At 65.1% G+C, this 57,671-nt stretch carries 41 protein-coding genes (1 of these 41 running past the window's edge); 20 read left to right on the top strand and 21 right to left on the bottom strand.

The annotated features are described in order from the left end of the window. Window positions 1-429, bottom strand: partial view of a glycosyltransferase family 4 protein gene (locus tag ACREBX_RS18600; protein ID WP_431563222.1) — the start only. It extends 1,803 nt beyond the left edge of the window; 429 of the gene's 2,232 nt are visible here — the first part of the coding sequence; it begins with the start codon at window positions 427-429; the stop codon falls past the left edge of the window. A gap of 489 nt (window positions 430-918) precedes the next feature. Here ACREBX_RS18600 and ACREBX_RS18595 point away from each other — a divergent pair, with 489 nt between their 5' ends. Continuing rightward, window positions 919-2,226 (top strand): glycoside hydrolase family 130 protein, encoded by a 1,308-nt coding sequence (locus ACREBX_RS18595; RefSeq protein ID WP_431563221.1) that lies wholly within the window; start codon window positions 919-921, stop codon window positions 2,224-2,226. Between the two features lie 150 nt (window positions 2,227-2,376). Then, entirely contained in the window at window positions 2,377-2,676 is a 300-nt protein-coding gene (locus ACREBX_RS18590) for a hypothetical protein (RefSeq protein WP_431563220.1), read from the top strand. Between the two features lie 10 nt (window positions 2,677-2,686). On the opposite strand, the gene ACREBX_RS18585 is transcribed toward ACREBX_RS18590, so the two are convergent. From ACREBX_RS18585 to ACREBX_RS18575, 3 genes are all read right to left on the bottom strand, one after another. Beyond that, window positions 2,687-2,836 carry a hypothetical protein gene (locus ACREBX_RS18585; RefSeq protein WP_431563219.1) on the bottom strand — a complete coding sequence of 50 codons (150 nt, stop codon included), beginning with the start codon at window positions 2,834-2,836 and terminating at the stop codon, window positions 2,687-2,689. Window positions 2,837-2,981: 145 nt separating this feature from the next. Continuing rightward, entirely contained in the window at window positions 2,982-4,376 is a 1,395-nt protein-coding gene (locus ACREBX_RS18580) for an HlyD family type I secretion periplasmic adaptor subunit (protein WP_431563218.1), read from the bottom strand. Next, on the bottom strand, window positions 4,373-6,526 hold the full coding sequence (locus ACREBX_RS18575; protein ID WP_431563217.1) for a type I secretion system permease/ATPase: 2,154 nt from the start codon (window positions 6,524-6,526) through the stop codon (window positions 4,373-4,375). Before ACREBX_RS18575 ends, ACREBX_RS18580 begins: the two co-directional genes overlap by 4 nt. A gap of 248 nt (window positions 6,527-6,774) precedes the next feature. Between ACREBX_RS18575 and ACREBX_RS18570 the strand changes: the two genes are divergently transcribed. Beyond that, on the top strand, window positions 6,775-11,586 hold the full coding sequence (locus ACREBX_RS18570; RefSeq protein ID WP_431563216.1) for a beta strand repeat-containing protein: 4,812 nt from the start codon (window positions 6,775-6,777) through the stop codon (window positions 11,584-11,586). A 40-nt stretch (window positions 11,587-11,626) separates the two neighbouring features. Here the strand turns inward: ACREBX_RS18570 and ACREBX_RS18565 are convergent, their stop codons facing one another. The 4 genes from ACREBX_RS18565 to ACREBX_RS18550 all read right to left on the bottom strand — a co-directional run bounded on the left by ACREBX_RS18565 (window position 11,627) and on the right by ACREBX_RS18550 (window position 17,600). Then, entirely contained in the window at window positions 11,627-13,810 is a 2,184-nt protein-coding gene (locus tag ACREBX_RS18565) for a calcium-binding protein (protein ID WP_431563215.1), read from the bottom strand. 648 nt (window positions 13,811-14,458) lie between these two features. Continuing rightward, window positions 14,459-15,370 carry an aldo/keto reductase gene (locus tag ACREBX_RS18560; protein ID WP_431563214.1) on the bottom strand — a complete coding sequence of 304 codons (912 nt, stop codon included), beginning with the start codon at window positions 15,368-15,370 and terminating at the stop codon, window positions 14,459-14,461. A gap of 26 nt (window positions 15,371-15,396) precedes the next feature. Beyond that, the gene (locus ACREBX_RS18555) at window positions 15,397-16,836 is read right to left on the bottom strand and encodes a tannase/feruloyl esterase family alpha/beta hydrolase (protein ID WP_431563213.1); all 1,440 of its coding nucleotides are present in this window, start codon (window positions 16,834-16,836) and stop codon (window positions 15,397-15,399) included. Then, window positions 16,833-17,600, bottom strand: a complete 768-nt coding sequence (locus tag ACREBX_RS18550; RefSeq protein ID WP_431563238.1) for a phytanoyl-CoA dioxygenase family protein — start codon at window positions 17,598-17,600, stop codon at window positions 16,833-16,835. The genes ACREBX_RS18555 and ACREBX_RS18550 overlap by 4 nt, the downstream gene beginning before the upstream one ends. Before the next feature lie 100 nt (window positions 17,601-17,700). Here ACREBX_RS18550 and ACREBX_RS18545 point away from each other — a divergent pair, with 100 nt between their 5' ends. Continuing rightward, window positions 17,701-18,495 (top strand): helix-turn-helix transcriptional regulator, encoded by a 795-nt coding sequence (locus ACREBX_RS18545; protein ID WP_431563212.1) that lies wholly within the window; start codon window positions 17,701-17,703, stop codon window positions 18,493-18,495. A gap of 73 nt (window positions 18,496-18,568) precedes the next feature. On the opposite strand, the gene ACREBX_RS18540 is transcribed toward ACREBX_RS18545, so the two are convergent. Genes ACREBX_RS18540 through ACREBX_RS18525 form a run of 4 tightly spaced genes read right to left on the bottom strand, consistent with a single transcriptional unit; the run spans window position 18,569 to window position 24,196 of the window. Then, window positions 18,569-19,399, bottom strand: a complete 831-nt coding sequence (locus tag ACREBX_RS18540; RefSeq protein WP_431563211.1) for a phytanoyl-CoA dioxygenase family protein — start codon at window positions 19,397-19,399, stop codon at window positions 18,569-18,571. Then, entirely contained in the window at window positions 19,393-20,298 is a 906-nt protein-coding gene (locus ACREBX_RS18535) for a phytanoyl-CoA dioxygenase family protein (RefSeq protein ID WP_431563210.1), read from the bottom strand. The genes ACREBX_RS18540 and ACREBX_RS18535 overlap by 7 nt, the downstream gene beginning before the upstream one ends. A 10-nt stretch (window positions 20,299-20,308) precedes the next feature. After that, window positions 20,309-21,589 (bottom strand): MGH1-like glycoside hydrolase domain-containing protein, encoded by a 1,281-nt coding sequence (locus tag ACREBX_RS18530; RefSeq protein ID WP_431563209.1) that lies wholly within the window; start codon window positions 21,587-21,589, stop codon window positions 20,309-20,311. Between the two features lie 21 nt (window positions 21,590-21,610). Beyond that, window positions 21,611-24,196, bottom strand: coding sequence for a TonB-dependent receptor (locus tag ACREBX_RS18525; RefSeq protein ID WP_431563208.1), 2,586 nt, complete (start codon window positions 24,194-24,196; stop codon window positions 21,611-21,613). Window positions 24,197-24,347: 151 nt separating this feature from the next. Between ACREBX_RS18525 and ACREBX_RS18520 the strand changes: the two genes are divergently transcribed. The 10 genes from ACREBX_RS18520 (at window position 24,348) to ACREBX_RS18475 (ending at window position 35,508) form a co-directional block, all read left to right on the top strand. Next, complete coding sequence (locus ACREBX_RS18520; RefSeq protein ID WP_431563207.1) at window positions 24,348-25,253, top strand: LysR substrate-binding domain-containing protein; 906 nt, start codon at window positions 24,348-24,350, stop codon at window positions 25,251-25,253. A gap of 124 nt (window positions 25,254-25,377) precedes the next feature. After that, on the top strand, window positions 25,378-26,646 hold the full coding sequence (locus tag ACREBX_RS18515; RefSeq protein ID WP_431563206.1) for a glycerate kinase type-2 family protein: 1,269 nt from the start codon (window positions 25,378-25,380) through the stop codon (window positions 26,644-26,646). A gap of 3 nt (window positions 26,647-26,649) precedes the next feature. Continuing rightward, complete coding sequence (locus tag ACREBX_RS18510; RefSeq protein ID WP_431563205.1) at window positions 26,650-27,447, top strand: phytanoyl-CoA dioxygenase family protein; 798 nt, start codon at window positions 26,650-26,652, stop codon at window positions 27,445-27,447. Next, on the top strand, window positions 27,444-28,685 hold the full coding sequence (locus ACREBX_RS18505; protein ID WP_431563204.1) for an MFS transporter: 1,242 nt from the start codon (window positions 27,444-27,446) through the stop codon (window positions 28,683-28,685). The genes ACREBX_RS18510 and ACREBX_RS18505 overlap by 4 nt, the downstream gene beginning before the upstream one ends. Then, entirely contained in the window at window positions 28,685-29,719 is a 1,035-nt protein-coding gene (locus tag ACREBX_RS18500; protein ID WP_431563203.1) for a zinc-binding dehydrogenase, read from the top strand. The genes ACREBX_RS18505 and ACREBX_RS18500 overlap by 1 nt, the downstream gene beginning before the upstream one ends. Continuing rightward, entirely contained in the window at window positions 29,716-30,696 is a 981-nt protein-coding gene (locus tag ACREBX_RS18495) for a Gfo/Idh/MocA family protein (protein ID WP_431563202.1), read from the top strand. The genes ACREBX_RS18500 and ACREBX_RS18495 overlap by 4 nt, the downstream gene beginning before the upstream one ends. Further along, window positions 30,693-32,408, top strand: coding sequence for a glycoside hydrolase family 36 protein (locus ACREBX_RS18490; protein ID WP_431563201.1), 1,716 nt, complete (start codon window positions 30,693-30,695; stop codon window positions 32,406-32,408). The genes ACREBX_RS18495 and ACREBX_RS18490 overlap by 4 nt, the downstream gene beginning before the upstream one ends. Then, a complete protein-coding gene (locus tag ACREBX_RS18485) occupies window positions 32,405-33,430 on the top strand; it encodes a UDP-glucose--hexose-1-phosphate uridylyltransferase (protein ID WP_431563200.1) in 1,026 nt (341 codons plus the stop codon). Before ACREBX_RS18490 ends, ACREBX_RS18485 begins: the two co-directional genes overlap by 4 nt. Continuing rightward, window positions 33,427-34,578 carry a galactokinase gene (gene galK, locus ACREBX_RS18480; RefSeq protein ID WP_431563199.1) on the top strand — a complete coding sequence of 384 codons (1,152 nt, stop codon included), beginning with the start codon at window positions 33,427-33,429 and terminating at the stop codon, window positions 34,576-34,578. The genes ACREBX_RS18485 and galK overlap by 4 nt, the downstream gene beginning before the upstream one ends. A 27-nt stretch (window positions 34,579-34,605) precedes the next feature. Next, window positions 34,606-35,508 (top strand): ROK family protein, encoded by a 903-nt coding sequence (locus ACREBX_RS18475; protein WP_431563198.1) that lies wholly within the window; start codon window positions 34,606-34,608, stop codon window positions 35,506-35,508. A gap of 307 nt (window positions 35,509-35,815) precedes the next feature. Here the strand turns inward: ACREBX_RS18475 and ACREBX_RS18470 are convergent, their stop codons facing one another. The 4 genes from ACREBX_RS18470 to ACREBX_RS18455 are packed head-to-tail and all read right to left on the bottom strand — an operon-like array spanning window position 35,816 to window position 41,937. After that, on the bottom strand, window positions 35,816-37,183 hold the full coding sequence (locus ACREBX_RS18470; RefSeq protein ID WP_431563197.1) for an amidohydrolase family protein: 1,368 nt from the start codon (window positions 37,181-37,183) through the stop codon (window positions 35,816-35,818). Then, on the bottom strand, window positions 37,180-38,685 hold the full coding sequence (locus ACREBX_RS18465) for an amidohydrolase family protein (RefSeq protein WP_431563196.1): 1,506 nt from the start codon (window positions 38,683-38,685) through the stop codon (window positions 37,180-37,182). The genes ACREBX_RS18470 and ACREBX_RS18465 overlap by 4 nt, the downstream gene beginning before the upstream one ends. An 8-nt stretch (window positions 38,686-38,693) precedes the next feature. After that, window positions 38,694-41,765: a TonB-dependent receptor domain-containing protein gene (locus tag ACREBX_RS18460; protein ID WP_431563195.1), complete on the bottom strand. Its 3,072-nt coding sequence runs from the start codon at window positions 41,763-41,765 to the stop codon at window positions 38,694-38,696. Continuing rightward, window positions 41,758-41,937 carry a hypothetical protein gene (locus ACREBX_RS18455; RefSeq protein WP_431563194.1) on the bottom strand — a complete coding sequence of 60 codons (180 nt, stop codon included), beginning with the start codon at window positions 41,935-41,937 and terminating at the stop codon, window positions 41,758-41,760. Before ACREBX_RS18455 ends, ACREBX_RS18460 begins: the two co-directional genes overlap by 8 nt. Window positions 41,938-42,016: 79 nt before the next feature. On the opposite strand from ACREBX_RS18455, the gene ACREBX_RS18450 reads away from it, so the two are divergent. The 3 genes from ACREBX_RS18450 to ACREBX_RS18440 are packed head-to-tail and all read left to right on the top strand — an operon-like array spanning window position 42,017 to window position 45,938. Then, window positions 42,017-43,417 carry an amidohydrolase family protein gene (locus ACREBX_RS18450; RefSeq protein ID WP_431563193.1) on the top strand — a complete coding sequence of 467 codons (1,401 nt, stop codon included), beginning with the start codon at window positions 42,017-42,019 and terminating at the stop codon, window positions 43,415-43,417. Between the two features lie 14 nt (window positions 43,418-43,431). Next, the gene (locus tag ACREBX_RS18445) at window positions 43,432-43,854 is read left to right on the top strand and encodes a PaaI family thioesterase (protein ID WP_431563192.1); all 423 of its coding nucleotides are present in this window, start codon (window positions 43,432-43,434) and stop codon (window positions 43,852-43,854) included. Window positions 43,855-43,868: 14 nt separating this feature from the next. Continuing rightward, entirely contained in the window at window positions 43,869-45,938 is a 2,070-nt protein-coding gene (locus ACREBX_RS18440; protein ID WP_431563191.1) for an amidohydrolase family protein, read from the top strand. 268 nt (window positions 45,939-46,206) lie between these two features. On the opposite strand, the gene ACREBX_RS18435 is transcribed toward ACREBX_RS18440, so the two are convergent. Further along, complete coding sequence (locus tag ACREBX_RS18435) at window positions 46,207-48,372, bottom strand: TonB-dependent receptor (protein ID WP_431563190.1); 2,166 nt, start codon at window positions 48,370-48,372, stop codon at window positions 46,207-46,209. Window positions 48,373-48,618: 246 nt separating this feature from the next. Here ACREBX_RS18435 and ACREBX_RS18430 point away from each other — a divergent pair, with 246 nt between their 5' ends. After that, window positions 48,619-50,079 (top strand): peptide MFS transporter, encoded by a 1,461-nt coding sequence (locus ACREBX_RS18430; protein WP_431563189.1) that lies wholly within the window; start codon window positions 48,619-48,621, stop codon window positions 50,077-50,079. A gap of 9 nt (window positions 50,080-50,088) precedes the next feature. On the opposite strand, the gene ACREBX_RS18425 is transcribed toward ACREBX_RS18430, so the two are convergent. The 3 genes from ACREBX_RS18425 to ACREBX_RS18415 all read right to left on the bottom strand — a co-directional run bounded on the left by ACREBX_RS18425 (window position 50,089) and on the right by ACREBX_RS18415 (window position 53,577). Then, window positions 50,089-51,492, bottom strand: a complete 1,404-nt coding sequence (locus tag ACREBX_RS18425; protein WP_431563188.1) for an acyl-CoA thioesterase/bile acid-CoA:amino acid N-acyltransferase family protein — start codon at window positions 51,490-51,492, stop codon at window positions 50,089-50,091. A gap of 119 nt (window positions 51,493-51,611) precedes the next feature. Then, window positions 51,612-52,427 carry a VOC family protein gene (locus tag ACREBX_RS18420; RefSeq protein ID WP_431563187.1) on the bottom strand — a complete coding sequence of 272 codons (816 nt, stop codon included), beginning with the start codon at window positions 52,425-52,427 and terminating at the stop codon, window positions 51,612-51,614. A 37-nt stretch (window positions 52,428-52,464) separates the two neighbouring features. After that, window positions 52,465-53,577 (bottom strand): helix-turn-helix transcriptional regulator, encoded by a 1,113-nt coding sequence (locus tag ACREBX_RS18415; protein WP_431563186.1) that lies wholly within the window; start codon window positions 53,575-53,577, stop codon window positions 52,465-52,467. 336 nt (window positions 53,578-53,913) lie between these two features. Between ACREBX_RS18415 and ACREBX_RS18410 the strand changes: the two genes are divergently transcribed. After that, window positions 53,914-54,924: a zinc-binding dehydrogenase gene (locus tag ACREBX_RS18410; RefSeq protein ID WP_431563185.1), complete on the top strand. Its 1,011-nt coding sequence runs from the start codon at window positions 53,914-53,916 to the stop codon at window positions 54,922-54,924. Continuing rightward, entirely contained in the window at window positions 54,921-56,462 is a 1,542-nt protein-coding gene (locus ACREBX_RS18405) for a class I adenylate-forming enzyme family protein (protein ID WP_431563184.1), read from the top strand. Before ACREBX_RS18410 ends, ACREBX_RS18405 begins: the two co-directional genes overlap by 4 nt. 75 nt (window positions 56,463-56,537) lie before the next feature. Here ACREBX_RS18405 and ACREBX_RS18400 read toward each other — a convergent pair. Beyond that, on the bottom strand, window positions 56,538-57,671 hold a 1,134-nt coding region (locus tag ACREBX_RS18400), incomplete at its 5' end, for an aromatic amino acid transaminase (protein ID WP_431563183.1).

Below are 57,671 nucleotides of genomic sequence, written 5' to 3'. Positions count from 1 at the left end.
GCGGCCGAACGCGCTCATCACGACGAGCTTGCTCGCGCGCGCGACGATTTGTCCCATCACGCGGCGTTGATCGGCATTGGGTTCGGCGAGGATCGTGTGCAGCGTCACGACAAGCGGGGCGGCGATCCGGCTGAGTAGACCGATGATCATATCACCCGCGGGGCCGCCGAAAATGCCGAACTCATGCTGGAGCCAGACCGCACTCGCCCCGCTCGCGTTGATCGCCTCGGCGGCGCGGCGATAATTGTCCGCATCCTCTTCGTCGATCGCGAGAGCGATGGCGGGATCGAGCGGCTGATCCGCGCTGGCGCGCATCGCATAAATGTCGACATCGATGTCGGAACGAAGCGCCTTCAGATGGTCATAGGTATCGGCGGTGAAGGTCGCGATGCCGCAAAGCCGCGGCCGGAAACATCCAATGAGTGCCAAGCGTGTCGCGCTCCCGCCGCCTCGTCCGTCTGGTGAGGGGGAGGTGCGTGGAGCCGGGTTCTCGCTCTGAACATCGGGGAAAAAACGGTCTTCGCTATCGTGCTTCATATCGATCCTCGTTGCTCGGTCGCGGACGCGCGCCATTGCCTCGCGTACCGGGTACGCGCGAACCACCCCCGGCTGCTTGCCGGAGTTGGAATGGGATGATGGTATGACTGCCCAACGCGGGCGAGGGGGCGGTGGTTGCAGTGCAGCATTGTACGAGAGACGATTTCGGTTCTTGACCCTTCGCTCGCCACCCGGAGAATGGCGAGTTTGGCGGGAGGGTGAAAATGGTTTAACCCCCGGATCGCTTCGACTTTGCCCGAGCCTTTTGGTCCGGCGAAAGGAACGTCGCGGCCCGAGCCGCGTTTGCTTTTCTCCTTGATCGCCCCATGGCGCGCGACTTATGTGGGGTGGGGGCGACGATATGAAAGGTCGACATCGTCCATGCTGATCTGCCGACTCGAGCATTCCCCGCTTCGGATCCTTCACGAAAAGCTGACTGCCGACCCGGGCCGCGTGGTGCTGCGGCCCTTCCATCTGGCGTGGCAAACGAATGTCTCCGAGCCACCGCGCGCCGCGCAACTGGTGAGCGACATCCTGGGACTCGACGACGATCAGGCGGAACTCGAACTCGGTTTGATCTGGAAAGACTTTTCCGAGCGCCACTGGCAGATCGGCGAGATTTTCGACGAGCGCTATCGCGAAATCTCGGAAGATCTGGATCTCGACGATGCGGCGGTGTCGCCCGTCAAACGCCGCCTCATAGGGGCGTATTTTTGCCACGAATATAGCTATGCCGCCGCCGCGCTCATGAACCCGAGCATCGTGCCGCATCCCGATCAAAGCGGTCTCGCCGGCGACCAGCTCCGCTTCGTCATGTCGATGCGCGCGGTCGGCGAGGGGCATATTTCCTCGGTCGCCTTTCGCGAGGGGATCATCGGCCCTGGCGCCGATTTCCAGTTGTGGCCGCAGTCGGGTCCGGCAATGGCGGCGACTGCCGACGACCGCCATCATATGGGTCCCGACGAGGCGGTCAGCATCCATCGCCATTCGGGCAGCGCGATCTCGAACAGCGTGCTGTTTCCCGTCACCGAGGCCCAGCGGAACGGCCTCGAGGACCTGCGGTTGGTGCGATTTGTCGAGGACGATGGCCAGGTCGAATACCTCGGCACCTACACGGCCTATTCGGGTCAAGCCATCCGGTCGGAGCTGCTCCGGACCCGCGATTTCAGCAGTTTCTGTCTCGCGCCGCTTGGCGGGATTGCCGCACGGCACAAGGGAATGGCCCTGTTCCCGCGCCGTATCGATGGCCGCTACCGGATGATCGCGCGCCAGGACGGCAAGAATATCACCATATTGACGTCGGACCGCCTCGACGAGTGGAACGACGAGGGACAGGTCCTCATCCGGCCCGAATTCCCCTGGGAATTTGTCCAGATGGGCAATTGCGGCAGTCCGATCGAGTGCGACGCGGGCTGGATTTTGCTGACCCACGGGGTCGGTGCCATGCGGAAATACAGCCTCGGTGCGGCGCTGCTCGATCGCGAAGATCCCTCGCGGGTCATCGCACGGACTCGCTGCCCGATACTTTCCGCGGCCGAAAGCGATCGCGAAGGTTATGTGCCGAACGTCGTTTACACCTGCGGCGCCGTCCGGGTCGACGAGCAGCTTTTCATCCCTTATGGCATTTCGGACAGTGCCATCGGGTTCGCGACCACGACGATAGACGCAATGCTTGCCGCGATGGACTGATCGGGCGCGCCCGCGTGTCCATAATGATCGTGAAGCCGCGAGGCGGTCACGGAGGCCGCGCCCGTCGACGCGACGGTCGACATCATCGACGATCCCGCGATCCGCTTTGCGCTCGTTGCGGGCACCAAGGCCGACGAGTTCGCGCTCACCGTGACCCGGGGCAACGGCGCGACGCTGATCCTCAACGACGTCTTGTCGAATGTTCGTCACCCCGAAGGACTGGGCGCGAACATCATGGCGCGCGCGTTCGGGTTCGGTGTCAAGCGGCCGCGCACGTCGCGGCCCGTCCGCAACATGTTCGTCCACGACGCCGCGGTCGTTGCGCAGCAGTTTCGCAACTGGGCCGCGACCCCGGGTCTGCGCCGGATCATCGTATCGCACGGCGATGTGATCGAGGAGAATCCTGCGGAAGTCCTCAACCGCGTCGCTGACGACTTCGACTCAAGCTGATCGGCCCGAACTAGAGCCAAAAGGTCACATGACCCGCGGCGTCGATCGTCCAGGCGGGATTGAACGCGATTTCCCAGCCATGCCCGTCGGGGTCGGCGACATAGCCCCGAAACCCGCCATGCGGCGGAGCGTCCGCCTCGCGCAAATGCTCCTTCGCCAAAAAACCTCCAGCGCACGCCTCACGTTGCATGGCGGCCGTCCATGCCCGCTCTTAGAGAAGAAATGATGCTCAAGGACGGATTATCCGCCGCCGCGCTGCTCGCCGCGGTTCCGGCGGGGGCTTTCTCTCCAGAGGGGAGAAGGCGTTAGCGCTCCCGCGCCGCCGTCGTCCGGATCTCGTCGATCGGGCTCAGCAGATAGGAGGCGAGCGAACGGCGGCCGGTGCGGATGTCGGCGGTCACCGCCATGCCGGGGGTGAGGGGGATCGTCGCGCCATCGCGCCGGATCGTCGACCGGTCCAGCGTCACCCGCGCGGTGTAGATGAGCCCGCGCTTCTCGTCCTGTACCGCGTCCGAACTGATATGCTCGAGCCTGCCCGGCACGGCGCCGTAGCGCGTGAAGGGAAAAGCCTCGATCTTGAGCGCGACCGGCTGGCCGGGGCCGACGAAGCCGACATCCTTGTTGGCGATCGCCACTTCGGCGATCAGCTTCCCGCGCGCAGGCACGATCACCATGATCGGCTTGGCCGCCTCGACCACGCCGCCGACGGTGTGGACGGCCAGTTGCGTAACCGTGCCGTCGACCGGGCTGACGAGCCGCTGGAGGCTGCTGCGCCTGGCCGCCTTGGTCAACTCCTCCTTGCGCAGCCGCGCGTCGCTCTCGGCTTGGGCGAGGTCGGCGAGAATGCGGGCGCGCGCCTCGGCGGTAGATTGGCTGGAATTGCCGCTGGCCACCGCGATCTGCGCCTCCGCCTTGCGTGCGGTGGCGAAGGCGGCGTCGCGGTCGCGCGCGGCGACGAGGCGCTGGCGGCGCATCTCGATCACGCGCAGCTTCGAGACATAGCCTTTCTCCAGCAGCTTCTCGTTGGCGGCGATCTGCTCGTCGAGCAGGGGCAGGGTCTCGCTGAGCTTGGCCGCCTGGATCTGCGCCTCGGCCCGGGCCGCGCGGGCCGATTCGGTGTCGGCGGCATACGTCTGGCTACCCGCCCGGATCTCGGCGAGCTGAGCGCGGGCGAGCGCGATCTGGGTGGCGGCGACGTCGGCGGTGGTTCCGGCGGGCGGAGTGAAGCGCAGACCGTGGCCGTCGAGCGCGGACAGCACGGCGCGCAGCCGCGCGGCGTCGAGCACGGCGGTCTCCAGCGCCTTGCTGGCTTGCGCCGTGTCGGCATCCGAGACGGTGGGATCGAGCTCGACCAGCGGCTGGCCGGCGCGGACGCGCTGGCCGTCGCGGACCAATATGGCGTGGACGATCCCCGCCGCGCCGGGCTGGATCAGCTTGACGTCGTCGGCGGGGACCAGCTTGCCCGGCGCCGAGGCGACGACGTCGACCCGGCCAAGGACCAGCCAGAGCAGCGCGACCGTGAGCAGGCCGAGCAATAGCCAGGCGGTGACCCGCGCGGTCGGCGACACGGGGCGTTCGACGACTTCGAGCGCGGCGGGAAGGAAGTCGGCCTCCTCGACGCGCAGAACCCCGCGCGATCGCGCGCGCTCATTGTCGAGCGCGTCGCGAACGGCCGTCCAGTGACGGGTGAGCGCGTTCATGCCGCGGCCCCCGCCTGAACGCCGATCTGGCGGTGATGGAGCGCGGCATAGCGGCCACCGAGGCGGAGCAGCTCGTCATGCGTGCCGCTCTCGACGATGCGCCCCTTGTCGAGCGTCAGGATGCGGTCGCACTGGCGGATCGCAGAGAGGCGATGCGCGATGATCAGCACGGTGCGGCCGGCGGCGATCGACTTGAGGTTGCGCTGAACGATCTCCTCGCTCTCGGCATCGAGCGCCGAGGTCGCCTCGTCGAGGATCAGGATGCGCGGGTTGGTGATCAGCGCGCGGGCGATGGCGAGCCGCTGGCGCTGCCCGCCCGAGAAGTTGACGCCGCGCTCCTCAACGATCGTGTCATAACCCCGGGGCAGCTCCAGGATGAAATCGTGCGCGCCGGCGAGGCGGGCGGCGGTCATCACCCGCTCGATCGGCGTGACGGGATCGGCGAGCGCGATATTCTCGCGGATCGAGCGGTTGAACAGAATATTCTCCTGCAACACCACCCCGATCTGGCGGCGAAGCCAGGCGGGATCGACCTGGGCGATGTCGACGCCGTCGATCAGCACGCGGCCGCTTGCGGGCAGATAGAGGCGCTGGAGCAATTTGGTGAGCGTCGATTTGCCCGAGCCCGAGGCGCCGGCGATGCCGAGCGTGGCGTCGGCGCGCAGATCGAGGCTGATGTCGTCGAGCGTCCACGGGCCGTCGGCGGCATAGCGGAAGCGGACGGCCTCGAAGCGGATATGGCCCTGGAGTGCGGGCAAAGCGGTGCGCGATCCGGCGCCGGGCTCCGCGCCGGTGTTGAGGATGTCGCCCATCCGCTGGACCGAGAGACGGACCTGCTGGAAGTCCTGCCAGAGCTGCGCCATGCGGATGACCGGGCCGGAGACGCGCTGGGCGAACATGTTGAATGCGACCAGCCCGCCGATGGTCAGCGCGCCGGCAATCACCTGCTGCGCGCCGAAGAACAGGATTGCGGCGAGGCTTAGCTTGGAGATGAGCTGGACCGCCTGGCTGCCCGAATTGCCAAGGTTGATCACCCGCTGGTTGGCGGCGCTGTACGCCGCGAGCTGGCGTTCCCAGCGGTCCTGCCATTGCGGCTCGACTGCGGCGGCTTTGAGCGTCTGCATGCCCGATACGCTCTCGACGAGCAGCGCGTTGTTCGCGGCGCCGTGCGCGAATTTCTCGTCGAGCCGGCGGCGCAAGGGGGCGGTAACGACGAGCGAGACGATCACATAGGCGGGGAGGGTGAGCGCGACGATGACGAAGAGGAGGGGTGAGTAGAGGAACATCGCCACCATGAAGACGATCGTGAACAGTGGATCGATCAGCACGGTGAGCGAGGCATTGGTCATGAATTCGCGCACCGTTTCCAACTCGCGGACGCGGGTAACGGTGTCGCCGACGCGGCGATTTTCGAAATAGGCGAGCGGCAGGCGGAGCAGGTGGCGGAAGAGGCGGCTGCCCAGCTCGACGTCCAATTTCTGGCTTGTCTCCGAATAGAGCCGGGTGCGCAGCCAGCCGAACGCCACTTCCCAGAGCGAGACGATCACCAGCCCGATGCTGAGCACCTGCAGCGTTGCCAGGCTGTTGTGCGCCAGCACCTTGTCGACGACATTCTGGAAAAAGAGCGGCGCGGCAAGGCCGAGCAGGTTGAGCGCCAAGGTGATCAGCAGCACTTCGCCGATCAGCTTTCGGTATTTGACGATCTGGGGAATAAACCAGGTCATGTCGAAGGCGGGCGCGGCGACCTGCGCGGAATCGCGGGTGGCGACGAGGAGCAGCTCTCCCGACCAGCGGGCCTCCAGCTCGGCGCGATGCCAGCGCTCGATCTCGGCACCGGGGCGCTGGACCGCCACGGCATCTTCGCCGACGCGGCCGATCACGAACCAACCCTCGGCACCGGTGGCCATCACCGGCATGGGAAGGCGTCTCAGTCGCTCGAAATCTGCGGTCGTGGCGCGGGCGCGGACGCCTTCGATGCGCTTTGCCAAGCGTAGCAGATCGGATGCCGTGACGGGGTCGGAATGGCCCAGGCTGTGGCGCAGCTCTGCCGGGTCCGCGACAATGCGGTGCATTGCGAGGATTTGGGCGAAGGCGGCGAGCCCGGTGTCCGCGGGCGGCTCCGACGTCCCGAGGGACAGGTCCTGCTGCACGGTGGGTCTCCGATCGGATTCTTGAGGCGTTGACAATCTGCGGGGTGCGGCAACGTAAATCGTCCAGCACGAACCTTGGTAGCGGCCAAAGCCTGGAGAGCGAAGGCGCCGCGGCTCCGGTCGTCGGAGCAAAGGGGCGATTCGGCTTTCGCAGGTGCAGCATATGGTTGACCCGGGTGCCGTCGCGGGCTGTCTGGTCGCGATTGCGCGGGGGGGTATGTTTTCAGGCTTATGACGGGAGCCCTGCCATGCCTACCCTCTACATCTCACCGACCGGCAGCGGTTCGGGCGACGGATCGAGCGCCGCGAACGCCGCGACGCTGAAGGACCTGCCGCAGCTCATCGCGGCGGCGGGGCCGGGCGGGCAGGTGCTGCTGCTCGCCGACCAGGGAGACTATGCCGCGCCGACCGGGGCGCTGGCGATCGTCGCCGGAGGAACGGCGAGCGCGCCAGTGACGATCCGCGGGGTCGACAGCGCGGGCAATGCGATGGCGGCGACGATCGCCGGGACGCGGCCCGAGCCCTTCGACCCGGCCAGCCCTTCGGGTGAGGAGATATTCCGGCTGCTCGGCGGCGCGGACAATCTGCGTTTCAGCGATCTTGCCTTCGAGAATGTCGGCACGGCCTTTCGTGTCGGCGCGGATGTGCGCAACCTCGCGATCGAGCATGTCGACGCCGCGAACGTCTCCCGCTTCTTCGACAATATGGTCTCGGGGGCCAATGCCAGCGCGACGATCACCGGATTGACGATCCGTGACGTCGCCGTCGACGGTTATTCCAAGGGTGCGATCCGCATCCAGTACGACACGAACAATGTGCTGATCGAGGATGTGCGCGGCGACAGCCAGTTTCAGGACGGCGATAATTTCGCGATCGGCGTTCACGTCACCGGCACCGCGCACGACGTGACGATCGACCGCGTCGCCATGCGCAACGCGCTCGACACGGTGAATGATTATCGCAACGGCGACGGTTTCGCGACCGAACGCGGCACCTACGACATCACGCTGCGCGACGTGATCGCCACGGGCAACAGCGATGGCGGGCTCGACCTGAAGAGCGATAATATCGTGGTCGACGGCGCGATCGTCTCGGGCAATGGCCGCAACATCCGGCTGTGGGGGACGGGCGCGCAGCTGAGCAATATCGTCAGCCTCGACGCGGGTGCGCCGCTGGCTGGCGGCAATCGCGAGCATATATGGCTGGCCCAGGGCGCGAGCGCGACGATCGACGGGGCGTTCTTCTCCGATCCCGGATCGCCGACGCTGTTCAACCTCGCCGAAAGGAACGGCGCGCTGACGGTGCAGGGCTATGGCCTTGCCACCGGTGCGGGCACGCTGACCTGGAAAAAGGGCACGGGATCGGTGCTGACCCTCGATGGGCAGCGCGTCGTGGTCGCGGCGGGGACTGCGGGCGACGACCTGATCGGCGGCATGGCGGGCGCCGATGCGCTGATCGGCGGTGCGGGCACCGACATGCTGGTCGGCAATGCCGGCGACGATGTGCTGACCGGCGGTTCGGGCGCGGACATATTGGTCGGCGGCGCCGGGCGCGATCTGCTCAGTTACGCAGGCAGCGATGCTGCGGTGCGGGTCGACCTGATGCGGTTCTCCGCCAGCGGCGGCGATGCCGCTGGCGATCTGTTCGACGGGTTCGAGGATGTCGAAGGCTCGGCCTTTGCCGATACGCTGGCGGGCGACGCGCGTGCCAACCGGCTGTTCGGCGGTGTGGGCGACGATGCGCTTTCGGGCGGTGCCGGCGACGACATGCTGGACGGCGGCGCGGGCGCGGACCAGCTCGACGGCGGCGCCGGGCTCGACCGGGTGGACTATGGCAGCAGCGGCGCGGGCGTCGTGGTCGATCTTGCCGATGGGGCAGCGAGCGGCGGCGAAGCGGCGGGCGACCGGCTGATCGGAATCGAGGCCGTGGACGGCTCGAGCTTTGCCGATACGTTCTCCGGCACTGCGGGCGCGGACTGGTTCGGCGGCGGCGCGGGCGATGACCGGATCGACGGCCGCGGCGGCGATGATTTGCTGGTCGGGGGTGCGGGTGCCGACATGCTGATCGGCGGGACGGGATTCGACAGCGCGGACTATTCGGCCAGCGGTACGGCGGTGACGGTCGATCTCGCCCTGGGCACCGGCAGCGGCGGCGATGCCCAGGGCGACCGCCTTCAGGGGGTCGAGCGGCTGATCGGCTCTGCCTTCGGCGATGTGCTGACCGGCGACGGCTTCGACAATGCGTTGATCGGCGGCGCCGGCGCGGACCGGCTGACCGGCGGCGCCGGGACCGACACCGCCGATTATTCGGCGAGCGGCGGCGCGGTGAACGCAGTGCTGGGTGGCACCGGCAGCGGCGGCGATGCCCAGGGCGATGTGCTGGCGGGGATCGAGAATCTGGTTGGCGGCGGCTTTGGCGACGTGCTGGTCGGCGATGGCGCGGTCAATGCGCTTTCGGGCGGCGCGGGCGACGACCGGCTGGTCGGCAAGGGCGGGGCGGACCGGCTCGACGGCGGCGCGGGTATCGATATTGCCGATTTTTCGACCAGCGCGAGCGCGGTGACGGCGGACCTCGCGGCGGGCGCGGCCTCGGGCGGGGCGAGCCTCGTCGCGATCGAGGGCCTGATCGGTACAGCGTTCGACGATGTGCTGAGCGGCGACGCGGGCGACAACCGGCTGGTCGGTGGCAAGGGTGCGGACCTGATCGATGGGCGCGACGGCTTCGATACCGCGGACTATTCGGGCTCGGCGGTGGCGGTGCAGGTCGACCTTGCCCTGTCGGTGCAGGGTGGAACCGGCGATGCGGCAGGCGACCGGCTGATGAGTATCGAGGCGCTGGTCGGCTCGGCCTTCGACGATGCACTGGCCGGGGTGGGAGCTGACGAGGCGTTGTACGGCGGCGCGGGCGCGGACCGGCTCGAAGGGCGCGGCGGCGACGATCTGCTTCAGGGCGGCGCGGGCGCCGATGGGCTGATCGGCGGGGACGGTATCGATACGGTTGACTACAGCGCCAATGCGGGTGCCGTCGCGATCAACCTGCAGACCGGCGCGAGCAGCGGCGGCGATGCCGAGGGGGACCGGTTCGACGGGATCGAGCGTTTCATCGGCACCGGCTTTGCGGATACGCTGATCGGAGATGGCGGCGATCAGATCCTCGTCGGCGGTGCGGGCGGCGACCGGATCGACGGTGCGGGCGGGTTCGACACCGTGGTTTATTCGGGCAGCGCCGTGGGCGTGAAGGTCAACCTCGCCACCGGCGCCGTGTCGGGCGGTGATGCGCAGGGCGACGGCCTGTCGGGGATCGAGGCGGTGGTCGGCAGCGCTTTTGCCGACACGCTGACGGGCGATGCAAACGCCAACCGGATCGACGGCGACGCGGGCAACGACATGCTCGATGGCGGCGCGGGCGCGGATGTGATGAACGGCGGAGCGGGCGACGACTCCTATGTGGTCGACAATGCCGGAGACCAGGTAACAGAGACGGTGGGCGGCGGGCTCGACATCGTGCGCACGGGCCTGTCCTCGCTGACGCTCGCCGACGGGGTCGAAGACCTGAGCTATACCGGCGGCGGCGGCTTTGCCGGCACCGGCAATGCGCTCGATAACAGCTTGTATGGCAAGGCGCTGGATGACGCGCTCTACGGGCTCGACGGCGACGACAAGCTGGTGGGCGGCGCGGGCGCGGACCTGCTCGACGGCGGGGTGGGGCGCGACCAGGTCGATTACACCAAGTCCGCCGCGATCACCGTGAACCTTGCCACCAACGTCAATCGCGGCGGCGAGGCCGAGGGCGACCGGCTGGTTGGCATCGAGACGGTGATCGGCTCCAACTATTCCGACAGCATCACCGGAGGCGACGATCCGCCGCTTGGTGACATCCTCTATGGGCGGGGCGGCGACGATCTCTTGTTCGGGGGAGTCGGCGACGACCAGCTCGATGGCGGCAGCGGCAACGATGTGTTGCGTGGCGGCACTGGCCACGACCTCTATGTCGTCTATGAGGCGGGCGATCAGGTGATCGAGGCGGCGGGGGAGGGGCGCGACCGCATCCGCACCGCCGCGACCAGCTACACGCTCGGCGCCAATGTCGAGGAGCTGGTCTATACCGGGACGATCGGCGCGACGATGACCGGCAACGCGCTCGACAATTTCGTCGTAGGCAGCGGTGGGGAGGATCGGCTGGCCGGCGGCGACGGCGCGGACGTGCTGCGCGGCGGGGCGGGCGGCGATGTGCTCGATGGCGGCGCGGGATCGGACACCGTTGAATATGCCGGCTCGCTTGGCGGCGTACTGGTCAACCTGCGCGCCCAGACCGCGACCGGCGGCGATGCCATGGGTGACAGGCTGGTCAGTATCGAGGATGCGCAGGGCTCGGCCTTTGCGGATGTGCTGCTGGGCAGCGCCGGGGCCAATGTGCTGACCGGCGGCGAAGGCGACGACGCTCTCTCCGGCGACGACGGCAACGACACGCTGCGGGGAGGCATTGGCGCCGACCGGCTCGATGGCGGCAAGAACGAGGATACGCTCTCCGGCGAGGACGGCGACGACACGCTGTACGGCGGCCAGCAGACCGACCGGCTCTATGGTGGCGCGGGCAATGATCTTCTGGTTGGCGATACCGAGTGGGTCTCGTCGCTCGCCGCCAGGGACAGTCTCGACGGCGGCGACGGCGACGACACACTCGTCGGCGACGGAATGAACATGACCGCGAGCGGGGTCGGCGGCGCGGACACGCTGATCGGCGGGCTCGGCAACGACGTGCTGGTCGGCGACGCGGTGACCATGGCGGCTGGCGCGCGCGGGGGCGCGGACAAGCTGACCGGCGGCGGCGGGAGCGACCGCTTTGTCTTCGCGCCCGGCTCGGGCGCTGACGAGATCACCGACTTCACCCGCGGCGGCGCCGAGGCCGACCGGATCGACCTCGGCGCCTTCGACATCGCCTATGAGGCGCTGCGCTTCACCACGAGCAGCGCTGGCGTGACAATCCAGCTGGGCGGCACCGATACGATCTTCGTGCGCGGCGTCACTGCGCTCGATCAGGCGGACTTCGTCTTCGGCTGAGCCGCGCGCCAGTCGTCCGGCGCGCCTCCGCACGCACGCGTCAGCCGAAGACGAAGTCGTTGGGCGAAAACCCCTGTGCGCCGCGGACGAAGATGCTGTCCGTGCCCATCGTGATGCGGACTCCGTCCGCGCTCGTCGTGAAACCGAGTTGCTCATAGGCGATGTCGAAGGCGCTGAGGTCGATATGGTCGGCGCCCGAGGTGAAGTCGCTGATCTCGTCGGCACCCGAGCCGGGCGCGAAAACGAACCAGTCAGCGCCCGCGCCGCCCGCAAGCAGGTCGTTGCCGCCGCCGCCGATCAGGTGATCGGGGCCGTCGCCGCCATAGAGCTTGTCGGCGGCGCCGGCGACCGTGGCGGCCGACTCCCGGCCGTCGCCATAGAGCCAGTCATTCCCGTCGCCGCCCTCCAGCGTGTCCGCGCCGCCCTTGGCACTGTCCATCATCACGTCACCGTCGCCGATCAGGATGTCGTCGCCCGCACCGCCGGTCAGCCGGTCGCTGCCGCCCTTGCCACTGCCATAGACATTGGTCGCATCGCCGATCAGCAGGTCGGCATCGTCGCCGCCGTCGAGCCGGTCGTTGGCGCCCTGGCTGCTCAGCCATTCCTGGTCGCCGACCAGCCGGTCCGCGCCCGTGCCGCCGATGAGCGTGTCCGACTGCCAGCCGCCGAGCAGCATGTCGGCACCCGACTGGCCCCGGAGCAGATCCTCGCCATTGCCGCCTGCGAGCGTGTCGTCGCCCGAGTTGCCGGCAATGTCGTCATTGGCGCCGAGCCCGCCCAGTTCGTCGCTGCCGGCGCCGCCGATCAGCGCGTTGGCGAGTGCGTTGCCATTGCCAGTGAAATCGGCGCCGCCGCGGCGGATCAGTGCCTCGATATTGCCGGCGAGCGTGTAGCTGCCCAGCGTCGTCTCGACCCGGTCGAACCCGGCGTCGGCCGCCTCGGCAATCCGGTCGCCGGTGTCGTCGACAAGGAAGATGTCGTCGCCCGCGGTCCCAGACAGCGCATCCGCGGTGGCGGTGGCGGGCAGGGGAAGCAGCGCGATATAGCCGGTCGCGCCGGGTGAGGCGCCGCCCTGATCGACGGTCAGCGTTTCGCGGATCGTCTCGATGCCGCTGAGGCCGGGGAGCGAATCGCGGGTGGCGAGCGTCGAGAGTTCGGACCGGGTGATCTCGACGCCCTGCAGGTTGAGCCGCCCCTGCGAGGAGATCACCTTGGTGCGCGATCCGGCATCGTCGAAGCGCCCGCCGATCACGGTGACGTCGGCGTCGTCGTCGAGCCAGAGCTGGTTCTGCTCGGAGATGCCGCCGCGCAGCACCGGGTTCAGCCCGATCGAGTCGATCAGCGTCGCCTCGCCCCAGAGCCGGTAGTTGCGGCCGTTTTCCTCGCTGAGTGCGCGGACGACCAGGGTGCCACTCGACTTGAGGTCATAGCCTCCGTCGCTATTGCCGCGCGCGACCGTGTCGATGAAGCGCACGTCATAGACGCCGCGCTCGCTCGCGAAGCCGTCGCCGTTGAAATAGGCGCCGGCGGTGCTTTGGACATTCTCCATCACCACCCGGTTGAGCGTGACATTATGGACGGTGCCGTCGAGATGGACGCCCGCGGGCAGGTCGTCGCCCGTTTGCCCGGCCATGTCCGCCGTGACATTGTCGATCACCACATTGTTGGTGTCGTACTGGAGGCGGATCGCGACCCTGGAGAAGCCCTGTACGTCGACGTCGCGGATCGTCAGCCCGGTGATTGTCGCCGTGCCCGAGGGTGCGCTGGAATAATCCTCGAAGAAGCGGCGGACATTGTTCGCGTCGACATCCTCGATATGGAGATTGCGGAGATCGGCGGTGACGCGGAAGGCCGTGCCGACATTGTCGATCCTGAGGTCGCGGAATTCGAGATTGTCCGCGCCCGCGCCGAGTTTGAACAATTCGTTGCCGGAGGCATCGCCCGCCTGCCAGTCGGCGGGGCGCGAGCCGGTGAAATGCGCGGCCATGGTATTGCCGCCGGAATCGATGCCGCGCACCACCACCGGCTGACCCTCCGCCCCGCCGCGGGTGATGCCGAGGATGCCGGTAACGTTATAGTCGCCCTGATCGGCCAGCAGCAGCACCTCGCCCCCCGGCCCCGCCCTTGCGATCATTGTGTTGAGCGAACCGATCGACGCTGCGTTATTGATATTGCTGCCACTTTTGTCCCCGGATCCGGCAGGCGAGATGTACAGGCTTGGCATGGCAAACGACCCCTTGTTGTTGCGACGAGGTTAACCTCGGCCAAGTTGCCATGCTGCACTGCAATATGGTTAAGCCAGCGTTATGCTGATCATCGGTGAGGTTATTGCGATAGACCGTCGTGGACTTCTGACTCGCGTGCGGGGCTTGCCGCCCGGCAAGGCATTCGCTGGGGTGAAGCCTCATCCAGCGCTTGGGGCCGACGCTGCTGCCCCAAGGGCGATGCTGCCGGCGAATGTCGCGCAAAGCTGGAGTGCTTTCGCGTAGTCTTTCGCATATCTGGAAAGAAATGGCTCCCCTTTGTGGATCGCCTTGATCGTGCTGACAAGGAAGCCTGTCAGCCTTACGCGCATTTGACCTGATCAAATCAGTTCACCCGAATCGGTGTTGGCAGTCGATGATGAGTAACGACCGAGCCAATGGTGAGACCAACCCGCCTGATTCAATGCGCCTCAAAAGCGCGCCCCCTTGATCAAGGGCCTCGCCAGCGGATTTCCATAAGGGCCAGCGGTCAAATTATGCACCGTACAAACAGGCCGAACATATGAAAGCAGCCGATCAAACCATCCCGACAAAAAACCCTGGCATAGGGGCCGTCCACATATGAATCAGATTTCATCCTCCAATGGAATCCCAAGAGTCCACACCACCTAAGGCAACTTCTCGCCACGCGACGCCGCCAGCACATCATACCAGTCCGCGCGCGTCCATTCGACGTGCAGGGCATCGGCGCAGTCGGCAATCCGGGCCGGTGTTTGCGATCCGATGATCGGAATTGGACGGGCGGGATGGGCCATGATCCACGATAAGGCGACGGCAGACCGCGACGTACCTTGCTCGTTCGCGACAACGTCGAGCGCTGCGGCCACGGCATGTTCACGGTCATCGCCAGGAGTCGCCACGCGCCCACCTGCGAGGGGTGACCAGGCGAGAACCGCATAGTCGTTTACCAACGCGGCATCGAGCAAGCCGGTTTCGATGGGATCGCGCTGCAACGCTGAAAATTCCGGCTGGATGCTCGTAAGTTTCAGATCGTGTGGGAGCGCAAGTCGTAGCGCCTCGGTCTGGGCCACGGTGTAATTTGACACGCCAACCGCGGCGATCTTGCCAAGCGCGTGAGCCTTGTCCAGCGCCCGTGCGATTTCGCTTGGGTGAGTCAGGATGTCCGGGCGGTGGATCTGCCATAAATCGACGCGATCGACTTGCAGTCGTTTGAGCGACACGTCGATTGCCGCCTCGATATGAGTAGCGCTGCTGTCATAGGGCACGTCGCTGACGATCCCGCCCTTGGTTGCAAGGACGATCCTGTCGCGCAACGACCGGTCTTCGCTGAACACCTGCCCCAGCAGGGTTTCAGCTTTGCGGTCTTCCCCATGGACACGGCCATATATATCGGCCGTGTCGAACAGTGTGATTCCCGTCGCGAGAACCGCATCGACGAGCGCGCGGGCGGCGGGCACATCATCCCCGTGAAAGCGCATCATTCCCCAAGCGAGCGCACTGACCATCGGGCCGGAATTACCCAAAGGGCGGGAACGGAGGGGTTTGAGGAGACGTGTCATGCGACCCTTTTTATATGGAAAATGGCCTATCCGTTTTCTGGATACAGGATGCGGGTGCCCACTACGCCCTTTGCCCGATCGCCATCGACATAGCGCGCCGCGACCAGTTCATCAGGAGCAAGATCGTCCTCGACCCAGGCTTCGATGGCGCGACAGATGCTATGGCGACGATCATCTTGCCGCGCCGGCGCCAAGACGGATTGCCCGAAACAATCCGGCCCCGGTCCACCTTGGCAGTGCATCATGCCCGGCACCATGAACAACCTGTAAAACGCCTGTGTTGCTTCTGCGCCACCGGTTTCGGAAACCAAGCGGCGGTAAGAGTCGAGTCCGGCGACGGGCGAGATCAGCGCATCGGCCCACCCGAAAGCGGAGATGATCCGCCCACCGCGTTCGCGAAACCGGTCATAGGAGCCGACGGCATCGAGCGTGGCGCACATCGTGGCATCAGCGATGTCGCGCGCCGCGTCGAAATCAGCAATGTTCCATAACGGATCGTTGCCGAGCAGGTGGCGGAACGCCTGCGTGGCGAATATCCGTTGCGACGGCGCTTCGGGATCAGGATTGACGATCAGCATACTCCAATTGTCCGGGACCGCCGCTGTCGTTGGGTCATACCCCGCCGCCATGATGCGACGTACACTATCAGCCTGTGCGGCGGTCAGGCAGTCGTCGCGTTCCTCGCTGTCTCCTATCATTTGCGCAGGATCAAAGACGCAGAGTTCGGGGTTGTCCGCCACCCGATCGTGCACCGTGTCCGGCGGACAGGCGGCAAGGGCGGCGCGCTGAATCGCGGGTAGTTTGGCCGGTGGCACCCACGCTCCCGGCACCGACCAGAGATGATGCTGCAACTCGGCGAGAAGCGTGAGTTGGCGTGTCCAGCAATTGGCGGGGGCGACGGCAACAATGCCATCCCAGTCGTCGGGATAGCGTTGCGCCGCCATCAGCGCCTGACGGCCGCCATTCGAACAACCGACATAATAACGGTGCGCCGCCGGACGATCGAAAAAGAATCGGATCAGCGCGGCACAGGCGTCGGACGTCACTTTGATCGAGCGGTGTCCATAATCAATGACGGCTTCGGGCTGGCCCGTCGCCCAGCGGGCGTCGAAACCGCTGCCGCCGCCGCCGCCATGGCCGGTATCAGTGACAGCGACGGCGTTACCGCGCGCACTATATAGGGCGAGTGAGGAATAGTTGATATTCCCGGCAAAGCCGCCATTGCCGAGCTGGTAGTAGCGCCCGTCCCAGCCATTTTCGGGCAGCCACAATTCAAAGGTGATGCACGAGCCCGGCGTCAGCCGCGCAACGCCGCGCACGCGGAAGACAGATGCGATGGGAAGCAAACTTCCGTCATAGTCGGGAAAACTGCCGGAAATCGATTCAGCAACTTCGATGGTGATACCGGGCAGGGCAAGCTCCCGCAGTGTCTGGCCACGACTGGACGGCGAGTTGCCGCTGTTCATGCGCTTTGTTCTTCCCAGGCGAAAGTGAAGGGCTTGGCCGCCGGATCGATGCCCGCGAGCATCATGCCTTGGCCGCGCGACGCGTGGCGGTTGTTTAGCGGTACGTCCTCTGGGTCGCGAAGCTGGATCAGCAAGGTTGTCCGCGGTTCGTTCGATCGGTTCACGCCCGATCCGTGGATCGTCAAATAGTGGAAGAAGAGCGCATCGCCCGCCTTTGCCGGAAGGGCCGTCGCGCCTTCGATCGGGTAGCGTTCGGTCGAGACATGATGATCCGTGCCCTCTGACGGCAGCGGGCCGAGCTTGTGCGATCCGGGGTAGACGCACAGGCAGCCCTTTTCTTCGGGCGCATCGTCGAAGTGCAGGATGACCGCGATCATCGAATGGTCGCGATGGGGAAAATAGGGGAAATCCTGATGCATCGGGAAGGGCGAACCCTTTTCGGGCGGCTTGATGAACATCTTGTTGTGGTGGAGCTGCACATTCGGGCCGATGATATCCTGCGCAACACCGGTCAGCCGCGGATCGGTGAGCAGCCGCGTCACCATCGCCGAACGGAAGTGAACGTCGTGGCAATGGGCGATCGTCGTGCCTTCGCCGCGGACACTGTCCCATGTCGCATCGCTGCTGGTATCACCAGTGTCGCCGCGGGCCGCGATGGCGTGCATTTCGGCGCGCAGCGCCGCGGCTTCCTCGGCGCTGAACATGCCTCGAACCAGGACATAGCCTTGGTCGTCATAAAAATTCTTTTGCTCTTCGGTCAGCATCGCCACTGAAATCCTCCCGGTTTCGATCTGGAGCTATCCTGCCGTTTCCATATTGCGGCTGCAATTGGCGGATGCGCGAGGTTGTGGTAAAAAAACGAACATGATGACTTGGGATTTACCTCTGGAAGAGCTGCCGCGCATCGCGGTTGCCGGGCAATTCACGCTGAGCGATCGGAATTTTGCGACCATCCACAGGGGACGGACCCACGCATTCCACCTGCACGCCTATACCGGCCGGATGCAGCTTGCCGGCGAATTGATCCGGATCGCGCCGGGCGACGTCACGTTCAGCCCGACGGGCCTGCCGTCCAGCTATGATCTCGATACGCCGGGTCAGCATTGGTGTATCCATATCGAGCCCATGAAGGGGGACGGAGTGTGGGCACCCGTCGCGCTTCACCTGTCCGGGTGCGGCGCGCTGCGCGAACGTTTTGCCCATGTCAGCGGCCTGTTCGCGACGGCGAGCGATCCCATCGCACACATCGCGACGCGGCTTGCGGCGCAGGAACTGCTGCTGACGCTGGCGCGCCGCACCAATCCGTTGCCCGAGGATGATGCCGCCGCTCGCGCCGCCGCCTTTATCGATCGTCACTTCGATCAGCCTCTCGGCGCACGCGAAATTGCTGCTGCTGCGGGACGCTCGCCTGCCTATCTGGCGCGGCTCTTCCGCAGCCGCTTCGGTACGACCATTCCGCATCGGTTGTTACAGCGCCGCGCCGAACATGCGCGGTTCCTGCTCGAATCGACCGACCTGCCGATCTGGCGCGTCGCGGAGCGGTCGGGCATTCCCGACCCCTATCATTTCAACAAGACTGTCCGCCGTTTGCTCGGCGCGAGCCCGACCGCGATCCGGCGCGCGGCGCTTGGAGCGGCGTCGGTCGATCCCGATCGCTGACGGTTGAGGCTGGCTCGTTCCAGGCGCTTGGGCAAAAAACGGGCGGCGATGGCTTTGCGGGCTGTCGCCCGCTTCATTTTCCAATGCTCCGAAAAGGTCTGTGGAACAGTATCGGATTTTGCGGCGTATCGATGCGCTCGCCGATCCCGATTCCCGGCATCCAGCGCTCCCAGTCAGATTGCTGATTCTGGTTGGTTGGTGCGGCGAGTGTCATGTCCGCATCAATATAGATCATGGTCATCACGCCGCGCGCCCGGTCGGCGCCATTGGGCCCCGCGCGATGGAAGGTCCAGCCGAGATGATAACTGACCTCACCCAGATCGAAAGCGCTTTCATCGATTTGCAGGCCGGCGCCAATCACATCTTTGCTTATCCGAGCCTCGCTCTCGTCGCTGATCTCGAGGCCGCGTTCCAGATCGAGGCCGTGACTTCCTTCGCAAAAACTCAACGCTCCCATTTCGACCGGCGTTTGCTGGAGCGGGACCCACAGGGTCACCGCGCGATCGGTGGCAAAGGGCCAATAATATTGATCGGCATGCCATGGCGTGATGCCGCCGCCCGGCTCCTTATAAAGCGCCTGGTCGTGATAAAGGCGCACGCCGGAGACTTCGAGCAAATCAGCGGCGATCCGGGCGAGGCGCTTGCTCCTGACGAACGTTTCGACGAGGGCGCTGTGCCGCCATAGATTTCCCACTTGGAGAAATGCCCTGCCATAGGTGGTACGTTCCGCCAGCGGTATCTCGTTGCGGTTGAGCGCGATCACCAGCCGGGAGATCTCTTCGCCATAATGTTTCAGTGTTTCGGCGGAGAGCACGTTCCTGAGCTTGATATAGCCCTTTTCGCGAAACGCCGCGAGATCGCCCGACGCGAGGGAGTAGGGCGCGTCGAGGTCGTCGGTCACCATCGCGCCGGCGTTCCCGGCGGGCGGATCGGATCGCGCGGCTGGATGATCTTGCGTGCAACCGGATTGGCGCGCGCCAGCATCTCGGGCGACGGCTGGTGGCCGAATCGGGTGCGGTTCCACCCCGAGCCATAGCGATAGACGCTGATCCGGCGTTCGCCCGCGTTTGATCGCCTGGCGGAGCCGTGACACAACGCATCGACGAACAACAGCATGTCACCGGCGCGCATGTGCACCTCGATCGCGCCCTCGACGCCATCGGCCGATCCGCCGCCGTCGTTCGACCATTCCTGCACGCGATCGCGGCGCAGGAACGCCGGGTGGATCATGTTCGATTTGTGCGATCCGGGGATGACCATCGTCGCGCCGTCGCCCGGGCCGATATTGGTGAAGGCGGTGAGTATGTTGATCTCGCCGCACAGGAAGCGGCCGTTATGATAGCGATAACCGGTACGGCTGCACAGTTCATGGCCGCCCGAATGCACCGGAATCGCTTCGCCGGGGCCGCGGATCGTAAAGAAATTCTCGTCGATCGCGGTTGGCCCATGATAGTGGTCATGCGTGTCGTGGCCGCCGATGAAACGGAGCAGATAGTTCAGATATCGCGGGTGATCGATCATCCGTTCGAACACGCCGCCGAGCTCATACACCTGCTGATAGCTGGTGCCGCGATGCTCGGGATGGTCCTCGCGCTGGACCCAGTCATGCCAAGCGCCGCGCGGCAGATCCCGCGGGATCGCGTCGATCCGGGCGTTGGCCTCGGCGACCTCTGCCGGCGACAGCACGGCCTTCAGCAGCAAGAAGCCATTCAGGTCGAACAGATATTCGTCGAGTTCGGTCGGGACGCTGGCCTCGGGATGCGACACCGCGGGCGAAGAGATATCATGACTGGAATAAAGCATCGGGGGCATCCTATCGATCGGCGGACCAGGCGAGCCAGATTGCCGCGGTCCACGAAAAATCATCGCCGCCGCTGCCCGACCCGTCGACGGGGCTATAGGCTTCGTAATATCCGTTGCGTTCCATCAGCGCGAGCGTGTCGTGCCGGACCCGTGCGGCTTCGGCGTCGAAGCCGGCTTCGGCGAGCCCGGTGCCGATCATGAAATTGACCACGGCCCAGACCGGGCCGCGCCAGTAACGGATCATCTGGAAGCCAGGGTCCTCGGGATCGAGGCTGGGCATCAGATATTCGACCTTGCTGCCGATACGGTGGAGATGCGCGAGCATCGCGGCATCCTTCGCGGGGTCGGCGAGACCGGCATAAAAGCTGAGGAAGGAGGCGCTGGTGATAAAGCCCGACGAGCGCCCGGTGAGAAGATCGCGCGAACACCAGCTGTGCTTGGCGTCGTCCCATAGCCAGCCGATACCCGCCTCCGCCGTGTCGATCATCTGGCGCAATTCGTCGGCTTCAGAACCGCGGCCAAGATATTCGGCGAGGTGCAGGAGGTCGCGGTTGGCGCGCAGCAGGATCATCGACATGCCGATGTCGGCGACCTTGAACGGATTGCCCGCGGTGATTTTTGCATGGTCCCAGCCCTGCGCGACGCCATATTGGACGAGCGCCAGATAGCGGTCATATTCGAGTTTGGTCGGGCGCATCTTGGCGTCGAGATGGCCGGTATCGCGGCGCGTATATTCACCGACGCCCGAAATATCGATCGGCTCGCCAGGCGCGTCCCATTCGGGCGAATTGTCGCGGCCGGTTTCCCACGGGTGCATCGCGACGACGACCCCGCGACCATCGGGGTCGCGATAGTCGCGGAACCAGCGATGCCAGGCGATCAGTTTGTCGAACAGGCTTTCGAGGCGAAGGCGATAGGCGTCATCGGCACTGGCCGCGATCGCACTGTCCCACAATTTACGCACGACCGTCGCGGCGACGGGGGGCTGGGTGATGCCCGATGTCACCGGGGTCTTGCCGGTTGCCCAGACCGACGGGCCGGGGAAATAGCCGGGATCGTCCTGCCAGAAAACGATATGCGGCAGGAAGCCGTCATCCCACTGCGCGTTGAACAGGGTTTCGACCTCTGTCCATGCCCGGTCGCGGTTATAAGTGTCGAAGCCGAGGGCGACGAAAGCCGAATCCCAGTTCCATTGGAACGGATAGACTTGGCCGTTAGGGACGGTGTAGCCGCCCCGGTCGTTGGCAGTCAGGATGGCGCGGGCACCCGCGTCAAGCTTGTCAATTGTCATGTCGCGGATGCCCGTTTTCTATCAGAAGTTGAAGGTAGCCCGCGCCGTGATGCGGCGCGGCAGGACCGGACGGCCGACAAAATAGGCACCGCCGACCGTCTGGTTATTGTCGAGACGCGGCGAACCCTCGGTGGTCGCGTCGGTGTCGAACAGATTGAACACGTTGACGCCCAGGCGCAGGCTTTTGTTGCCGAGGGGGACGGTATAGCCGGCGTCGAGATTGACGATATTCCACCCGTCGAGCTTGATCGCGTTGTTCGACGCGGTGAAATTGTCGCCGGTGTAGTTGGTGAAGAAGGACACATCGAGCGCGCCGTCGTCATAATAGAGCCCGGCGTTATACAAAATCTGCGGCTGACGCTCGAGATCGTTGCCGATGATCGCCGGGTTCGACGTCGGGACGCCGCCGACATTGGCCTGGAACTCGGTATATTTCGCTTTCTGGATCGTGAGGTTGCCGTTGAAGCGCAAATTGGTCAGCAGTTTCAGATCGAACACCGCCTCGACGCCATAGGATTCGGTGGCGACGAGGTTGACGAGTTCCTGGAAACCACCCCCCGGCGCGTTGACGAACAGCACCTGGCGGCGGTTTTTCAGGTTGGTGTAGAACGCCGACGCTTCGAGGCTGAAGGCGGGCTGGCTGACCTTGATGCCGCCCTGGACCTGCTTGATGATTTCGCCTTCATAGGTTGCGGTCCCGGGTGACAGGCTGGCGTTGGCCGCGGTCCCGGCGGGCAGCGGCAGGAAACCGACCGCGCGAACCTCGGGGAAGAAATAGCCGCGGCTGGCGTTGAGATAGAGGCTGACGTCGTCGGTGAGCTTGTAAAGCGCGCCGGCCGCCAAGGCCCATTCGGTGGTCGAGACCTCACCGGTCAGATAGCCGTCGTTCCCCCAGATCACATCGCGCAGCGATGTCGACAGGTTCGGCGTCGTTGCGTCGGTGATCGTCGTCGACGTCCGCTCGCGGCTGATATCGCCCTTATAATGTTCGACGCGGCCGCCGATGTCGACGTTGAAGCGCTCGCCGATCTGCATCTGGTCGGCGAAATATACCGCATAACGCTCGGCCTGGTGCCGGTTGTTGACATAGCCGCCGCCGGCATTGAGCAGGCCGCCGCGCGAGATGACCGTCGTGACGTTGGTGACGGGGTTGGTGACGGTCAGATTGATCAGCTGAGGCTGATTGTTGAACGCGCCGAGGAAGGTGGTCGTCACGTTGACGTCGCGTGCGACCGTGTCGGCATAAAAGCCGCCGAGGGTGAAGCTATGCTCGATGCTGCCGGTCGTCACCTCCTTGGTGAGGTTCACCTCGGCAGAGAGGTCGTGCATCGGGCGATTGCGGTCGGTGAAGCGGTTGGCGAAGACAATGTCGCCTGGCGCCACGGCACCGCCGCCGACATAGGTGAAGGTCGCATTGGCGGCGGAGATGCCGTTCAGCTCGGGAATCTGTCCGCGCCGCGCGGCGTTGGAGACGAAGGCCGCGAGCGTCTCGGGGACGTTGACGATCCCGTCGCCGTCCGACCACAGACCGAACTTGTGCTTGTAGTCCGAATATTTGACGCGGCCGTTGATCCCCCAGCCGCTGTCGCCGAAATCCTTGTCGAAGGCGATCGCGATCTGGCCACCCTTCGACGTCACGCCGTCGGTAATGCCGGTGGTGAAGGCACCGTCGGGGGTGTTGAAACCGAGCCCGGCGACGTCCGGCGTCATCAACTGATACACCTTCTTGCCATCGTTACCGGCGATGCGGCCGCGCGTCGTGCCGTCGAGCGGGACCGGCAGAAAGAATTGCGCCCGATCGTCGATATATTGGCCGTAAAGCGTGATCGATCCGCTGTTGTCGGGAAACTCATATTTCAGGTTGCCGCGGATCTGGAAACCCTCGGTATCGAGCCCCGTCTTGAGGGGGCCGTCGTCCTTGCGATAGAAGCCCGACAGCGCGAAGAACAGATTTTCGCCGAGCGGCCCGCTGATCGTCGCGTCGCCGCGATAGCGGCCCTTTTCGGCCCATTCGATCTGCGCCGTGCCTTCGAGTTCGTCGCGTCCGGTCTTGCTGATATAGTTGATCAGGCCGGCGACCGACCCGGGACCGAACAGGTTCGACACACCGCCGCGGACGAACTCGAGGCGCGAAATGCCGAGGTCGTTGCGGTAATAAACGTCATAGGCCGACGAGTTCAGGCCGAACGTCGACATGACCGGGATGCCGTCATACATCAGCGGCGTGAACTGATATTGGCCGCCCGACGGAAGGCCGCGCACGAACACGTTCGAGGCGACTTCGCCGCCACCGGCGTCCGCCTTGATCGTCGGGATGCTGGCGAGGATGTCCGCCTGGCTGCTGACGCCCAATCGAGCAAGCCCGTCCTCGCCGACCGAGGTCACGGCGAGCGGGGTGTCGAGCGCGATACGGCCGCGGCTGGTGCCGGTGACGATGATCGTGTCCTGATCGCCGGCGACCGCATCATCACTCGCCGCGGCCGCATCGACCGAAGCGTCGGTTTCCTGCGCCTGCGTGGCCTGGAGCGGGATAAGCGCGGCGGAAAGCGATGCCGCGCACAGCAGCGAGCTGCGGAAATCGCCCGAAAAACGGCGGTGGATGGTCATGCTGGTCTCCTCCCATTGGTATCTTCCAGGCCCTTTGCAGGCCGTTGTCGTGAAAACTGAAGGGGGATAGCCGTGGATGAAAGCCCGTATTGTTGCAACGCTGTGTTGCTGATAATGATACGATAAGCAATAATATTACGGGAGATATGCGATGCTCGATCTGGGTGATCTGCAGGTGTTTTCGAAGATCGTCGAGACCGAAAGTCTGACCAAGGCCGGGCAGGCGCTTGGCCTTCCCAAATCGACGGTCAGCCGGCGCATTTCAAGGCTCGAAGAAAATCTCGGCGTCCAACTGCTCCACCGTTCCACCCGGTCGGTAACGGTGACCGAGGACGGCGCGATGTTCTTTGAATATTGCCTCCGCTCGCTCGGCGTCCTGCGCGATGGCGAACGTGCCCTGCAGAACCGGCAAAATGTGCCGCGCGGCGTCGTCAAGATCGCGATCCCCTATGTGCTGGGACAAAGCCTGATCGGTCCGCTGCTCGCGAGCTTCCTCGATCTTTATCCGGACGTGCGGCTCGTCAGCGTGCTGACTGACGATGCGGTCGGGCTGCTCCGCTCTGGTTTCGACGTTGCGCTAGCGGTCGGCCCGTTTGCCGATTCCGAGCTGGTTGCGGTCAAGCTCGGCGTCACCGAATGCGGCATCTTCGGCGCTCCGGGCTATTTCGAGCGCAAGGGCATGCCGCAAAATCATGTCGAACTGCCACGCTTCGACCTGCTCGCGATCGGCACCGTCGACCGGCGGCACCGCTGGCCGCTGCACACCGACACCGAGCAGGTGACGGTCGAATTTTCACCGCGACTCGTGTGCAACGACCTGATCCTGCTGCGCCACGCCGTGCGCTCCGAACTCGGCATCGCGACGCTGCCCGCCTTCCTCTGCAAGAATGATCTCGCCGAAGGGAATCTGGTCGAGGTGCTGCCCGGCTGGCAGGCGCCCGACATGTCCTTCTATGCGCTGTTCGCCGATCCAAAGGGCGTCCCGGTGCGCGTCCGCTCGCTGATCGACTATCTGTCCGAGACGCTCCGTCCGACACTTTCGTGGGAAATCGAATAGCGTTGCCCGTTCCGGAACAGAGTGTTCCAAAAACTGGTGCTAGCCGCTGCGGCGCCTCTGCTTCAACTCCCGGGACAAATAAAAAACGGAGGATGTCATCAGCGTCGATACCGAACAGGAGAGCATGTCTTGCCAGCACGATCGGCTGATTGCGCTGTTCCGGGAGGCGGTGCGCGCGGTGACGCCCGAGGTCGCCATGCCCCGGAAAATCCCGCATTCTCCGCATGGACGCACGGTGGTGATCGCGGTCGGAAAGGCTGCGGCCGAGATGATGCGCGTCGCGCAGGCGCGCGCCGAGCAGCCGCTGAAAGGGCTGGTCGTCACCCGCCACGGCCACCTGCCTGACCCCGCGCCGCGATGGACCGACGTCGAGATCATCGAGGCGGGTCACCCCTATCCCGACGAGAACAGCCTGATCGCCGCCGCGCGCGCGCTGGCGATCGCCGACAGCCTGGAAGCCGGCGACAATCTGTTGCTGCTTTTGTCGGGCGGCGGGTCGGCGCTGCTCGCAGCGCCGGCGACGGGCCTGACCCTCGCCGACAAGCAGCAGATCACGCGTGCGCTGCTGCAATCGGGCGCGACGATCGAAGAGATCAACTGCGTGCGCAAGCACCTGTCGCGCATCAAGGGCGGGCGGCTTTCCATCGCCGCGGGCGCGGCGCATGTCACCACCTGGATCATCTCGGACATTCCGGGCGACGACCCGTCCTTCGTGTCGTCGGGGCCGACGGTCGCCGACCTCAGCAGCCTGTCGGACGCGCGCGACATCGTCGCCAAATATGGCATCGAACCGTCGGCCGAGGTCGCCGCGGCGCTGAACGATCCGGCGAACGAGACGCCCGCTGCCGATGCGCTGGGCATCGCGGGCGGCGAGACGCAGATCATCGCCAAGGCGCGCGATGCGCTCGCCGCGGTGCAGGCGATTGCGGCGGCACAAGGCTATCAGGTCACTAACCTCGGCGACCAGTTGCAGGCCGAGGCGCGGCATCTGGGTGCGAGCCACGCCGCACTCGCGCGCCGTATGGCAAAGGACGGCAGCCGGCGCGTCATCATCTCCGGCGGCGAAACCACCGTGACCGTCACCAACAAGGCAGGGCGCGGCGGCCGCAACCTAGAATATCTGCTTGGCCTCGCGATCGCGCTGAACGGGGAGCCGGGCATTTTCGCGATCGCGTGCGACACCGACGGCATTGATGGCACCGACGATGCGGCGGGCGCGACGATCGGCCCCGACACGCTGGCGCGCGCGCGACAGGCGGGGCTCGACCCGGTCGAGTATCTGGCGTCGAACAACGCATACCGCTTCTTCGAGCAATTGGGAGACCTGGTGATTACCGGTCCCACGCTGACCAACGTCAACGACTTCCGAGCAATCTTAATCGAAGGATTATAGGCCATGGCTGGACGGACGAAACTTACGCAGGGATCGGACGCCGACTTCGAGCGGCGCGGCTATACAATTTATCGGGATGTCGTCGATGCCGACCTGATCGCGGAGGCCAGTCGCCACGTCGATTGGCTTGTCGCGCGTAATCCGGACACCCGATCCGAAAATCTCGGTACGCGCCTTGTTGGCGACGACCCCTTCTGGTTGCGGCTGGTCAGCGATCCGCGCCTGCTTGATATTGCCGAGCAGTATATCGGACCCGACATCGCACTTTTCGCCTCGCACTATATCTCGAAACCGGCGGGCGACGGCCAGCCGGTGCTGTGGCATCAGGACGGCAGCTACTGGCCGCTTGAGCCGATGGAGGTTATTTCCTTGTGGCTGGCGATCGACGACTCAACGCCGGAAAATGGCTGTCTGAGAGTGATTCCGGGTTCGCAGCATCTCGGTTTACAAGATCTCGAACGGCGCGACGATGTCGCGAACGTGTTGGGTTCGGGGATAAATACCTCGGCCGTCGATGAGGACGCCGCGGTCGATGTCGTGCTCCGTGCCGGCGACGTGTCGATTCATCATCCGAACGTCATTCATGGATCCAACGCCAACACGTCCGCATATCGCCGCTGTGGCCTGACGATCCGCTATATTCCCACGACCACGCGTATCGTCAGCGAAGACCCCTGGGCGTCGGCCTTTCTGCTGCGCGGAAAGGGCGTCGAAGACGTCAACGACTACCGGCCTCTGCCCACCTGGGACGCGGGACGGCATATGGCTTTCAGAGGCTGCGAAAACTGGGCGCCGATGTGAATACGCAAAGGGCTCCACGCGCCAAGAGCTGGGATTATCCCTGGATTCTGATTGGCCTGCTCTGGCTGGTCGCGTTTCTCAACGCTGCCGATCGCTCGATCCTCATCGCGGTGATGCCGCAAATCAAGCTTGAGTTCGGGTTGACCAACACCGAGTTGGCGCTTCTCAATTCCCTATTTTTCTGGATTTATGCGCTCTGTGCGTTCCTTTCTGGGCGTGTAGGAGACAGTGTGCGGCGTACGCGCATTATCATTTATGGCCTTGTTTTCTGGAGTATGGCGACCGGGTTGACCGCACTCTCGACCGGTTTTGCCATGCTGCTCGCCTTTCGCGGGCTCGTCGCGATGGGTGAAGCGACCTATTATCCGACCGCGACCGCGCTCATTTCGGATTGGCATCAGCCCAAGTCGCGCGGCCGTGCGCTATCACTCCACCAGACCGGTGTGTTTGCAGGTGCCGGCCTCGGCGCTGTCTTCGCCGGGTTTCTTGCCGACAAGTTCAGCTGGCATCTTCCGTTCGCGGTCTTCGCCGCCGTCGGCGTGGCACACGCGTTCCTCCTTTACCGCTGGCTTCGCGATGCACCTGTCACCACGGCGAAGGCGGTGAATGACGAGCCATTGGGCGTCGTCTGGCGTATCAAGCCCGCGCTTTTGCTTTGCGCCGTTTTCTTCCTCGCGAACGGCGCGGCGGCGGGCGTGACAGTATGGGCGCCAACTTATGTCTACGACACGCTGGGTCTTGACCTTGCGGGGTCTGCTCTGGTCGGCTCGGCGACGATTAACATTGCCGGCTTTCTGACAGTGCCGCTGGGCGGGTTCGTCGCGGACTGGCTGGCGAAACGCACCCCGCTCGGGCGCTTTTACACCCTTGCCATCGGGCTGATGCTCGCCGCGCTGCTGCTGCTGCCGCTGACCTCGATGACGACGGCCGCGGGTGTCGGTTTGGTGCTTGTCGCCACCAGCTTTGGCAAGGGATTGTTCGACGGCTGTATATATGCAGCCATGCACGACGTGGTTCCCCAGCACGCCCGTGCGACGGCCGTAGGTGCCATGACGATGATCGGCTTTTTCGGTGCGGGCCTGACGCCGTTGTTCGTCGCCTGGGCGTCGGAAACGATTGGTATGGCAGGGGGGATGGTCTCGCTGGCTGCGTTTTATGTCATTGCCGTCGTGCTGATCCTTTCCATGCGCCGCTCGATCGCTCGCGCGGTCGAAGCCAATTCGGCGGATGCGCACTGATGAAATCGCTGATTCTCAAGGCGCCGAGGGTTTTGGAGTTCGAGGAATCCGCGGATTCCCCGCTGGAGCCGCAGGATGTTCGCATCCGCACGCTTTTTTCGGGGATCAGCGCGGGCACCGAGCTGACGCAATATCGCGGCACCAATCCCTTCATGCACCGCCGTTTCGATGAGGCGCAGCGGCTGTTCGTCGATGCCGATGTGCCGAGCTGGGACTGGCCGGTGCGCAACCTCGGCTATGAGGAATCGGGCGAGATTATCGAAGTGGGGAGCGCGGTGGCCGACCTGCGCGTCGGGCAACGGCTGTTCGGCACCTGGAACCACCGGACGCATCATGTCGCGACCGCCGACTATGTGCGCGACCGGCTCCTTCCCGAGGACGCCGACCCCCGCATCGGTATTTTCTCGCACATCGGCGCGGTGGCGCTCAACGGCGTCCACGACGCGCAGATCCGCATCGGCGATTGTGTGGCGGTCTTCGGCCTCGGCGTGCCTGGGCAGATCGTCGCGCAGGCGGCGCGCGCGTCGGGCGCAAGGATCATCGCGGTCGATCCCGATGCGGCGCGGCGTGCGATCGCGCTGCGCCACGGTGCGCATATCGCGATCGACGCTGCGGGCGCCGCCGAAGAGATCAAGCGGCTGACCAGCGGACGCGGCGCCGATGTCTGCATCGAGGTGTCGGGCGCGGCGCCGGCGCTCGGCGAAGCGATCCGCGCCGCCGCCTATAATGCGCGTGTCGTTGCGATGGGCTTTTTCCAGGGCGCGATCGCCGGGCTGCGGCTGGGCGAAGAGTTCCACCTCAACCGCATCCAGCTGATCTGCTCGCAGATTTCGGGCGTTGCGCCCGATACGAGCTATCGCTGGTCGAAGCCGCGGCTGTGGCGCGCCGCGGTCGAATTGCAGCATGACGGCACGCTCGACCTGTTGCCGCTGATCACGCATCGCGCGCCCTTTGCCGAGGCGCCGAAACTATTCGAACAGCTCGACGCGGGGACGCCGGGGATGCTGCAGGCGATGCTGGAGTTCGACACATGAGGAAACTGCGGGTGGGACTGCTCGGTTGCGGGGGCATCGGCGCGCGCCATGCCGGCGCTGTCGCCGAGTTGCCGAAGCAAATGGAACTCGTCGCCTGTTGCGGCCGCGATGCGGAGCGGACAGGGGCGTTTGCCGGCGATCGCGCCGCCGCCGGCTATATCGACCTCGACCTGATGTTGCAGCACGAGCGTCTAGACCTCGTCATCGCGACATTGCCCCCCTTTGACCGCAGCGGCGAGATCGAGCGCGTTGCCCGCGCTGGCGTGCATCTGCTTGTCGAAAAGCCGATCGCGCTCGATCAGCAAGCCGCCGACGCGATGGTCGCCGAAGTCGGCAGGGCCGACGTCGTCGCGGCGATCGGCTTCATGTACCGCTTCGGCGATGCGGTGCGCCGCTGGAAAGACGCCGACACCGGGCAGGTCGGTCTTTATGCCGGCGCCTATCATTGCAACGCGCTCCATGCCGATTGGTGGCGCGAGGAGGCGAAGTCGGGCGGGCAGATCTTGGAGCAGGTGATCCACCAGGTCGACCTGATCCGCCACCTGATGGGCGAGCCCGACAGCGTTTACGCGCGCCGCGCAAATTTCGCGCACCACGACACGCCCGGCTATGACATCGAAGATATTTCGGCGATCGTCTTCGGCTGGGACGACGGGCGGATCGCGACGCTCAACGCCTCGAACATCGCGGTTCCGGGCGTTTGGCACAAGGAATGGGCGGTCTATGCCGAACGGATGACCGGGCGCTTTACGGGCTGGAACGACGCGGTGCTGACGCGGACCGCCGGCGAGGCGGCGGTCGAGGAGATTGCGGGTCCGACCGATCCCTTCGTTGCGCAGCTCGCCGATGTGCACCGCGCGATCACGGCTGGCGGCGCGCCCGCGATCCCGCTGTCCGAAGGCGCCGCCTCGCTGCGGCTCGCGCTCGCCGCGCGGCAGTCGGCCGACGAGCGGCGCGAGATCCGGCTGACCCGATGACCCAGTTCGCGAACAAGGGCGTTGTGCTAGCCGACGTACAGCCGCTGCTCGACGGCGCGGTGCCGCCGCATCGGGTGACGCATAGCGCACCCGACCGGATCGAATGGGCGCTCGATGAGGGGCGGACGATCACGCTCGCGGTGGGCGAAGAGGGTGACGCGCTCCGCTTCGATATTTCGGTGTGCGGGCTTGGCGACGCGCCGCTGTCGCTCGGCTTGCGCTTCGGCGCAGTGCGCGGGGTGCAGCGCTACCTTCGCAACGGCTATCACAGCTGGGACGGCAGTTTTTTTGCCGATCCCGGCACGCCCGCGGGCGATGCGCCGCCGGGCAAGGAGCCGACATTGGGCTTTGCGATGACCGCACTGGTGCCGCGCGCGGCGCCGGGCGCGGTAATGCTCGGTTTCGATCGGCACGATCGTTTCCAGAACCGCTTTCGCTTCGGCGGCAATGCCGAGGCGATGACGATCGATGTCGAAACCTTGCTCGACCGCACGGGTGCGACCACCGCCGAACCGCTCTATCTTTACGCCGACGACGATGTCGAGGCCGCGCTCATCCGCTGGTCGGAGCGTGTCGCCGCGGCCTCGCCGTTCACCCCGCGCATCCCCGCCAAACGGATCAGCGGCTGGTGTTCATGGTATAATCTCTACGCCGCGATCGACGAGGCGAATGTCCGCGAGCATCTAGACGCCGCAGCGGCTTATCGCGACGCGCACGGCACCCGCCTCGACATCTTCCTGATCGACGATGGCTTCACCCCCGAGATGGGCGACTGGCTCGACGTCAAACCGCAATTCCCAAGCGGCATGGCGCCGCTGCTCGGCGAGATCGCCGGTGCGGGCTTCACCCCCGGTCTGTGGATCGCGCCCTTCATGGTCGGCAATCGCAGCAGGCTGTTCGCCGAGCATCCCGATTGGGTCGTGCGCGAAAGGGCGACGGGCGAACCCTTGATCCAGATGGCCTTTTACGGCGAGTTCCGCTGGCACAAGCGGAGCGAGGAATATTATGTCCTCGACATCACCCATCCGGGTGCCGAGGCGTGGATTCGGCAAGTGTTCCGGACCTGGGCGCAAGATTGGGGCGCGCGCTATTTCAAGACCGATTTCATGTTCTTCGGCGCCGAATATGGCCCCGACCGCGCCCTCTGGCACGAGGCTGGCCAATCGCGCATCGCAATCTGGCGCAAGATGGCGGCGGTCGTCCGCGAAGAGATCGGCGACGCGCTGTGGCTCGGTTGCGGTTGTCCGCTGTGGGCATCGGTCGGCCTTGTCGATGCAGTCCGCATCGGGCGCGACGTCGGGGTAAAATGGTCGGGCGACCAGTCGGCTGAAAGCCTGCTGCGCGACCAGGCGACGCGCAACCATGCCGCTGGCCGGCTGTGGCAAGCCGATCCCGACTGCATATTGCTGCGCGACCGCTATCACGACCTCAGCGACGCGCAGGTGCGCAGCCTCGCGTTGCTCGCCGGGCTGTCGGGCGGAGTGCTGATGACGAGCGACACGCTCGACACGCTGTCCGCCGACCGCGCAGCGCTGTTCGACCGCATCGCCGCGCTCGATATCGGCTCGTGCCGTTACCCCACGCTCGGCAATGGCGAGGCAATGATCGTCCAGCGCGCCACGCTGGTTGACGGATCGACGCTCGAACTGCGGCTCGACCCGGCGACGGGTGAGAGCCGCTGCGTCGACGGGCAAGGGAAGGTCTGGCCGTGACCGATACGCGCTTCGACCCGGCCGAGCATCCGCACCGGCGCTACAACCCGCTGCGCGGCGAGTGGATATTGGTCTCGCCGCACCGCGCCAAACGCCCCTGGCAGGGCGAGCAGGGCAAGGCGACCGCGGCGCCCTCCGAAAGCCACGACCCTTCCTGCTATCTCTGCCCCGGCAACACGCGTGCTAACGGCTCGGTGAACCCCGAATATTCGGGGCCGTTCGTGTTCGACAATGATTTCGCGGCGCTGCTCCCCGACACGCCCGCACCGCCCGAAACGGCCGACCCGTTGTTTCAGGCCGGTGCAGCGTCGGGGACGAGCCGGGTGATCTGCTTCTCGCCCGATCATGCGCGCGGACTTCCTGCGCTCGACGAGGACGAGATTGCCGCGGTCGTCGATTGCTGGTGCGACCAAAGCGCGGACCTTGGCAGAACCCACGCCCATGTGCAGATCTTCGAGAATCGCGGCGAAATGATGGGCTGTTCGAACCCGCATCCGCACGGACAGGTCTGGGCGACGCGCCATGTTCCCGACGAGATCGCGCGCGAAGAGGCCGGCCAGCGCGGCTGGGCGGGCGCCAGGCCGATGCTGACCGAACTCGCCGAGCGCGAAGCCGACGGCCCGCGTGTTGTTGCCGAGCATGATCTGTGGCTGGCGATCGTCCCCTATTGGGCGGCATGGCCGTTCGAGACATTGCTGTTACCGCGCTTTGCCGCGCAGCGCCTGCCCGACCTCGATGCCGAACAGCGACGCGCACTCGCCGCGATGCTCCGCGAACTCACGCGGCGCTACGACAATCTGTTTGGCTGTCCCTTCCCCTATTCGATGGGCTGGCATGGCGCGCCTTTTGGTGCCGGTGACGTCCGCCATTGGCAGCTTCATGCGCACTTCTATCCGCCGCTGCTGCGTTCGGCGACGGTGCGCAAATTCATGGTCGGCTATGAACTGCTCGCCGAGGCGCAGCGCGACCTGACCCCCGAACAGGCGGCCGAACGGCTGCGCGCGGTCGAGATCGGCGCATGACGCTCGCCGAACGGACGACCGCGCGGTTCGGCGAGTTGATCGGCGCCGCACCCGACATCGCGGTGCGCGCGCCGGGGCGCGTCAACCTGATCGGCGAGCATACCGACTATAACGACGGCTTCGTCCTCCCCGCCGCGATCGGCCAGCATAGCATCGTCGCGGCGCGCCGACGTCTCGATAATGTCGTCCGGATGATCGCCGCCGATTTCGGCGATGTCGTCAGCGAATTCGACCTGTCGCGGCCGATCGCGCCCGCGCCCGATCAGCCTTGGTCCAACTATATTCGCGGCATGGCGGCAACGATGCAGGCGCACGGCGTGGACCTCGGCGGTACAGATATCGTCGTCGCGGGCGATATTCCGCAAGGGTCTGGGCTGTCTTCGTCGGCGTCGCTGTCAGTTGCGACAGGGATGGCGCTCGGCGGATTGTTCGCGCGGGGCCATTTCGGTGCGACGCAGATCGCGTTGATGGCGCAAGCGGCCGAATGCGATTTCGTCGGGATGCGCTGCGGCAACATGGACCAGCTTGCTTCGGCGCACGGTGTACTGGATCATGCGCTGCTGATCGATTGCCGCAGCCTCGACATCCGCCCGGTCGCGCTGCCGCCCGGCGCCGCGATCCTGATCGTCCATTCGGGGATCAGCCGCGGTCTCGTCGACGGGCAATATAATGAGCGCCGCGCGCAGTGCGAGGCGGTCGCGCGCCAGCTCGGCGCGGCAGCGCTGCGCGACGTGTCGCTGGATGAACTCGATGCCGCGCGCGCCGACCTCGATCCAATAGCCTATCGCCGCGCGCGCCATGTCGTTACCGAAAATGTCCGGGTGCTCGATGCCGCGCAGGCGATGGAGGGGGGCGATCTGGTGGCGCTCGGCGAATTGATGGCGGCGTCGCATGTCTCGATGCGCGACGATTTCGAGATCACTCTGCCCGCGATCGATCACCTGGTGGCGGAATTGCAACGCGCGATCGGCGGTCGGGGCGGTGCGCGCATGACCGGCGGCGGCTTCGGCGGCGCGGTCGTCGCGCTGGTCGAGGCGGAGGCGGCGCAGGCGGTGATCGATCATGTCGAAACAGGCTATCGAACGCCGGACGGCAACACGCCGGCAATCATGGTCGAACGCGCCCATGCCGGCGCATCTTTTCTGTGAGCTGGCATAAGGGAGGGGGTCGTTCAAATGATGGACGGTAAGATTGCGCTGATCGAAGCGGGCGGCACCAAGTTCATTGTCGGCGTCGGCGATGCGTCGCGGCAGATTCAGGCGCGCACGCGCATCGACACGACGCGGCCCGAAGAGACGATCCCCGCCGCGATAGACTGGCTGCGACAGCAGGGCGGCGATTATGCGGCGGTCGGCATTGCAAGCTTTGGTCCGCTCGATCTCGATCGCGCATCGCCGCAATGGGGCCATATCACGCGCACGACGAAACCGCACTGGAGCATGGCCGATGTCGCGGGCCCCTTTGCGCGCGCGTTCACCTGCCCCGTCGCGATCAACACCGACGTCAATGGCGCGGCGCTCGCCGAATGGATGTGGGGCGCGGGGCAAGCGACCAATTCGTCGCTCTATCTGACCGTCGGCACCGGTGTCGGCGGCGGCGCAGTCGTCGGCGGGCAGTTGGTCCACGGCGTCACCCACCCCGAAATGGGGCATATCCGGATGCCGCGGCATCCCGCTGACACCGGGTTCGAAGGGACCTGTCCCTTTCACGGCGACTGTCTCGAAGGGCTCGCTGCCGGGCCTTCGATCATCGCGCGTTGGGGGGCGTCGCTATCGGACCTGCCGTCCGACCATATCGGGCATCGGATCATTGCCTGGTATCTGGCGCACGCGATCGCGACCTTTCAGGCGATACTCGAACCCGCACGCATCATTCTGGGCGGCGGCGTTATGGAAAGCCCGGGCTTGCTCGCCCGAATCCGCTCAGAGGCCGTGGAAGCGGCGGCCGGCTATTTCGCGGGTCGCCCCCAAGAGATGATCGTACCTCCCGCGTTGGGCGATAGCGCTGGCCTGCTCGGCGCGCTCGCATTGACGCTCGTCGAGGGACATCCGCATAGCGCCGGGGCCAAGCGTCAATGAACGGTTCGCGAAAATTGCAGACGATCGGCGTCGAATAGCCCTGGGGCGTAAGCGTTCTCCCGCCTCCATTCGCGACGCCCATCGGTCAGCGGATTGGCGAAACTTTTTCGGTCGCGCACGTCACCGGGAGCGACCTTGGCCCGCTTGCGACAGCGACGCCGCTGCTGCTGGTTCCGGTAAGCGGCGCAATCGCCGCGAACGGTTTACGAGCCGACGTCGGGGAATGTCTCTGGGCGGCCGACGCAAAGGCAATTGAAGCACCGGACAGTTCCCGCTTTCTTGCCGCGTGGACGCGCTGACCGTCTGCTCACGTTGGCGGGAACAGGCCCGGCAATAGCAGATCGCCTTGCTTGTAGCGCAGGCGGATGCTCCGGACTTGACTCAAATCGGCAAGAGGATCGCCCGTCAACGCCAGGAAACTCGCTTCATAGCCCGCTTCGAGCCGGCCGATCCGTCGCTGTGGGAAGATCGTTCGCGGGGTGTCCTCGCACCAGATTTTGAGCATCTCGAGATTGCTGAAGACGCCGAGGGTATTCAGGTAGAGCACGTCCTTCACCGGCGATCGGCCGAAGCTGTCCGAACCGAACGCGATGCGGACATGATGGCGGCGGAGGCGCTGGAGGTTGCGGATGCGGATGTTTTCGGTCCGCGCCTTTGCCGCAGCGTCATAGGCCGGGTTCTGCGGGTCGAACATGGGATAATAGGCGGGGGCCGGTATCACCCATATGCCGCGCTCGGCGGTCCGCTTCGCATCCTCGTCGCTGAGTTCATATTCGGCCGGATCGGCGTTTTCGGGGATGCTCGAGCCCGGCAGATGCGCCATCTCGTCGACGCCGGCCGCAAGTGCGACGCGGTAATCCGCGGCGGTGGTCACATGCGCGCTGACGCGCAGCCCGGCACGGTGCGCCCGCCTCACGATCGACGGGACCAGCGCGGGGTCGAGTCCGCGGTCGCCGACGCTGTCGGTCCGGCGCTTCCGCTCGTCATATTCTTCGCTGTGGATGAGGTAGAGCTTGATGAAATCGGGCTTGCCGGCCAGAATCGCGGACCATTTGGCGTCGAGGTCGGCCGCGGTGTCGATGATATAATAGGCGTCATTGTCGACCAGCCGGCTGTCGCGAACGCGCTGTACATCGCCTGGGCGGGGGCCGGGCCGGCCAAGCAGGGCGAGGCCCTCATAGGTCGCCAGCGGATGGCCGTTGGTGGCCGAGAGGCCGCCATGCGCATAGGATATGTCGACACTGCCCGGTATGTTGACCTTCGCGGCGACACGCCGTGCGCGGCTGCGCACATCGGTCTGGACTTTCGCGTAGAAGACGCCGTCTTTCAGATACATGGCGATATGCTTGTCGATGTTCGCCGGATTGTCGAAATGATGCGTATGCGCGTCGGCGAAGGGCGGGATGACATAATTGTCGCCGAGGTCGATGACCTCATCGATCTGGCGCGGTTCGCGGGTGGTGAACATCCCGTCGACCGCGTAATATTGTCGTGGCCGATACCCTGAACCGTCGAACCAGCGGCCGCCCTTGAATGCGCAGTTTTTTGCGCGGGGAGCGTTTACCCGCGGGGTGGGCGAGAGCACCGGGGCGCAGGCCGCGGCGAAGCTGGAGACGAGGACGATCACCATCCCCCGCCGCGACGGGAGATCGGCGAACGGCCGCCTGCCGGTCACGGCCGGTCGGCCGCGATTTTTACATCGGCAAGCATCCGGTCGAGTTCGGTCCGCGTGAAAAGCCGTCCTCCCAGCACCACCGCGCTGATTTTTCGCGTGTTGCGTATGTCGCCGAGCGGATCGGCGTCGAGGAGGATGAGATCGGCCTGCTTGCCCACCTCGATCGTGCCGAACCGGTCCAGCTGTCCGAGATACGCCGCCGGATTGCGCGTCGCCGCCTGAAGCGCCTCCATCGGCGTGAGGCCGGATTCGACGAGCAGGGCGAGTTCGTCGTGAAGGCCAAAGCCGATCGGCAGCATGTCGGTGCCCGCGAGGATGCCGACGCCGGCGCGCTGCATCGCGCCGACTATCCGCATTTCCTGGGCCTGGTTCTTTGACAGGCGCATATAATCTGCCGCGCTGAAATGCTTGTAGACGGGGTGGTCGAGCGGATTGGTCGACCGCGCCGCTGCGGGTAGATAGGCGCGGCGCGGATCGGCAAAGTCCGGCGCCGATTGCAGCCCCGCCGCGCGGTTCACCAGCAGCGTAGGGACGTGCCAGGTTCCGTTCCGCCGGAAGCGCGCGAACAGTGCGGTGCATCGGCGCGCGTCATAGGCATCGAGATGCTTGCCTTCGAGCCGGCGCAGCAGGGTGAGATAACTCGCCCCCGCAGCGGCTTCGGCCTCGAGTTTTGCAATGTCCGCGGGAAGCTCCGCCTGAAGGCGCGAGCAGGCGAAGGCGATCCCGCTCAGATGCTCGATGCTCTTCTGTCCGGCGTCTGAAGCTTCGCGTGTCGTGATCGCGCGCGGAACATGCCCGGCGACCGGGATATTGCGCCGCTTGGCTTCGTCGATGATACCGAAATAGGCGTCGCGGGGCAGCAGGCTGTAGACCTTGATGAAGTCGGCGCCGCCGCCGACGGCCTTAGCGACCGCAGTGCGCCCTTCGTCTGCGTCGCCCGCCGTGATCGAGTCGCGATGAACCGGGTTGGGCCCGTCGACGAGCGGACTCGCGATGACAAGATGCGGCGCGAGCAGCTCGTTTTTTGCGACCGCATTTCGCCATTGCTGATGGACCGGAAGCCCGCGCAGCAACCGGATTCCGGTCACGCCATTGGCGATGTAGAGCGGAAGAAATTCGGTGCGGCTCCAATGGGTGTGCATGTCCCAAAGGCCGGGGATCAGGAACTTGCCCGACCCGTCGACCAACTCGGCATGTTCGGGAATGGCGATGGCTTCGCGGCTTCCGATGGCGGAGATTCGCCCCGCAGTGACGACGACCGTGGTTCCGGGGCGGGGCGACCGTCCGGTTGCATCGATCAACGTGACGTTCCGCAAAACGAGCGCGGCGCCCGGCTCGCGCCCCGCCGCCGCCCCCGCCGATGCGGCAAGCGCGACGGCCGATAACAGCAGCGCGCTGCGCAGCGCGCGCCGGGCGGTTCGGGCAAGCGCGCTAACATGGGCGATGGGCGCGGCCCCGGCGGTATCCCACCGGAACCGCGCGCTTGGCGGCGACGATAGCATCGACGCGCTCAGAATTTTGCCTTGGCGGTGATCGAATAGCGGCGACCGAACACGTCGTAGCCGAAGGATTGCGGCGCCGGCTGTTTGTCGAAGATGTTGGTGACGGCGAACCGCAGCTCCATGTCTTTCGACACCCGGAACTGGACCCCGGCGTTGTGCAGCCAATATTCGGGAACTGTCAGCCGGTCCTGGCTTTCGGCGGTGAAAGTGTTGTTGTAGCGAACGCTGCCGGTGTAGCGCGTTTGCCAGGTCAGGCTTACCGGGCCGATGTCCCAGCCAATATTGCCGAGGACCTGCGTTTTCGAAAAGCCGATCTCGCCGATCGAGTCCTCGATGGTGATGCCGGTGTTGGTGGTCTCGTACTGTTGCGGGCTGTATAATGTCGCGCCCAGCCGCAGATTGCCGTAATTTCCCAGGCTAAGCTGGTACAACAGGTTGGCGGTTATGCCGCTGTAGTTCAGGAACTCGCCGTTGACATAGCGCGAATCGACATTGGTGATCTGGCCCGATGCGGCGCGCGTGATGAGCTGGCAATAGACATTGCCTTGCGCAGCGTTGCTGACATCGAAGTCGGGGTCGTCATAACAGGAGGTGGCGATCTGATTCTCGGTCAATCGCGCGATGACGTTTTTGATTTTGATATTGATATAGTCGACCGACAAGGTGAGGTTCCGGATAGGCTGAAACACTGCGCCGATGCTGTAGGCGCGCGACGTTTCGTTCTCCAGAGCCGGGTCGCCCTGCTGGGTGCCGCGGATGCCGCTGCTGGTCGGCGAGAAGGGGAGCGGAATCGCCGATTGAGCATGGAGAGCCGCGCAGTTCCGCTGACGTGCAGCGGGATTGGTGCCATTGACAAGTTGCGAGCTGGCGCATGGATCGGTGATCGTAACGAAGCGCTCCGAGAGCGGCAGAAACAGCTCGGTGATCGCCGGCGCACGCAGCGAACGGGTATAGTTGCCGCGGATTTCGAGCCCGCGGACCGGCCGCCATTGCGCGCCGGCCGTATAGGCGAAAAAGCCGCCGTTGACGGTATTGTCGACGTAACGGACCTTGCCGGTGAGATCGAACCCGTGAACCAGCGGGACGCCGTTATCGGCACCGATCAGCGGGATCAGCACTTCGCCGAACAATTCGTCGGTGTTGAACGAACCCGACGTCGGCGGCACCGCCACCGAGCGGCCGAGGCCGAGCAGCTGGAAATCGTCGGGGGTGAACGAGGCACTCTCCCGGCGATGTTCATAGCCGATGTTGAACGCCACCGGTCCGCCCCAGACGTCGAACAGGCTGCCGCCAAGGTTGATGTTATAGACCTGCTGCTCCTGCCTCGACCTGGCGGTGGTGTCATCGGTGACATAATCGATCGCCTCGGGCGATGCCGAGCCTTCGCCGAACAGGTTGAGCGGCACGCAATTGGGATCGGCGACCGGCAGGAAGTCGGTCGCAGCGGTGGTCCCAGTGCCGTAGATCAGTGTCGGAACCTCGGTCGGGCTGCAGACGACCTGCCCGGCGGTGTTCCTGACCACATTGACCGCGTTGACGAATTTCTGCTGGTTGAGCTGAGTCTGGAAGTAAGTGGACGAGTAGCGGCCGAAATTGGCGGTCGCCTCCCAATTGAAGTTGCGTCCGCCCAGCTCGAACTCGCCTTCCAGACCGGCGACGCCGCGGATCATCTCGCTTTCCGACGAGGTCGCCTGACGGAACAGATCGTCGAGGTTGCGCGACAGGCGGAACGAGGTGATGCCGTTGGCGGCAAGCGTGTTTCGCGCCTGTTGGCTGAGCAACGGATAGTCGTTGCGGATGGTGAGCATACCGCTCTCCCCGGTCGTCAGGAAGCCGCCGTTCACATTGCCGGAGTCGCCCAGCTCCCGCGCCTCAGCCGAATAATAAATGCCTTCGAAGAAGACATCGACGTCGTCGGTGATCGAATAGCGCGCCAGCGCTGTGAAAGCCCGGCGGTCGAGATCGGAAGTGATTTGCTGATTTTCAGCCGGAAAATTGCCTTGCCCGCCGCTGAAGGTGCTGCCGAACGGAATGCCGGGATCGTAGGTAACAATGTTGCCCCCCGGTGCGAATTGCAGATAGTTCGTCAGGCTGGGCCCGAAGCCGCGAAGCCGCGAACCCGACATCGTAGTGGCGCCGGTCGACGGGAAGAGCACGCCATTGTCGTTGCTCAGCGCCACGCGCGAGTTACGGAGCAGCACGTTGTTCGGGATGCCGTCGGGCGTGGCGGCAGCCGTCAACTGGAACGGGATATTCGGATCGACGCGGCCGTCATTCGCCGGCGTTCGTCCGGGGATGGTTGCGGCCTGCGCTTCGGTCGGATTGGCGGCGAAGGCAAAGGCTTCGCGGAAGAAGGGGCGGTCGATCGCGAACACGCCGTCCTGACGGTCGATCGAACCGCTCAGCGTGATGTTGCCGCGGCCGCCGGCGAAATTGTGCCCGAATGCGGCGGAGACGTTGTAGCGTCGGCCGTCGCCGCGATCGGTTATACCGTTGGTGAGCTGCACCTCGAGTCCCTCGAAATCGCGCTTGAAAATGACGTTGGTGGTGCCCGCTATCGCATCTGAGCCATACGTCGGCGCGCCGCCGACCGAAATGCTCTCGACCCGGTTGACCAGCTGCGTCGTGATGATGTTGAGATCGACCTGGACACCTGGATTTCCGCCGCTGAAACTGCTCGCCGCATTGGCTGACACGACGCGGCGGCCATTGAGCAGGGTCAGCGTCCGCTGCGTTCCCAATCCATAGAGATTGACGAAATTGGCACCCGCGCCGAAGGCATTCTGGGCGCCGGCCGGGCTGGCCGGCGTTCCGAAGCCGGGAAGCTCGTTGAGGGCATCGGCAACGTTGGTGAGGCCGCGATTCTCGATATATTCGGCATCGATGACGGTCGCCGGCTCCAACGTGTCGAAGCCGGCGCGTTTGATGCGTGAGCCGGTGACGACGATCGTTTCTCCGTCGCTCTCGTTGCTTTCGAGCTGCGGTGTCGTGGTCGGCGGCGCCTCCTGAGCGAGCGCGTCGGACGCCGCCAGCGCCAACAGGGACGCGGATATTGCATAGGCCAGTGTACGGCTAATCATTTTCGTTGGTCCTCACCTGTTTGGAGTGCGCATCTTCGTGCCCGCGATTTTCACCCGACATATCGCGTTGTGGCGCGCCGAAATTTTTGCAGCCGTCCGAAAACCAATTCGATGCGACGTTCTCGATGCATGCCAGTGGACGGCGCGCCGAATTGGCCGAATGATTGTCCATGGCCAGCCGCTTGGCGCTTGCGCGCACTCGCTGGAAGCATCGATCAACTGATCGAGTGAGCCCGCAACGGGAGGAAGAAATGATGCGCAAGATCACGACGTGCCTGCTGACGATGATCGCTTTTGGGAGCACCGCCTTAGCGCCTGCGCGCGCCGAGGTGCTGATCCTGAAAAATGCGACGGTCGTCGATGTCGAAGCGGGAACGACCCGATCCGGGCAGACGATTCGCCTCGACAACGGCTGGATCGAGGCGGTCGGTGCCGCGGGCGGCCCCGCCACCGAAAAGGCGCGGGTGATCGATCTGGCGGGCAAATATGTGTTGCCCGGGCTTTGGGACATGCATTTGCACCCCGACAGCGAAAGCGATCTGTTGCAGATGATCGCGAACGGCGTGACCGGCGGTCGCATCATGTGGGGCAAGCCCGAACATCTCGCCTGGCGCGCGCAGATCGAGCTCGGCGAGCGCCGCGGCCCGCGGCTGTTCATCTCGGGTCCGATCATCGAGGGTCGTCCGCCACCCGAGATGGCGTCGGTGATTGCCACCGAAGGTCGGCGGCTGCTCGACACGCGCGCGCAGGCGATCGCCGAAGTTCGCGCGCAAAAAGCGGCGGGCTATGACTATCTGAAGGTCTATAACAATCTTCCGGCCGACGCTTATGCCGGTCTTGTCGAGGAAGGCGGGCGCCTGGGCATGCCCGTGGTCGGGCATATTCCCTTCGAGGTCGGCCTCGATGGCGCGCTCGCCGCGCGGCAGAAATCGATCGAGCATCTGCGCGGCTACAACATCCCGCTGGTCCCGGCCGACGCGCGGATCCAGCCCGGCAAGGACTATCGGTCGCGCACGCTCGCTTGGGCCTATGCCGATCTTGCGAAACTGGCGCCGCTGGTCGACGCGAGCCGCGCCGCCGGCGTCTATGAAACCCCGACGCTGTCGACCCGGATTTACACCGCTCCGGTGCGCGTGGTCGAAAACTATCTTGCCCAGCCCGCCGCAGCCTATCTCGATCCGAGCGACCGCGCGAGCCTCAAGGACCGGTCGCGCATCAAATGGCTCAGCAATTTCAGCGCCGCGGATTGGGAAGCGGCATCGCAAGGCCATGCGAAACAGGACGCGGTGCTCGTAGCGCTGCACCGGGCCGGCGTTCCCATCCTGGCGGGCACCGATCTGGGCCCGTGGGGCTTCACGCTTCACTATGAGCTCGAGCAACTCGTCGCAGCGGGGCTGACGCCGCGCGACGCGCTGATGACGGCGACGATCAACGCGGCGCAGTTCGCAGGCATCGCCGACCGGGCGGGCAAGGTCGCGCCAGGCTATCAGGGGGACCTGCTCATTCTCGACGCCGATCCGCTTCAGGATATCCACAACACCCAGCGCATCGCCGCGGTCGTGACCCGCGGCGAATGGCTCGGCCGTACCGATCTCGACGCGATGCTCGCCGAGATACGCGCCAAAATCGCCAAGAAGGCGGGCGCCCAATGACAAAGGAAGCCTTGATGACCGATACAGATTCGCACGCTTCGCGGCTGCAGGCGCAGCTCGAAGATTCACCGTTCCACCAGCTGTTCCAGATGACGATCGCGAGCGTCGATACCGCGGCGCAGACGCTCGCGCTCCGGCTCGACTTCACGTCGGCGGTCGAGCGCCAAGCGGGAACCGGCCAATATCATGGCGGCGCGATCGCCTCGCTGATCGATATAGCCGGCGATTATGCCTTGATCGCGATCCTCGGCCATGGCGTACCGACGATCAACTTCCGGGTCGACTATCTTCGTCCGGCGTCGGGCGCCGCGCTCGTCGCAACGGCAACGGTCCGGCGCGCCGGTCGCACCGTCGGCGTCGTCGACATCGACGTCGAGGACGACGCGGGCCGGCTCGTCGCAATTGGCCGCGGCTGCTATGGAACGCAGGCCGGATGATAGCGCGGGGCATCTTGCAGCGCCTGCTGGGCCTGTTCGCCGGTCTGGCGTGTCTCGCATCGTCGGCGACCACGCACGCGCGGGAACCGGCGAAGGACGGGGGCGGCTACGCCATCGTGAACGTCTCGGTGCTTCCGATGCGGACCGGGGGTGTCCTCGCCAATCAAACCGTGATCGTCCGGGGCGATCGGATCGTCAAAGTCGGGCCCGCGCGGTCCGTCAAGGTCGGCCGCGATCTCGAGGTGATCGATGGCAAGGGGCGCTATTTGATGCCCGGCCTCGCCGACATGCATGTGCATTTGTGGGACGAGCGCGAGCTGCCGCTCTATCTTGGCAATGGCGTCACCTTCGTGCGCAACATGTGGGGAGAGGACACCACGCTCACGATGCGCCGACGCATCGCGGCGGGCGAACTGGCGGGGCCGACGATCCTTACCGCGGGTCAGCTGATCGATGGCGAACCCCGGATATGGGCGGGGAGCGCACAGGCGCTCACACCGGTTGCGGGCGAGGCGCTGGTCGCCAAGCAAAAGGCCGCGGGCTTCGATTTCATCAAGGTCTACAGCAATCTCAAACCCGATGTGTTCGATGCGATAGCGGCAGCGGCGAAGCGCGAGGGAATTCCGTTTGCCGGCCATGTCCCGCGTTCGGTGCCGCTCGATCACGCGCTGCGTTCGGGCATGCGCACGATCGAGCATATGACCGGCTACCTCGAGGCATCGCTCGCCGAGGACCGCACGATCGGCGACAACAGCCGGTCCGAAGCGGGCATCGCGCTGGCGAAAAGCCTGGCATCCGGCGAGCTCGCCTATGACAAAGTGTTCGATCAGCAAAAGCTCGCCGCCGCGGCCGATCTCACGCGTGAGATGGGTGTCTGGAATGTTCCGACCCTGATCGTCCTGAAAAACGGCGCCCTGACTCGCCGCGAAATCGGGGCGGCGATGACGCGCGACGAACTGCGCTACGTCTCGCCCTTCATGCAGATGGGATGGAATCGGTCGAGCCGCACCGACGCCGAGCAGGAAATGCTCAAGGTCTTCGCCGAAAAGGGACCGCGCGAACGCATTGCGGCGTTGCGCCGGGCGGGCGCGCCGATCCTGGTGGGAACCGACACGCCCAATCCGCAGATCATCGCCGGTTTCGCGGTCCACGACGAAATGGCGCTTCTCGAAGAAGCGGGTTTCACGCGCTTTGAAGTGCTGAAAGCCGCGACGGCGAACGCATCCACCTTTCTTGGGACGCCCGATGAATTCGGCGTCGTCGCCGCGGGTGCGCGGGCGGACCTGTTGCTGCTCGAGGCCAATCCGCTCGACAATCTCGACAACCTCAAACGCCGCGCGGGCGTGATGCTCCGCGGTCGCTGGCTGCCCGAGGCCGAATTGCACGCCAAGCTCGAGGAGGTCGCCGCCGGCTACCGAAAGGCGCCCGATTGGTTCGCGGCCGCGTCGCCGCTTGCCGGGCTGGCCGAAAGCCCGGCCGCAGCGCGGCTGCAGTTCGTCACCGAATTCGCCGGCAAGCCGATCACAGCCGACCGGCTGGCATTCGCCGCGGCTGGCGACGGACGCCTCATCATCGCGCAGACCCAAACGACGGGAAGGGCCGCGGGTCTTCGCGACTATCGCCTCGAACTGGATTCGGCCGGGGCGCTGACGCGATATGTCCTCGACGATCATTCGCGCTTTGGCAGGAACGCCAGCCTGATGCGCGATGGCGCAACCTATCGGCTCGCGGTGGCGGGCAAGGACGATCAGGTCATCACGCCCGCAGCCGGTGAAGTCGTCCTGACCGACACGATCGCCGACGGCGCGCTGTTGGCGGTCGCGTTGCGCGCGATTCAGGTGGGCGAAACACGATCGCTTCCGATATGGACGATGGCATCACCCCGCGGCGGATTGCGCCTTGAGCGCCGGAACTGGTCGGTCACGCGACGGGCCGAGACCGCGGACGGTGCCAGCGGGTTCGACATTCGGATCGGCAGCGCGGGTCCATTGCCAGCGATGACGATGTGGGTCGACCTGGCAGGAGGGCTTCCGGTGCGGGTCGAGGAGTCCGGTGGTCTTCTGGTCCAGCGGCGGACCGACTGACCGCCGCCGCGCGCGACATGATCGTCTTTGAGCCAGCGGCTCCGTCCCACCCGGACGGGGCCGCTGTTGCATTTCCTGCGGCGCTGAATCTGTAATCCCTGCGCCGATCGACCGACGAGGGCGCCGGGGAGGGCGCCGGGGAGGGCGGCCCAGACTCCAGCCGGAAGCGGATTGCCCCCAACGCGAAGCGGCGGCGGTTTGGCGGGATCAAAATCCCGCCGAAACCACCGCCGCCACGCGCTGCTGTTATTTGTCGCGATGCTGCCCGTCAGAAGCGCATCTCTGCCCTGATGCCATACATGCGGGGCTTGCCGACGGTCAGCAGCGGCGGGAAGGTCGATGCCGAGATCGAGCCGCCGGTCAGATAGCGTTCGTCGGAGGCATTGTCGGCGAACAGCCCGATCTGGAATTGTTCATTCTGTACCCCGGCATAGAGGTTCACCACCGAATAGCCGTCGGCAATCAACAGGTTGGTGACGTTGAATGAGCGGTCGCTGACCATATTGATGTCGGCGCGCAGCCGCGCGTCCCACCCGCCCACGCCGATCGGAAAGACATATTGCGCGCCGGCGCTGACCGTGACGCTCGGCGCAAAGGACAATTTGTTGCCGCCAAGATCGGGACTGATGCCAAAGACCGACGCCGAGATCGGGTCGATATAGTCGACAAACCGGGCATCGAGCACCGAGATCGACGCATTGACATCGAAACCACGGGTTGGCGTCGCGGATACCGATGCTTCGATCCCCTTGATGCGCGACTTGCCGGCATTTTCGACGTAGGTGCGGACCGGGTTGATCGGCGATTGCCGCGTGATCTGCTGGTTCGTCCAGTCCATCAGGAAGGCGGCGACGCTATAGCTCATGCGCCCGCCCGCAAGCTTTCCTTTCATGCCGACTTCATAGTTGGTCAGAAATTCGGATTCATAGTTGATCCGGTTGGCGGGCGCGAAGGCGGGGTCGTTGGTGCCGCCGGAGTGATAGCCGCGCGTGTAGGTGGCGTAGAGGTGAATATCCTCGGTCGGCTTGAACGACAGTGTCGCGCTCGGCAGCCATTCTCCGGCCTTGCGTTCGAATAATGAGTTGATCACGGGATTCTCAAGACTGCGCTTTTCCCAATCATAGCGCAGGCCGCCGATGACCGAGAGACGGTCGGTCAGCTTATACTCAAGGTTGGCAAACGCCGCGAGGTTGGTGATGCGCACAATATTGCTGGAGAATATGCCGACGCCGTTGGACAGGGTGTCCGACCGGCGGCGATTCTGATACGCATAGCCGCCGACGAGCCAGATCAGCGGGCCATCGCCGTCCGACGCGAGCCGCAACTCTTCGCTCCAACCCTCGTTCCGGATCTTGACGTTGAAGAACATGCTGCCGAGCGAACTGGTGCTCAGTGTCGGCAAGCGATTGGTGTCGGCGCGCAAATCCGTATCCTGGCGCGCCGCGCCGGTGATGCTGGTGAGCGTGACGCCGCCGAAATCATAGGTCGCATTCAGGACCGCAGTGGTCTCTTTGCGTTTGAAATAGCCTGGAAAATTCTGATTTATGGTCAGGTCGAAATCGTTGAAGCTGATCCGGCCGAGACCGATGTCGCGAAAACTCTGGGGATTATTCACATCGAACCCGATCGGAGCGACCGCGCAATCGCCGCAGCCGTCGTCGGTATCCGAATAGTTCATCGTGAGATTGATCTCGAGCGCGTCGGTCGGGGTGAAGCGGAGATGACCGCGCACGTCGATGTCGCGCTCGTCGTTGATATTCTTGCTGCCGTCGAAACGATTGTCGAGGTAGCCGCCGGACTTGCGGTAGCTTGCACCCACCTGCGCCGCGAGAATGTCGGTGACGATGGGGCCGCCCACCGATCCGGCCAGGCGATAGGTGCCGTAGGAGCCGACCTCGGTCCGGACGAAGCCCTCGAAATCATTGCCGGGCTTGCGCGTGACATAGTTGATGATGCCGCCGAGCGCATTGCGGCCGTAAAGTGTCGGTTGCGGACCGCGAAGGATTTCGACGCGCTCGAGGTCAAAGATTTGCGCGTTGTTCCCCGACCGGTTGAAGCCCAGCGTGAAGCCGTCGACGAGAACCTGCACCGTCGGATCCGAAAAACCCTGGGGCGAAACGCCGCGGATGATCGCGTTGGTGGTCTGCCGACCGATGGTTTCCGAAAAGACAAGGCCGGGCGTCGATGTGGCAAGGTCCTGAACGCCGGTAATCCCGGCTTCGCGCAGTTCGTCCGCGCCGATCGCCGACAGGCTGAGCGGGACGTCGATCAGGCGTTGTTCGCGCTTCTGCGCCGTAACCACGATGTCGACCGAACTGTCGGTATCGGCCGCCGCATTCGCAGCGTCATTCGGGCTCGCCTGCGCCGATGCCGGCGTGACATGCATGCAACTCGCCAGAAGCATCGCGCTGCATCCCAAAACCTTCTTTGCCATTTTCATCCCCTCCTCTTCTTCCCCATTTCCGCTTCGAGGCTAATATCGGGCTTGACGGCTGTCCTGCTTCCGTCCGACGAAATTCGATTGCAGTCCGAACGCTGGTGCGCCGTATCGAAGTGCCCGATACTGCAATCGGACGGATGAGTGTTGCGGTCGGCCATGGTGCGATCGCCGGGCTTGCCGACCGCCCGTCGTTCATGGTCGTCTGGGGCCGAAAACTAATATTCTTGGGGAGAGACGAGGATGGCGAGCAACGTTGCAGAGAGTCAGGCGGTCGCCTCGGCACCGGCGCGCGGTCTGCCCAAAGGCGCGATACTGGTCATCCTGTTCGAATTTTTCGAACGGTTCGGCTTCTATTCGCTGCTTTCGCTCCTGGCCCTGTTCCTCACCGCGTCGCGCATGGCCGGCGGCTTCGGCTGGGAGCAGGCGTCGGCGCTGGGCGTGCTCGGCATCTACACCGGCCTGATGTACGCCCTGCCGGCGATCGGCGGCTATGTCGCCGACCGGATCCTCGGCCATCGCGCCGCCATCGTCGTCGGCGCGGTGTTGATGCTGAGCGGTTATGTGCTGCTCGCGCTGATCGGCATCCTCCCCGCCTTCTTTGGCGCGTCGACCGCCGCTGCGTTCGCGGCGTTGGCCGTGCCTTTGGGAAGCTGGACGACGCCTGCCGGACTGAACGCCGATCTCGCGAGCGCATACGGGCTTGTCACTTTGTGTTTCTGGGGCGCGCTTCTGTGCCTCGTGCTTGGCAATGCGCTGTTCAAATCGACGATGGTGATCGTATTGGGCGACAGTTTCGCGCCGACCGATCCGCGCCGCGACCGCGCCTATGCCTATTATTATATGGGGATCAACATCGGCGGCTTTATCGCCGGGATCGCCGCGGGATCGGTTGCCGTCAGCTTTGGCTGGCATCCGGCCTTTGCGATGTCGGCCGTCGGCATCGGCATCGGCCTTGGCGCCTATTCGCTGCTGGCCAGCCGGATGCTCGGCCCGCAGCGCCTGGCGGCGGAGTCGACCGAAACCGCGGAAGCTGAAGTTCATGTGGTGCAGCGACTGCTCATTCTCGCCCTTCTCGCGCTTCTCCTGTGCATCTATGCGATCGGCCATTTTCAGGTCTATGGGACCTTCTCGCTGTTCCTCGAACAGCATGTCGACCGCCATGTCGGGTCCTTCGAAATTCCCACCCAATGGTTTACGTCGGTCAACGCGCTGGGCCTGATCATCGCGGCGCCGGTCTTTGCCGCAATCTGGCACCGGCTCGCGCGCGCCGGGCGCGAACCCGACATCATCGTCAAATATGCGATTGCGCTCATGATGGGCGGCGCGGGTGTGCTGCTGTTCGCCTGGCAGGCATCGGGGGCAGTCGAAAAGCCGTCGTGGCTGATGCTCGCCCTCGCGATCCTGGTTATCGCGGCGGGCGAAGTCGCGGCGTGGGTCTCGACCTATGGGATCGTCTATCGTCTTGCGCCGCGGCGGATCGTGGCCGCGGTGATGGGCGCCTTCTATGCCATCACCCTGGGGCTCGGCGGTTATGCGGCCGGCGGGCTGGGACGGTTCGCCGGCGCCCTTGGCAACACGACCTATTTTGTCCTGCTGTCGTTGCTGATGCTGGGCGCGGCGGGCGCGGCGTTGCTCTTCCGCGGCAAGCTGCGCCGCTTCGCCGCGGCGCATGGCGCCGATCTTTCGGCCAACGCCAAATAGGGTGCAGCTTCACCCTGACGGGGCGAGGCGGTCCAGAAATTCGAGCACGCGCTGCCACGCGTCATAGCTGGCGGCGCAGTTCGCTTCGGGGTCGCCGCCGGTGGACGACCAGCGCTTCGAGACCGGATGGACCGAAAAGCCCGAGATCGCGTTGGCGATGCCGACGCGCGACAGGCCATGTCCGGCGCCGGGATAATTGTGCAGTTCGACGAGGTCGCCCTTGCCGAGCGTCGTCATGCGCTCCTTGATCTTGGTGGCACCGAATGCCGAAGGCCACATTGTGTCCTCGCCGCCGCCGAGTAGGAGCATGGGGACGTCGATGCGCGCCAGCGGGGTTGCATAATAGTCATAGGCAATCGGGTTGCTCCACTCGGTCATGAAGCGCGGGCTGCCGGCATAGCCCGGCGGCGCATCGCCCGCCGCGTCGCGCCTTTCGTTCGGTGGGCGATCGTCGGCCGCCTCGAAGCGCGGAAAGGGGATGCTGCGGCCATCGAGGGTCCACGCGGATTGCCACGGCTGAACGTCGGGCCCGAAACCGCCGTGGACAAGCGGCGAGGGGACATAGCCGACCAGCCCGGCGACATGATCCGGAAAATAGGCCGCGGTCAGCTGGACCGCTTCCGAACCGCGCGACGTGCCGATCAGCGCGACCCGCTTTGCGCCAGCCTTGGCCGAAAGCCACCGCGCCCCATCGGCGAATGTTTCGAGCGGAATTTCGACAAGCGAGGGCTTGAGATCCTTGTAGTTGAAATAGGCGAGCGCAAGCGCCGGATGGCCCCGGCTCGCCAGCAGTCCGGCCTGCGCGCTCGGCACGCCGCCGCCCGACCCGCCGAGGGCGACGACCGGGATGCCGGTAACGCGGGCGGGAGCGAAATAGAGGCCGTTCACTCGGCCCTCGGCGACCGGCGTGGTCGTGACGTCCGATGCGACATAGCGCCGGGTGATGGTCGATGAGCCGATGCGTTTTCCGTCGGCCGTTGCCGTGATCGCGACGGTGAAGCTGTCGCGGGTGCCGAGCAGCGGCGAGGTGCGACCGGGTGTTTTTCCGAGCTTTTCGAGAAAGGCCGGAATATCTTCATGTGGTACGGGCAATGCCGAACAGGCGAGGCCGCCGGCCAGCACGCCCCGATAGCTGCCGCCGGTCGAAGCGGCGCGCGAGGTCATGATTTCGCCCTTGCTGTCGGCACGGTACTGGCCGACCGCGGTCCAGCTTTGCGGCGGCGTTTGCTCGTCCTCGACCTTCGCCTCGATGACGATATTGGCACCGGGCTTGGCGCCGCTCACGGTCACCGCGAACGGATGATCGACCAGACCGTCGCCCGGATCGACCTTCACCGTTGGAGTGGACGTGGCCGCGACGAGGGGAAAGGCCGAGACGAGCACCGCGGCACGTGCCTTGCGAAGAAGGTGCATAAAATATCCTTTCGACCAACTGGGTTCACCAACAAGCGCTGGCGCCGCCGCCCGTAAAGTCGCGCGGCGATTGCAAAGCGCCGGATTGCTGTTGGAAGTCGAATCCGCGGCACCGCCGATCAGTCGAGGCTTTTGGGCGCGGCCTCGAAAGCAAGCATCGTGTCGCCAAACGCCTCGACCCGCAGGACGATGGTCTGGCCGCGGCGCTCGGGCCGGAAACCTGCCGCTTCGATCATCGCCGCAGCGCGGTCGAGATCGGCAACGGCGATCCGCAGCGTCGTGAATCGTGGCGCCCGGTCGGATGAATTGTCGTCATCGCGCTCGATGCCGAGCCGAATTGCGCCAAGCTCGATCCGGCCCTCGTCCCCCGTGGCCGTGAAAGGCGCGCCAAAGAGACGGCCCAGCAGCGCGCCAGCCGTTGCCGGAGCCCCGGCCGCGACATCCACACCATGGATACGGAGCGCGCCATTGGGGTGACGCATCCACTCGCTGCGCCAGACAAGTTCGGGCGTCCGATGTTCGCAAAAGAAGAAATAGCCGTCGAACGGCTCGTGTGGGCGAAGCTGCGCGGTGCGGAACCCCGCCTCGCGCACCGAGCCGTCGATGTCGACCGGACGGACGAACGCCACCGGCGCGTCGGTCGGGATACCGGCCGCCAATGTCCGTTCCCGATCCCGTGCGATGTCGCGGGTGGCCAGCGCGCAGCCGAACAGGCCAGGGTGCGACAGCGCCTCGCGAACACGGCCGTTGAACGGCGTGGGTTCGTCGACCGCGAGCAGTTCCCAATAACAGTCGGGAAGGACGATCAAATGGTTCGAGGTGCCGCGCCCGCTGTGGACGCCGCGGTCGGTCACGGTAAAGCCGATTCGCCGCGCGGCGTCGGCCGCCGCGGCCAGATCCGGGACCACCGACATCAGATGATCGATCCCGTTCACATATTTTCCTGTCGCGATGGGGGTGGATTGGCTTTGATTACGGCCGCTTCCAGTTGCTTGGCAGCGCGCCGAAATATTTCTTGAAGGCGCAGGTGAAATTGGCCGGATATTCATAGCCGGTCTGATACGCCACTTCGGACACGCTATACTCGCTCGTCAGCAGCAGCTGGGAGGCGTGCCGCATCCGCTGCTGGATGATGAAATCATAGATTGTGACCCCGAATACCTCCCTGAAACCCGCCTTCAGCTTGGTCTGATTCACGCCGACCATGCGGGCGAGATTGGGGATTTTCGGCGGCGCGACGAAATGTTCGGCCAGATAGTCGCGGGCCTCGTAGATGCGGTTGAGATCGCGCGCGTTGAGGCCCGAAGCCGACCGGCGGACGAGGTCCCGGTTGGCGAATTCCCCGAGCAGGGTGCAGAGCAGCTCGAGGCACACCGCCTCGACATAGGAGGCGCGCAATTGACGCGGCAGCGCATGGCGTGAATCGATAATCTGCTGGGTGGCGCGCGCCAGGTCGGGGCCGAGCGTCAGCGCCTGCGACAAAACCTCGCCGGTCTTGTCGAAAAGCCGGTCGAAGGGCGGCGGCGTGCTCGCCCGGTCGAGGCCGAGCATCGCTGTGAAAAGATCGCCGCGGCAATGGAGGACGACCATCCTTGTTTCCTGCCCGCCGGCAATGAAATAGCCCTCGGCGGCGCGCCCGACAGAGACGTGGAGATGCGCCTGGGGGCCCTTGATCAGCGTCTCGCCGCGCGAATCGAGGAGACGGCCCGAAAGCATGAGCCGAAGCTTGAAGTGCCGTTTGCCTTCGACATTGACCCAATGATCTTCATTATAGGTGGCGTCGGTGACCGACGCGACGAGATGTTCGTTGAGCCGGAAGAAATCCCAATAGCCCGACCCCGTATCATCGGTCAGGAAATGCCTTACCCCGACGATGCTGTTACGCCCCGCGGTGGCGCGCAGACGGAGGTCGAGACGGTGGTGTTTGGGCGTCGGCGAGGCGCCGACCGCATCGTCGAGCGCCCGATCGAAACTGTCCTGGTCCATCCCGACGATTGCTCCGTCCGAAAGGATGAAGCCGTCCAGGTCGTCGGCCCCGTCCCGTTCGGCCGAAGCCGGCCGCGCGCTCGCGATAAGCTCGTTCATCGACTCTCCTTTCGCAAAGCTCGCTGCGGGTGGAGCAATGATATCCGCCGACTTCGCGCGGGTAACCGAATTGCGCCAATCTCTGCTTATAGCTAGACCGAATTCCGCGCGCGCGCCAATTGATACGCGATAGAATATTAATGCGATCCGACGGCGATCGATCCGCCGCGGCGCGCATGCGCCCACCCGGATGGTCGAGGCAGGCCGCGTCCGGCGTCCCTTCGCGACAATAATCCGTCGGCTCCCATTAGATTTGCGCGCCGCTGGGCTGGTAAGCCCTCGGCACTTGAGGTCGGCAGCACGGATGCGGGCGCCGAAATATTTGGGGAGGTTTTCTTGCGTGCAGTCCTGACGATGGCCCATGGGGATCGAAGCAATTTGAAGCTAGTCGAGGATTTTCCCGATCCGGTTCCCGCCGAAGACGAAGTTGTCGTCCGCGTCGCGGCGACAGCGCTCAACTACCACGACATCTTCACCCGCCGCGGCATGCCGGGCATCCGGCTCGAACTTCCCGTTATCGTCGGATCCGACATCGCGGGCGAGATCGTCGAAACGGGTTCGGCCGTCACCGGCTGGTCGGTCGGCGACCGCGTGCTGATCGACCCGGTTTATCGCGACGGCAAACGCTCCGGCATGATTGGCGAGACCGCGCATGGCGGACGCGCCGAACTGGTCAGCGCACCGGCGTCGCAGTTGATCCGCGTGCCCGATGCGGTCAGCCTCGAAGACGCGGCCTCGCTGCCACTCGGTTACGGCACCGCGTACCGAATGATGATCACACGCGGCCAGATCGCCGCGGGTGAGAAAGTCTTGATCCTCGGGGCAAGCGGCGGGGTCGGTGTCGCCTGCGTCCAGTTGGCGAAGCTTTACGGAGCCGAAGTCGTCGCCTGCGCCAGTTCGCAATCGAAGATCGAGCGGCTGCGGCAGCTCGGCGCCGATCATGTCATCGATTACAGCAAGCAGGCGATTCTCGACGGCATTCGCGAAATCTATGGCAAGCCGCGGACGAACGGCGATGGCGGCGTCGATGTTGCGATCAATTTCACCGGTGGCGACACCTGGGTCGAAACCCAGAAATGCGTCAAGAAACATGGCCGGATCATAACCTGCGGCGCAACCGCGGGTTACGAGATGATGACCGACGCCCGCTACCTGTGGACCTATGAGCATCACATGCTCGGTTCGAACGGCTGGTCGCCGGCGGACCTCGAGGCGCTTCTTGCGCTCATCGAGAGCGGGCGCCTCAAGCCGGTCATCGACAAAGTGTTTCCGCTCGAAGAAATCGACGAGGCCGAGCGCCTGCTCGAAGACCGCGAGGTTTTCGGGAAAGTGATAATGCGGCCGTGACGATCCTGGCATCCGACCTTCAATCGGTGGCCCGGGACAAACGCCTTGGGACCGCCAATCTGGGTGATATCGTCCCGTCGCTGGGCGAGAGAGTGGCGCTGATCGACGAGCGCGCGGGCGGCACGCGGTGGACGGCAACGGGTATTCGCGAAGCCGCCGCCGCGATCGCCGGCGGTCTGCGCGAGCGTGGCTGCCCGCCGGGCGACGCGATCGCGATCATTGCCGAAAACAGCGGCGAGTTCCTCTGCTGCTATCTCGGTATCATGCAGGCGGGCCTGGTCGCGGTGCCGGTGAACTATCGGCTGCCCGCCGAAACAATAGCGTTCATCCTCAACGATTGCGGCGCGAGGCTGGCGTTGGTCGATGCCGTCGGCCGGTCGGTGATTCCGTCCGATTTCCCGATAATCCGCCTCGACAGCGATGGACCCGGCACATTCGAGGCGCTCGTCACCGGGAAGGCGATGTACCCGACCGAGCCGATCGCCGGGGAAATCGCGACGATCCTCTATACGTCGGGCTCGACCGGCCGACCGAAGGGGGTGCCGCTTTCGCATAGCGGGCAGCTTTGGGCCCTCGGCATTCATGCCCTGCCCGAAAAGACGACCGGCGAAAGCACGCTGATCGTCGCGCCGATGTATCATATGAACGCGCTTTTCAACATGTCGGTGGCGCTCATCAATGGCGTCGAGATCGTCCTGATGCCGCGCTTCGAGGCGCGATCGTGGCTCGGGGCAATCGCGACGCACCGGTGCACGCGGCTCAGCGGCATCCCGTCGATGTTCGCGATGGCGGCGCGTGAACGCGACTTGATCGACGTGTTCGATCTGTCGTCGGTCACCCGGATCACCATCGGATCGGCGCCTTTGACCGAAGCGCTGGTCGACCGCGTCCGCGCGATCTTTCCCAATGCGCTGGTTACCAACGGCTATGGCACGACCGAGGCGGGGCCGTCGATCTTCGGCGAGCATCCCCAGGGTCTCGTTCGGCCGCCGCTGGCGCTGGGCTATCCGCTTGCCGAGGTCGAATTGCGTTTGACCGAAGGCACCGACGAGCAGGGCGTCCTCGAACTGCGCACCCCGGCCCAGCTCGACGGCTATCTGAACCTGCCCGACGCGACCGCCGAGCGGATCCGTGACGGGTGGTACATCACCGGCGACATCATGCGCCGCGACGAACAGGGGTTCTTCTATTTTGTCGGTCGTGCCGACGACATGTTCGTGTGCGGCGGCGAGAATGTCTATCCCGGCGAGGTCGAAAAGCTGCTTGAGCGCCATCCCGATGTCATGCAGGCGGCGGTCGTCGCGGTGCCCGACGAGATCAAGGGACATATCCCGATCGCGTTCGTCGTGCCGGCGCCAGATGCCGCTCTATCGGAGGCGCAGCTCAAGGATTTCGCGCTCGCCGAGGGACCCGCCTTCAGTCATCCGCGCGCCGTGCTGATCGTCGACGAGTTGCCGGTTGCCGGAACCCACAAGATCGACAAGCGGCCGCTGTTGCCGCTCGCCATCAAGGCCGCTCGCGCGCTCAAGCGCGGCTAAAAATCCCCAAATTCTTGGCTTGGCGTGAGGCTGCCCGCGAGGCGGCCTCGCGCCAAGCCGCCGGATTCAGGACGCCTATCCCCGTCTTCGCGGGAGCGATGCGACCGCGGCAACGAACCGGTCCAGATTTCCGTCGTTCAGCCCGGCCACATTGATGCGGCCCGAACGCGCCATATAAATTCCGTGGTCCCGGCGTAGCGCGTCGACCTCCTCGGGATCGAGCGGAAGGAGCGCGAACAAGCCGTTCTGGGCGGCGATCGACGAGAAATCGATCGACCCGCCATCGGCGCGGGACAGCCGTGTCCTGACGGCGCGGATACGGACGCGCATGGCCTCCAGCCCGGCCCGCCAGTCGCGTTCGAGCTGCGTGTCGCCCAGGATCGTGCGAACGACCGCGGCGCCGTGATCGGGCGGATTCGAATAGAGAAGGCGCGCCATCGACTGGAGGTTGGACCCGACCGTGGCGGCGTCCGCGGCGTTCGCGGTCAGCGCGATCAGGATACCGGTCCGTTCGCGGTACAGGCCGAAGCTCTTCGAGCAGGACGCGGCGATGAGCGCCTCGGGCACATGTTCGAGCAGATAGCGGACGCCAGCCGCATCCCGGTCGAGACCCTCGCCCAGCCCTTGATACGCCATGTCGATCAGCGGCAGGAGGCCGCGCCGTTCGATCATCGCCGTTACGTCGCGCCACCGTTCGAAACCGAGTTCCGCGCCGGTCGGGTTGTGGCAGCAGCCATGAAGCAGCACCACGTCACCGGCCGCCGCCTTGCTCAGCACGTCCATCATCACGGCGAAATCGAGCGTCGCGGTGGCTGGATCATAATAGCGGTATGTCCCGAATTCCAGACCGGTCGCCGCGATCAGCGGGGCATGGTTGGGCCAGCTCGGGGTGCCGAGCCACACGCGGGCGCCGGGCTTCGTATGGGCGATCAGTTCCATCGCGAGCCGCAGCGCCCCCGTTCCGCCTGCCGCCTGCACGCTGGCGATCCTCTCCGCCTCGGGGGCGCCCCGACCGATCACGACATCTTGCACCTGGCGCGCGAACTCGGAATCGCCTGCGGGGCCGACGTAGGCCTTGGTCGCCTGTGTCTCGAGCAGATATCGCTCGGCCGCCTTTACGCTCGCCGAAACCGGGGCGCGGCCCGCTTCGTCGCGATAGACACCGATGCCAAGATCGATCGTGTCGGGCCGCGGGTCGGCGCGCATGAG

Source organism: Sphingopyxis sp. (genome assembly GCF_050725655.1).
In the GTDB taxonomy this organism is placed as follows: Bacteria; Pseudomonadota; Alphaproteobacteria; order Sphingomonadales; family Sphingomonadaceae; genus Sphingopyxis.
Note: the sequence above shows the minus strand (reverse complement) of the source record. Positions and strands in the feature narration are given on the sequence as shown.

Coding starts and splice junctions, on each gene's coding strand:
- ACREBX_RS18580 (WP_431563218.1), bottom strand. CDS start 4,376: ATGAACGCGCTCACCCGTCACTGGACGGCCGTTCGCGACGCGCTCGAC.
- ACREBX_RS18550 (WP_431563238.1), bottom strand. CDS start 17,600: ATGCTGACCGAAGAGCAAAAGAATTTTTATGACGACCAAGGCTATGTC.
- ACREBX_RS18515 (WP_431563206.1), top strand. CDS start 25,378: ATGTCTTGCCAGCACGATCGGCTGATTGCGCTGTTCCGGGAGGCGGTG.
- ACREBX_RS18415 (WP_431563186.1), bottom strand. CDS start 53,577: ATGAACGAGCTTATCGCGAGCGCGCGGCCGGCTTCGGCCGAACGGGAC.
- ACREBX_RS18495 (WP_431563202.1), top strand. CDS start 29,716: ATGAGGAAACTGCGGGTGGGACTGCTCGGTTGCGGGGGCATCGGCGCG.
- ACREBX_RS18445 (WP_431563192.1), top strand. CDS start 43,432: ATGACCGATACAGATTCGCACGCTTCGCGGCTGCAGGCGCAGCTCGAA.
- galK (WP_431563199.1), top strand. CDS start 33,427: ATGACGCTCGCCGAACGGACGACCGCGCGGTTCGGCGAGTTGATCGGC.
- ACREBX_RS18525 (WP_431563208.1), bottom strand. CDS start 24,196: ATGACCATCCACCGCCGTTTTTCGGGCGATTTCCGCAGCTCGCTGCTG.
- ACREBX_RS18465 (WP_431563196.1), bottom strand. CDS start 38,685: ATGCTATCGTCGCCGCCAAGCGCGCGGTTCCGGTGGGATACCGCCGGG.
- ACREBX_RS18560 (WP_431563214.1), bottom strand. CDS start 15,370: ATGACACGTCTCCTCAAACCCCTCCGTTCCCGCCCTTTGGGTAATTCC.
- ACREBX_RS18460 (WP_431563195.1), bottom strand. CDS start 41,765: ATGATTAGCCGTACACTGGCCTATGCAATATCCGCGTCCCTGTTGGCG.
- ACREBX_RS18455 (WP_431563194.1), bottom strand. CDS start 41,937: ATGGACAATCATTCGGCCAATTCGGCGCGCCGTCCACTGGCATGCATC.
- ACREBX_RS18595 (WP_431563221.1), top strand. CDS start 919: ATGCTGATCTGCCGACTCGAGCATTCCCCGCTTCGGATCCTTCACGAA.
- ACREBX_RS18555 (WP_431563213.1), bottom strand. CDS start 16,836: ATGAACAGCGGCAACTCGCCGTCCAGTCGTGGCCAGACACTGCGGGAG.
- ACREBX_RS18510 (WP_431563205.1), top strand. CDS start 26,650: ATGGCTGGACGGACGAAACTTACGCAGGGATCGGACGCCGACTTCGAG.
- ACREBX_RS18425 (WP_431563188.1), bottom strand. CDS start 51,492: ATGCACCTTCTTCGCAAGGCACGTGCCGCGGTGCTCGTCTCGGCCTTT.
- ACREBX_RS18530 (WP_431563209.1), bottom strand. CDS start 21,589: ATGACAATTGACAAGCTTGACGCGGGTGCCCGCGCCATCCTGACTGCC.
- ACREBX_RS18435 (WP_431563190.1), bottom strand. CDS start 48,372: ATGGCAAAGAAGGTTTTGGGATGCAGCGCGATGCTTCTGGCGAGTTGC.
- ACREBX_RS18500 (WP_431563203.1), top strand. CDS start 28,685: ATGAAATCGCTGATTCTCAAGGCGCCGAGGGTTTTGGAGTTCGAGGAA.
- ACREBX_RS18450 (WP_431563193.1), top strand. CDS start 42,017: ATGATGCGCAAGATCACGACGTGCCTGCTGACGATGATCGCTTTTGGG.
- ACREBX_RS18475 (WP_431563198.1), top strand. CDS start 34,606: ATGATGGACGGTAAGATTGCGCTGATCGAAGCGGGCGGCACCAAGTTC.
- ACREBX_RS18540 (WP_431563211.1), bottom strand. CDS start 19,399: ATGGTGACCGACGACCTCGACGCGCCCTACTCCCTCGCGTCGGGCGAT.
- ACREBX_RS18565 (WP_431563215.1), bottom strand. CDS start 13,810: ATGCCAAGCCTGTACATCTCGCCTGCCGGATCCGGGGACAAAAGTGGC.
- ACREBX_RS18490 (WP_431563201.1), top strand. CDS start 30,693: ATGACCCAGTTCGCGAACAAGGGCGTTGTGCTAGCCGACGTACAGCCG.
- ACREBX_RS18545 (WP_431563212.1), top strand. CDS start 17,701: ATGATGACTTGGGATTTACCTCTGGAAGAGCTGCCGCGCATCGCGGTT.
- ACREBX_RS18535 (WP_431563210.1), bottom strand. CDS start 20,298: ATGCTTTATTCCAGTCATGATATCTCTTCGCCCGCGGTGTCGCATCCC.
- ACREBX_RS18570 (WP_431563216.1), top strand. CDS start 6,775: ATGCCTACCCTCTACATCTCACCGACCGGCAGCGGTTCGGGCGACGGA.
- ACREBX_RS18520 (WP_431563207.1), top strand. CDS start 24,348: ATGCTCGATCTGGGTGATCTGCAGGTGTTTTCGAAGATCGTCGAGACC.
- ACREBX_RS18430 (WP_431563189.1), top strand. CDS start 48,619: ATGGCGAGCAACGTTGCAGAGAGTCAGGCGGTCGCCTCGGCACCGGCG.